This window comes from Pseudolysinimonas yzui (assembly GCF_014653215.1).
GTDB lineage: Bacteria > Actinomycetota > Actinomycetes > Actinomycetales > Microbacteriaceae > Pseudolysinimonas_A > Pseudolysinimonas_A yzui.
On the sequence record NZ_BNAI01000003.1, the window covers coordinates 107,623 to 165,293 of the forward strand.

General features: G+C 67.9%; 50 protein-coding genes (2 of these 50 only partly in view). 8 read left to right on the forward strand and 42 right to left on the reverse strand.

What is annotated here, in order from left to right:
• From IE173_RS09190 to IE173_RS09220, 7 genes are all read right to left on the reverse strand, one after another.
• Positions 1 to 2,224, reverse strand: the 5' portion of a protein-coding gene (locus tag IE173_RS09190) for an FAD-binding and (Fe-S)-binding domain-containing protein (protein ID WP_191283174.1). 653 nt of this gene lie to the left of the window's left edge; only the first 2,224 of its 2,877 coding nucleotides appear in the window; it begins with the start codon at positions 2,222 to 2,224; its stop codon lies beyond the left edge, outside the window.
• A 97-nt stretch (positions 2,225 to 2,321) separates the two neighbouring features.
• On the reverse strand, positions 2,322 to 3,242 hold the full coding sequence (locus IE173_RS09195; RefSeq protein ID WP_229842037.1) for a sugar ABC transporter substrate-binding protein: 921 nt from the start codon (positions 3,240 to 3,242) through the stop codon (positions 2,322 to 2,324).
• 118 nt (positions 3,243 to 3,360) lie between these two features.
• Complete coding sequence (locus IE173_RS09200; protein WP_229842009.1) at positions 3,361 to 4,359, reverse strand: ABC transporter permease; 999 nt, start codon at positions 4,357 to 4,359, stop codon at positions 3,361 to 3,363.
• A complete protein-coding gene (locus IE173_RS09205) occupies positions 4,356 to 5,240 on the reverse strand; it encodes an ATP-binding cassette domain-containing protein (protein ID WP_191283176.1) in 885 nt (294 codons plus the stop codon). Before IE173_RS09205 ends, IE173_RS09200 begins: the two co-directional genes overlap by 4 nt.
• A gap of 179 nt (positions 5,241 to 5,419) precedes the next feature.
• Positions 5,420 to 6,379 (reverse strand): D-2-hydroxyacid dehydrogenase, encoded by a 960-nt coding sequence (locus IE173_RS09210; RefSeq protein ID WP_229842010.1) that lies wholly within the window; start codon positions 6,377 to 6,379, stop codon positions 5,420 to 5,422.
• Between the two features lie 41 nt (positions 6,380 to 6,420).
• Positions 6,421 to 8,181, reverse strand: coding sequence for an IlvD/Edd family dehydratase (locus IE173_RS09215; RefSeq protein WP_191283178.1), 1,761 nt, complete (start codon positions 8,179 to 8,181; stop codon positions 6,421 to 6,423).
• A 49-nt stretch (positions 8,182 to 8,230) separates the two neighbouring features.
• Positions 8,231 to 8,968, reverse strand: coding sequence for an SDR family NAD(P)-dependent oxidoreductase (locus tag IE173_RS09220; protein WP_229842011.1), 738 nt, complete (start codon positions 8,966 to 8,968; stop codon positions 8,231 to 8,233).
• Positions 8,969 to 9,154: 186 nt separating this feature from the next.
• Between IE173_RS09220 and IE173_RS09225 the strand changes: the two genes are divergently transcribed.
• Positions 9,155 to 10,327, forward strand: a complete 1,173-nt coding sequence (locus IE173_RS09225; protein WP_191283180.1) for a Gfo/Idh/MocA family protein — start codon at positions 9,155 to 9,157, stop codon at positions 10,325 to 10,327.
• Positions 10,328 to 10,355: 28 nt separating this feature from the next.
• On the opposite strand, the gene iolG is transcribed toward IE173_RS09225, so the two are convergent.
• The 13 genes from iolG to IE173_RS09290 form a co-directional block, all read right to left on the reverse strand.
• Complete coding sequence (gene iolG / locus IE173_RS09230; protein WP_191283181.1) at positions 10,356 to 11,381, reverse strand: inositol 2-dehydrogenase; 1,026 nt, start codon at positions 11,379 to 11,381, stop codon at positions 10,356 to 10,358.
• 16 nt (positions 11,382 to 11,397) lie between these two features.
• Positions 11,398 to 12,753, reverse strand: coding sequence for an NAD-dependent succinate-semialdehyde dehydrogenase (locus IE173_RS09235; protein WP_191283182.1), 1,356 nt, complete (start codon positions 12,751 to 12,753; stop codon positions 11,398 to 11,400).
• Between the two features lie 13 nt (positions 12,754 to 12,766).
• The gene (gene iolD, locus IE173_RS09240; protein ID WP_191283183.1) at positions 12,767 to 14,713 is read right to left on the reverse strand and encodes a 3D-(3,5/4)-trihydroxycyclohexane-1,2-dione acylhydrolase (decyclizing); all 1,947 of its coding nucleotides are present in this window, start codon (positions 14,711 to 14,713) and stop codon (positions 12,767 to 12,769) included.
• A gap of 127 nt (positions 14,714 to 14,840) precedes the next feature.
• Positions 14,841 to 16,322, reverse strand: coding sequence for a PucR family transcriptional regulator (locus IE173_RS09245; RefSeq protein WP_191283184.1), 1,482 nt, complete (start codon positions 16,320 to 16,322; stop codon positions 14,841 to 14,843).
• A gap of 36 nt (positions 16,323 to 16,358) precedes the next feature.
• On the reverse strand, positions 16,359 to 17,501 hold the full coding sequence (locus tag IE173_RS09250; protein ID WP_191283185.1) for a Gfo/Idh/MocA family protein: 1,143 nt from the start codon (positions 17,499 to 17,501) through the stop codon (positions 16,359 to 16,361).
• A 37-nt stretch (positions 17,502 to 17,538) separates the two neighbouring features.
• A complete protein-coding gene (locus IE173_RS09255; protein ID WP_191283186.1) occupies positions 17,539 to 19,302 on the reverse strand; it encodes a hydantoinase B/oxoprolinase family protein in 1,764 nt (587 codons plus the stop codon).
• A gap of 2 nt (positions 19,303 to 19,304) precedes the next feature.
• Complete coding sequence (locus tag IE173_RS09260; RefSeq protein ID WP_191283187.1) at positions 19,305 to 21,401, reverse strand: hydantoinase/oxoprolinase family protein; 2,097 nt, start codon at positions 21,399 to 21,401, stop codon at positions 19,305 to 19,307.
• 67 nt (positions 21,402 to 21,468) lie between these two features.
• Positions 21,469 to 22,362, reverse strand: a complete 894-nt coding sequence (locus IE173_RS09265) for a fumarylacetoacetate hydrolase family protein (protein WP_191283188.1) — start codon at positions 22,360 to 22,362, stop codon at positions 21,469 to 21,471.
• A 25-nt stretch (positions 22,363 to 22,387) separates the two neighbouring features.
• Positions 22,388 to 23,668 (reverse strand): aspartate aminotransferase family protein, encoded by a 1,281-nt coding sequence (locus tag IE173_RS09270; RefSeq protein WP_191283189.1) that lies wholly within the window; start codon positions 23,666 to 23,668, stop codon positions 22,388 to 22,390.
• A gap of 16 nt (positions 23,669 to 23,684) precedes the next feature.
• Entirely contained in the window at positions 23,685 to 24,602 is a 918-nt protein-coding gene (locus IE173_RS09275; protein ID WP_229842038.1) for a C-terminal binding protein, read from the reverse strand.
• Between the two features lie 185 nt (positions 24,603 to 24,787).
• A complete protein-coding gene (locus IE173_RS09280) occupies positions 24,788 to 26,374 on the reverse strand; it encodes an AAA-type ATPase lid domain-containing protein (protein WP_229842012.1) in 1,587 nt (528 codons plus the stop codon).
• 348 nt (positions 26,375 to 26,722) lie between these two features.
• Positions 26,723 to 27,853, reverse strand: coding sequence for a Gfo/Idh/MocA family protein (locus IE173_RS09285; RefSeq protein ID WP_191283393.1), 1,131 nt, complete (start codon positions 27,851 to 27,853; stop codon positions 26,723 to 26,725).
• A complete protein-coding gene (locus tag IE173_RS09290; RefSeq protein ID WP_191283394.1) occupies positions 27,853 to 28,656 on the reverse strand; it encodes a sugar phosphate isomerase/epimerase family protein in 804 nt (267 codons plus the stop codon). Before IE173_RS09290 ends, IE173_RS09285 begins: the two co-directional genes overlap by 1 nt.
• A gap of 602 nt (positions 28,657 to 29,258) precedes the next feature.
• Between IE173_RS09290 and IE173_RS09295 the strand changes: the two genes are divergently transcribed.
• Positions 29,259 to 29,501: a hypothetical protein gene (locus IE173_RS09295; RefSeq protein ID WP_191283192.1), complete on the forward strand. Its 243-nt coding sequence runs from the start codon at positions 29,259 to 29,261 to the stop codon at positions 29,499 to 29,501.
• A gap of 12 nt (positions 29,502 to 29,513) precedes the next feature.
• On the opposite strand, the gene IE173_RS09300 is transcribed toward IE173_RS09295, so the two are convergent.
• The 6 genes from IE173_RS09300 to IE173_RS09325 all read right to left on the reverse strand — a co-directional run bounded on the left by IE173_RS09300 (position 29,514) and on the right by IE173_RS09325 (position 34,913).
• Positions 29,514 to 29,921 (reverse strand): aldehyde dehydrogenase, encoded by a 408-nt coding sequence (locus IE173_RS09300; protein WP_191283193.1) that lies wholly within the window; start codon positions 29,919 to 29,921, stop codon positions 29,514 to 29,516.
• A gap of 91 nt (positions 29,922 to 30,012) precedes the next feature.
• On the reverse strand, positions 30,013 to 31,038 hold the full coding sequence (locus tag IE173_RS09305) for a hemolysin family protein (protein ID WP_191283395.1): 1,026 nt from the start codon (positions 31,036 to 31,038) through the stop codon (positions 30,013 to 30,015).
• A gap of 38 nt (positions 31,039 to 31,076) precedes the next feature.
• Positions 31,077 to 32,438: a hemolysin family protein gene (locus tag IE173_RS09310; RefSeq protein WP_229842013.1), complete on the reverse strand. Its 1,362-nt coding sequence runs from the start codon at positions 32,436 to 32,438 to the stop codon at positions 31,077 to 31,079.
• 62 nt (positions 32,439 to 32,500) lie between these two features.
• Entirely contained in the window at positions 32,501 to 33,073 is a 573-nt protein-coding gene (locus tag IE173_RS09315) for an HhH-GPD-type base excision DNA repair protein (protein WP_191283194.1), read from the reverse strand.
• Positions 33,074 to 33,162: 89 nt separating this feature from the next.
• On the reverse strand, positions 33,163 to 33,465 hold the full coding sequence (locus IE173_RS09320; protein ID WP_191283195.1) for a hypothetical protein: 303 nt from the start codon (positions 33,463 to 33,465) through the stop codon (positions 33,163 to 33,165).
• 182 nt (positions 33,466 to 33,647) lie between these two features.
• Positions 33,648 to 34,913, reverse strand: coding sequence for an IMP dehydrogenase (locus IE173_RS09325; RefSeq protein ID WP_191283196.1), 1,266 nt, complete (start codon positions 34,911 to 34,913; stop codon positions 33,648 to 33,650).
• Between the two features lie 97 nt (positions 34,914 to 35,010).
• Here IE173_RS09325 and IE173_RS09330 point away from each other — a divergent pair, with 97 nt between their 5' ends.
• Positions 35,011 to 38,799 carry a multifunctional oxoglutarate decarboxylase/oxoglutarate dehydrogenase thiamine pyrophosphate-binding subunit/dihydrolipoyllysine-residue succinyltransferase subunit gene (locus IE173_RS09330; protein ID WP_229842014.1) on the forward strand — a complete coding sequence of 1,263 codons (3,789 nt, stop codon included), beginning with the start codon at positions 35,011 to 35,013 and terminating at the stop codon, positions 38,797 to 38,799.
• Between the two features lie 7 nt (positions 38,800 to 38,806).
• Here the strand turns inward: IE173_RS09330 and IE173_RS09335 are convergent, their stop codons facing one another.
• From IE173_RS09335 to IE173_RS09370, 8 genes are read right to left on the reverse strand one after another with little or no spacing between them, the layout of a single operon-like run.
• Entirely contained in the window at positions 38,807 to 40,435 is a 1,629-nt protein-coding gene (locus IE173_RS09335; RefSeq protein ID WP_191283198.1) for an AMP-binding protein, read from the reverse strand.
• A 17-nt stretch (positions 40,436 to 40,452) separates the two neighbouring features.
• Complete coding sequence (locus IE173_RS09340; protein WP_191283199.1) at positions 40,453 to 41,361, reverse strand: SDR family NAD(P)-dependent oxidoreductase; 909 nt, start codon at positions 41,359 to 41,361, stop codon at positions 40,453 to 40,455.
• Positions 41,358 to 41,792, reverse strand: a complete 435-nt coding sequence (locus IE173_RS09345; RefSeq protein WP_229842015.1) for a MaoC family dehydratase — start codon at positions 41,790 to 41,792, stop codon at positions 41,358 to 41,360. Before IE173_RS09345 ends, IE173_RS09340 begins: the two co-directional genes overlap by 4 nt.
• On the reverse strand, positions 41,789 to 42,784 hold the full coding sequence (locus IE173_RS09350; RefSeq protein WP_229842016.1) for a branched-chain amino acid ABC transporter permease: 996 nt from the start codon (positions 42,782 to 42,784) through the stop codon (positions 41,789 to 41,791). Before IE173_RS09350 ends, IE173_RS09345 begins: the two co-directional genes overlap by 4 nt.
• On the reverse strand, positions 42,781 to 43,635 hold the full coding sequence (locus IE173_RS09355; protein WP_191283201.1) for a branched-chain amino acid ABC transporter permease: 855 nt from the start codon (positions 43,633 to 43,635) through the stop codon (positions 42,781 to 42,783). The genes IE173_RS09350 and IE173_RS09355 overlap by 4 nt, the downstream gene beginning before the upstream one ends.
• Positions 43,632 to 44,318: an ABC transporter ATP-binding protein gene (locus IE173_RS09360; protein ID WP_191283202.1), complete on the reverse strand. Its 687-nt coding sequence runs from the start codon at positions 44,316 to 44,318 to the stop codon at positions 43,632 to 43,634. Before IE173_RS09360 ends, IE173_RS09355 begins: the two co-directional genes overlap by 4 nt.
• Positions 44,302 to 45,102: an ABC transporter ATP-binding protein gene (locus IE173_RS09365; RefSeq protein ID WP_191283203.1), complete on the reverse strand. Its 801-nt coding sequence runs from the start codon at positions 45,100 to 45,102 to the stop codon at positions 44,302 to 44,304. Before IE173_RS09365 ends, IE173_RS09360 begins: the two co-directional genes overlap by 17 nt.
• The gene (locus tag IE173_RS09370; protein ID WP_191283204.1) at positions 45,102 to 46,319 is read right to left on the reverse strand and encodes an ABC transporter substrate-binding protein; all 1,218 of its coding nucleotides are present in this window, start codon (positions 46,317 to 46,319) and stop codon (positions 45,102 to 45,104) included. Before IE173_RS09370 ends, IE173_RS09365 begins: the two co-directional genes overlap by 1 nt.
• A 142-nt stretch (positions 46,320 to 46,461) precedes the next feature.
• Here IE173_RS09370 and IE173_RS09375 point away from each other — a divergent pair, with 142 nt between their 5' ends.
• Positions 46,462 to 46,929 (forward strand): MarR family winged helix-turn-helix transcriptional regulator, encoded by a 468-nt coding sequence (locus tag IE173_RS09375; protein ID WP_191283205.1) that lies wholly within the window; start codon positions 46,462 to 46,464, stop codon positions 46,927 to 46,929.
• Between the two features lie 8 nt (positions 46,930 to 46,937).
• Here the strand turns inward: IE173_RS09375 and IE173_RS09380 are convergent, their stop codons facing one another.
• The gene (locus IE173_RS09380; RefSeq protein WP_191283206.1) at positions 46,938 to 47,162 is read right to left on the reverse strand and encodes an alpha-ketoglutarate decarboxylase; all 225 of its coding nucleotides are present in this window, start codon (positions 47,160 to 47,162) and stop codon (positions 46,938 to 46,940) included.
• Positions 47,159 to 47,773, reverse strand: coding sequence for a sigma-70 family RNA polymerase sigma factor (locus tag IE173_RS09385; protein ID WP_191283207.1), 615 nt, complete (start codon positions 47,771 to 47,773; stop codon positions 47,159 to 47,161). The genes IE173_RS09380 and IE173_RS09385 overlap by 4 nt, the downstream gene beginning before the upstream one ends.
• A 71-nt stretch (positions 47,774 to 47,844) precedes the next feature.
• Here IE173_RS09385 and aroA point away from each other — a divergent pair, with 71 nt between their 5' ends.
• Genes aroA through IE173_RS09405 form a run of 4 tightly spaced genes read left to right on the forward strand, consistent with a single transcriptional unit; the run spans position 47,845 to position 51,467 of the window.
• A complete protein-coding gene (gene aroA / locus IE173_RS09390; RefSeq protein ID WP_191283208.1) occupies positions 47,845 to 49,146 on the forward strand; it encodes a 3-phosphoshikimate 1-carboxyvinyltransferase in 1,302 nt (433 codons plus the stop codon).
• A complete protein-coding gene (gene rsgA / locus IE173_RS09395) occupies positions 49,143 to 50,168 on the forward strand; it encodes a ribosome small subunit-dependent GTPase A (RefSeq protein ID WP_191283209.1) in 1,026 nt (341 codons plus the stop codon). The genes aroA and rsgA overlap by 4 nt, the downstream gene beginning before the upstream one ends.
• Before the next feature lie 10 nt (positions 50,169 to 50,178).
• On the forward strand, positions 50,179 to 50,967 hold the full coding sequence (locus tag IE173_RS09400) for an inositol monophosphatase family protein (protein WP_229842017.1): 789 nt from the start codon (positions 50,179 to 50,181) through the stop codon (positions 50,965 to 50,967).
• Positions 50,968 to 50,984: 17 nt separating this feature from the next.
• On the forward strand, positions 50,985 to 51,467 hold the full coding sequence (locus IE173_RS09405) for a septum formation family protein (RefSeq protein ID WP_191283211.1): 483 nt from the start codon (positions 50,985 to 50,987) through the stop codon (positions 51,465 to 51,467).
• A 21-nt stretch (positions 51,468 to 51,488) separates the two neighbouring features.
• Here IE173_RS09405 and IE173_RS09410 read toward each other — a convergent pair whose 3' ends face one another.
• The 6 genes in view from IE173_RS09410 to dapC are tightly spaced (at most 57 nt apart) and all read right to left on the reverse strand, a layout consistent with a single transcriptional unit that may run on beyond the window.
• Complete coding sequence (locus tag IE173_RS09410; RefSeq protein WP_191283212.1) at positions 51,489 to 52,349, reverse strand: fumarylacetoacetate hydrolase family protein; 861 nt, start codon at positions 52,347 to 52,349, stop codon at positions 51,489 to 51,491.
• Positions 52,346 to 53,593: a dihydrolipoamide acetyltransferase family protein gene (locus IE173_RS09415; protein WP_191283213.1), complete on the reverse strand. Its 1,248-nt coding sequence runs from the start codon at positions 53,591 to 53,593 to the stop codon at positions 52,346 to 52,348. Before IE173_RS09415 ends, IE173_RS09410 begins: the two co-directional genes overlap by 4 nt.
• The gene (locus IE173_RS09420) at positions 53,590 to 54,594 is read right to left on the reverse strand and encodes an alpha-ketoacid dehydrogenase subunit beta (RefSeq protein ID WP_191283214.1); all 1,005 of its coding nucleotides are present in this window, start codon (positions 54,592 to 54,594) and stop codon (positions 53,590 to 53,592) included. Before IE173_RS09420 ends, IE173_RS09415 begins: the two co-directional genes overlap by 4 nt.
• Positions 54,594 to 55,658, reverse strand: coding sequence for a pyruvate dehydrogenase (acetyl-transferring) E1 component subunit alpha (pdhA, locus tag IE173_RS09425; protein ID WP_191283215.1), 1,065 nt, complete (start codon positions 55,656 to 55,658; stop codon positions 54,594 to 54,596). Before pdhA ends, IE173_RS09420 begins: the two co-directional genes overlap by 1 nt.
• Positions 55,659 to 55,673: 15 nt before the next feature.
• A complete protein-coding gene (locus IE173_RS09430; RefSeq protein WP_191283216.1) occupies positions 55,674 to 56,969 on the reverse strand; it encodes a citrate synthase in 1,296 nt (431 codons plus the stop codon).
• Between the two features lie 57 nt (positions 56,970 to 57,026).
• On the reverse strand, positions 57,027 to 57,671 hold the 3' portion of the coding sequence (gene dapC / locus IE173_RS09435) for a succinyldiaminopimelate transaminase (protein ID WP_191283217.1). 450 nt of this gene lie beyond the right edge of the window; the window shows 645 of its 1,095 coding nt (coding positions 451-1,095); its start codon lies beyond the right edge, outside the window; it ends in the stop codon at positions 57,027 to 57,029.

Consider the following 57,671-nt stretch of genomic DNA (forward strand, 5'->3'; position numbering starts at 1 on the left):
TCACCTCGGGACGGAAGGCTCGCGTGAAACTGTCGGCGAAGATCAGGATGTCGGCCTCATCCGAAAAGCCGGCTTCCGAGATTCGGCGGCGAATCTTCCGCTCGGCGACGAATGCAGGCAAAGTACGCCGCGCGCTCACGCCGAGCCACTCTCCGACGCGACGAAGAGCCCGGTTCCGCGACGCGATGTTGGTCGGCCCGGCGATCTTGGTGAGCAACGGCAGCCATCGCGGCAACCACCCGATCGAGTAGTGCGTGAACGGTCGGAGGCGCCCGCGGTAGTGATCGTCGAGCAGTTCCGACTTGGCTTCGGCGATGTCGACTCCGGTCGGGCAATCGCTCGAACAGGCTTTGCACGACAGGCACAGATCGAGGGCGTCGCGCACCTCCGGATTCGACCAGCCCTCCCGGCTCCCCCCTGTCGACCGCACGAGTTCCTGCAGAACGCGAGCCCGACCGCGAGTGGAGTCCTTCTCGTCCTTCGTCGCGCGATAACTCGGGCACATGAAACCGCCCGACGTCGCCCGGCACCTGCCGACACCGATGCAGGCGTGCAAGTTGCCGACGAACGGGTCCGCCAGGGTCAGATGGGTGCGCGACTCGACGGGTGCCGGCAGCCCCTCGAGGGCGAGCGACGCGGTGAACGGCTCAGGGTCGACGATGATGCCCGGGTTGAGCACCCCGGTCGGATCCCACGCGTGCTTGAACGCCCGGAAGAGCGCGATCATTTCGCCCGAATACATCACGTCGAGCAACTCGCTTCGAGCACGGCCGTCGCCATGCTCCCCCGACAGTGAACCGCCGTGCGCGACGACGAGCGCCGCGGCCTCCCGGGTGAAGTCCTCATACACCTCGCGACCCGGCCCGCTACGCAAGTCGAAGTCGAGTCGCATGTGCACGCATCCGGCGCCGAAATGCCCGTACACGAACGCGGAGTAGCCGAACCGGTCGACGAGAGCCATGAGCTCTTCGAGATAGCCCGCCAGCCGCTCGGGGGCGACCGCCGAATCCTCCCAGCCCGGCCAGGTCTGAATCCCGTCGAGCCTCCGGGACGAGAGCCCCGCGCCGTCTTCGCGCACCCGCCACAGTTTGGCCCGTAGCGTCGGCTCTGTCACGATCGAATGATCGACAGCTCGGCCATCGTGCCGGAGCCGCTCGAGCAATTGTTCGCATTCGGCGCGCGCCGCGTCGATGGTGTCGGCCGAGAACTCGACCATCAGATACGCGTTCCCGCGCGGAAGCGCGTCGACGCTCGACGCACCTCGCCGATGACGCATGATCTCGACGATCGACAGGTCAAGACCTTCGATCGCCGAAGGGCCCGCGGCCAGAATGGTCATGACGTCGCGCGCCGACTCAACCGTGCTCTCGTAGCCGAGGCACAGCAGGGCCGTCGTTCGAGGTTTCGGCACGAGGGCGACGCGCGCCCGCACGATGATCGCGCACGTACCTTCGCTGCCGGCGAGAGCGCGCGCGACGTCGAAGCCCTGCTCGGGCAGCAGCTCACCGAGGTGATAGCCGGACACCTGACGCGGGATGGTGCGCAGCTCGGTGCGAAGCGGTGCGAGATGAGCTTGCACAAGCGACGTCAGTTCGGTGTTCAGTTCGTCGGCCCGCGCCATCGAACGCGGGTCGTCGTCGACCGCCCGCAACCCGTCTCGACCCGCGCGCAGGTAGGCGCCGTCAGCGGTGACAAGGTCGACCTCGACGACGTGATGCGTCATCCGGCCGTAGGCGACCGAGTGATTCCCGCACGCGTCGTTGCCAATCGACCCGCCGATCGTCGCCCGGGTGAGCGACGACGGGTCGGGGGCGAACGTGAACTCCCCCGCCGTGCTCTTCTCGACACGCGAACGCAGTTCTCCGAGTACGACTCCCGCCTCGACCCAGAGGGTCTGCGACTCGGGGTCGATCTCACCGACCGCCGTCATCCACCTCGAGAGATCGACGATGAGCCCCTCGCCGACGGCGTTGCCCGCCATCGAGGTACCGCCACCGCGCGTCGTGACCGGGACACCGGAGCCGTTGCAGCCCCGCAGAATGGCTCGCACGTCGTCGACGGTCTTCGGGAACGCAACCGCGGCGGGCCGCACCCGGTAGTTGGACGCGTCGTACGAGTACTCGGAACGCCGACGCGCCGAGTCGTCGACGTCGATCCCCTGCGCCCGCAGTTCCGAAACAAGGGTCGCGATCCCCGCGAGTTCGCCGACAGCGGTCAGCACCATGTGAAACGTCTCCCCGTACCGTCGGTGACTCGAAAGCGGGGCGGCTCTCCCTGAGGAGAACCGCCCCGCCCATGTTTCGAACTGTCAGACGCGCTGCTTACTGGAAGTCGGCAGCGTTGTCGATCGTGATGAGCGTGAACGGCAGCGTGTAGCGGTCGTCCGTCTCTTCGCCCTTGAGGAAGTTGGTGACGACCTCAACGGCTTTCGCGCCCTGGCCAGCGGAGTCCTGACGGACCGTCGCCGTCATGTCGCCTGCCAGGATGGCCTCGACAGCGGGCGGGGTGCCGTCGACACCCACGACGGCCAGGAACTCAGCCGTGCGTCCGGCCTCGGAGATTGCCGACGCGGCACCGATCGCCATTTCGTCGTTGTTCGCGACGACAGCGATGATCTGGCCCGCGCTGAAGCGCTGGAGGGTGTCCTCCATGTTGCGCTTGCCCTCGGCACGGTCACCCTTGGCCTGGAACTCGGCGACGATCTCGAAGTTGTCGTTGATCGTGTCGTTGAAGCCCGACAGGCGACGGTCGGTCCACGACGCGCCGTACGCGCCGGCTGCCATCACGATCGGCCCACCTTCCGGGAGCAGTTCGTTGAGGTACTCGGCCTGCATGACGCCCGCGAGCGTGTCGTCGACGCCGATGTAGGCCTCGTACGCGACATCCGCGCCCTCAGCGAACTCCGTCGAGAGGATGAACAGCGGGATGCCGGCCTCGATGACGCGGTTTGCCGCGGTCTGGCTCGCCTCGCCGTCGAGCGGCTGAAGGATGATGGCGTCGACGGCGCGGGTGATGAGGTCTTCCACGGAGTTGAGCTCGGTTCCGACGTCCTTCTTGGAGTCGGTCGGGACCAGCGTCACGCCCTGTGCCTCGGCCTCGGCCTCCATGGCGTCATACATGATCGCCAGGTCAGGGTCCTGCAGGTCCAGAATCACGACCCCGATCTCGAAAGACTCGTCGGTGCTACCTCCGTCGCCGGCCGGAGCACAAGCGGTGAGACCGAGAGCGCCAGCAGCCAGCATCACGGCCGCGGTGGTAATGCCACGTCGCATTCTCATAGTGGTTCCTTTCAGTGGTGATTGATGTGCAAGAGAGATATTCAGTTATCGGGTTGAAGCAAACTGCGGACAGGTAAGTCGACTAGTCGGTTCGCCACCGATTGAGCAGCACGGCGAGCACGAGGATCACGCCCTGAACGCCCAGCTGGAAGTACGACGAAACACCGAGGAGGTTCATGCCGTTCATCACGACGCCGAGCAGCAGCACGCCGATCACGGTGCCGCGGATGGTGCCGACGCCACCGAAGAGGCTCGTGCCGCCGATCACAACGGCTGCGATCACCTGGAGTTCGTAGCCCGTGCCTGCGACGGGTGCCGCGCCGTTGAGTCGAGCGGTGAGCACGAGCCCTCCGAGGGCCGCGAGAACGCCGCCGATCAGGTAGACACTCAGCAGCACCCGGCGCACCGAGATACCCACCTTCCGCGCCGACTCCTCGTTGCCACCCACTGCGTAGACGTGGGAGCCAAACTTCGTACGGCTCAGCACGAAGTCGCACACGATCGCGGCGAGGATAAAGATGATGACCGGGATCGGCACCGGACCGAGGAAGCCCGATCCGAGCCACTCGGCTGGTGCGCTGAGATTCGAGATCACTTGCCCCTGGGTGATGACGAGGGCCGCCGTTCGCGCGATCGCCATCGTGGCGAGAGTCGCGAGGAAGGGAAGGATCTTTCCCCACACCACGAGTGCGGCGCTCAGGAAACCGACCAGCAGGCCGACGCCGAGCCCGACGACGAGCGGGATCCAAAATGCACTGCCGCTGGACGGCGCGAGCATCGCGAAGATGACGCCCGCGAGCCCGACTACCGATCCGACGGACAGGTCGATCCCTGCGGTGATCATGATGAAGGTCATGCCGAGGGCGATGATGCCGATGATCGACGACTGCCGAACCACGTTGACGATGTTGTTGAGCGTCAAGAAGTTGGGGGCTGCGAGGGCGAGGAAGAGGACGATCAGGGCAAAGAAGATGAGGATGCCGTAGTTGCCGATGAAGTGCTTGATCTTGGCACCGCGCGACCCTTCCTTGAGGTTCGCCTTTCCCAGCAGAACCATGACGTTCTCGGTGTTGAGGCTCACGATCGGTCCTTCTTCTTCTCGTTGGCCGCTGCGGCCTCGGCGACGACGGGAATGGACGAGGTGCTACCGATCTTGCGTTTCTGCCCCGACTCGGTGCCCGCCGACTCGACATAGTCGTCGAGCGTGCCGTGGGAGATGAGGTGCGCGACCTGGGTCTCGGTGATCTCGTTGGTGCGGTAGCGTCCGACGACTTCGCCTTGACGCATGACCGCGAACCGGTCCGCGACCGCAAAGGCCTCGTCGAGTCGGTGCGTGATGATGATGACCGCGATGCCCAGATCTTTGAGACGCTGGGTCACTTCGATGAGTTTGTCGACCTTGGCCACCGAGAGGTTCGCGGTCGGCTCGTCCATAATGACGAGTCGCGCGTCGAACGCGAGCGCACGGCCGATCGCGACAGCTTGGCGCTGACCGCCGGAGAGTCGCTTGACCTTGAGGCGAGGCGGGATCGGAATGTCAAGCCGCGCGAGAACTCGCTCCGTCTCGGTCTCCATCCGCTTGCGGTCGACGATCTTGACGAGAGGGCCGAGGAAGTTCTTCTGCGGCTCTCGACCCAGGAAGATGTTCGACCGAACGTCGAGATTGTCCGCCAGCGCGAAATCCTGGTAGACCATCTCGATCCCGCGATCCCGCGACGCAGACGGAGTGGGGAACTCGGTGGTCACGCCATCGAGTTCGATCGTGCCTGCGTCCGGCTGGTAGACGCCCGTCAGCACCTTCATCAGCGTGGACTTGCCCGCAGCGTTGTCACCGAGAAGTGCAAACGTTTCCCCGGGCATGACATCGATCGTGACGCCGCGGAGTGCGACAACCGCGCCGAACGTCTTCTGGATGTCTTTGAGGGCCACCAGGGGTTGGGCTGTCGCCGATGGTTCAGTCATCTCATCCTCGTCATTGATCGAAGCCGTAGCACCGCCGGCGAGAAATCTCTGCTGGCGTCGCAGCGGCAAGACAGGAACACAGCCCGGTCGGTTCGCTAAACAAACTGTGACTCACGGCAATGCAAGCCACGTGTGCCAGATTGGAACACGACCGTGCGCTGGCCCCGAGGCGACCCCGCTCATGTGCCCGACGCGAACGCGGGCCCGATAACGCCCAGCTTCCGGATGTCCACGACGTCGCGCAACGGCTCGTTCGCCTTCCACCGACGCAGATTCTCAGCGAAGCAATCGACGACGCGGCCTCGCCAGCCGACGAGATCTCCCGACGCGTGTGGCGAGACGAGGATGCTGCTCCTGCTCCAGAACGGATGCTCCTCGGGCAGCGGCTCCTGCTCGAACACGTCGAGCGCAGCCCCTCGGAGATGACGAGAATCAATCGCGGCGAGGAGGTCGTGCTCCACGATAACGGCACCTCTCCCCACGTTGACGAGTCGCGATCCGGATCGCATCTTGCCCAGACGAGAAGCGTTGAACAGGCCCCGGGTCTCCTCGGTAAGCGGGAGCGTGAGGATGACGTCCTCGGACTCCCCGAGGAGTTCGTCGAGGTCGCCGATAGGGGCAATCGGCCCGAGCTCCGGATCGATGCGTGCTGAGCGCCCGACGATCTTCACCTCCATGCCCGCGGCTCGCAGCAGGAGCACCGTCTCCCTGCCGACCGGGCCGGGACCGACGACCAGGGCCTTTCGCCCGAGGATCGGCTCCGTCTCCCGATGAAGCCAGGTGCGCTCTTGCTGCAGCTCGATCGTGCGACGGAGGTCCTTGGCAAACATCAACAGGACTCCGAGCACCCATTCGGCGATCGGTCGCTCGCAAACACCTCGTGAGTTGCTGACGACGATGTCACTGTTCACGATCTCTGGCGTGAGTACAGGGTCGACGCCGATGCTTGAGGTGTGAATCCAGCGCAGCTGCCCGGGGCCCACCTCGCGCAACAGGTTGCTCCGGAAGTCGTTCAGGAACAGGACCTCCGTCCCCGGCAACGCGGCTCGGAATTCGTCTGCCGTACGTACCACCGTGAGTTCGGCATCCGGCTCGAGCCGGTCGAGAGGTGGCTCCGGTCGTCCCTGCTGGACGATCACGATCGCTCGCGGTCGTGACACCTGGCTTCCCTTCTCAACCATCACCAGCCCCCTTGCCAGCCACTCATCAAGCCGTAGGGCAAACGCTGCGGCTCCTCGTCAGGCAGGCTCTGGAGGAAGTCGAAGTCGCATCCCTCGTGCGCCTGCGTCACGTGGTCGATGTACAACCGGCCGTAACCGCGCCGGTACTTCGGCTTGGGCAGCGTCAGCTCCGCGAGGCGCCGCTCGATCTCCTCAGCCGGGATGTCGAGGTCGAACCGCTGGTTCTCGACGTCGAGCACGATCGGGTCGCCGTCGCGCACGATCGCGAGCGGGCCGCCGACCGCCGACTCGGGCGAGATGTGCAGCACGGTCGTGCCGAACGCCGTGCCACTCATCCGGGCATCCGAGATGCGGACGATGTCGCGGATGCCGCGGCGCAACAGCTTCTCGGGAATCGGCAGCATGCCCCACTCGGGCATACCGGGTGCCCCGACCGGTCCGCTGTTGCGCAGCACGAGCACCGAGTCTTCGGTGATTTCGAGGTTCGGGTCGTCGATGCGGGCGCCGAGGTCGTAGATGTCCTCGAACACGACCGCCGGACCGCGGTGCTGCAGTAGCTCCGGCGAGGCGGCGCTGCGCTTGATGACGGCGCCGTTCGGGGCGAGCGAGCCGCGGACGACGGCGATGCCGCCCGACGCGTCGAAGGGCTTCTCCATCGTGCTGACGACCTCGCCGTCCGGCGCCGGAGCCGAGGCGTAGCCGTGCTCGATGGTTTGACCGGTCACCGTGATGGCGCCGCCGTGCAGAAGGGGCGCGAGCTCCTTCAGCACCGTCGGGATGCCACCGGCGCGGAAGAGTTGCTGAACGAGGTGCTCCCCCGACGGCCGCAGGTTGACGATGCGCGGGGTGCGCTCCGAGATCTCGTGGAAGCGGTCGAGTTGCAGCTCGTACCCGACGCGGCGCGCGAGGGCGAGCAGATGCACGACGGCGTTCGTCGAGCCACCAACGGCCATGAGCAGCGTGATCGCGTTGTCGAACGCCTCCGGAGTCAGCACTTCGCTCGGCTTCGGGCCTTGCGACAGGGCCATCTCGACGGCGCGGCGACCGGTCTGCTCCGCCGCTTGAGCGCGGCGAGCGTGCACGGCGGGAATCGACGCAGTGCCCGTCAGGCACATGCCGAGCGCTTCGACGATGGAGGTCATCGTCGAAGCGGTTCCCATCTCGCTGCAGTGCCCCGCGGTGGGCTTGGCGCTCGCCTCGAGCTCGTCGAAGTCGGCCTGCGTCATCTTGCCGGCGCGCAGCTCGTCGGCATACTTCCAGGTGTCAGTTCCGACACCCAGCTGGCGGCCGCGGAAGAACGCGGGTTCTTGCGGTCCGCCCGTCAGCATGATCGCCGGAATGTCGGCACTCGCCGCGCCCATCAGTTGCGCGGGCACGGTCTTGTCGCACCCGCCCATGAGCACGATCGCATCGAGCGGGTAGGCCCGGATCGACTCCTCGACATCCATCGCCATCAGGTTGCGGAACTGCATCGCCGACGGCTTCATGAGGCTCTCGCCGAGGGAGATCGTCGGGAACTCCAGCGGCAGCCCGCCCGCCATGAGCACACCGCGCTTGACCGATTCGGCCAGCAGCTTGAAGTGGATGTTGCAGTTGACGAGTTCCGACCACGAGTTCGCGATGCCGACCACCGGGCGATCCTTGATCGCGAAGTTCGAAAAGCCTTCCGCCTGGATCGCGGTTCGGTGCACGAATCCGGTCAGGTCGTGAGGTCCGAACCACCGCGCGCTGCGGAGGTTGCTCGTGTTCGACTCGGTCATGACGGTGACGCTCCTTAGATGGTGATGCTCGTGCGGGCTCTCGTCGCCGTTAGGCGGCCGAGGTGCCTCCGTCGAGGGCGAGACTGGTGCCCGTGGCGAACGTCGCCTCGAGGGCGAGGAAGTAGATTGCGCGGGCGATCTCGTCCGGATCGGCGAGCCGGTTGAGCGGCACAGTCGCCTCCTTCTCCCGCAGGGCGCGCGCGGGGTCGTCCGCCGCATCGACCCCGGCTCGGAGCATCGGCGTGTCGATCGGCCCTGGGCACACGACGTTGACCCGCACGTGCGGTGCCAGTTCGATCGCGAGGGCGCGGGTGAGCCCGACGACTCCGGCCTTCGACGCGCAGTAGGGCACGAGGCCGGCGACGCCCATGGTCGCGAGATCGGAGGCGACATTCACGATCGAGCCGCCGCCCTCGGCCCGGAGATGCAGAGCGGCCTCCCGCGAAACGTAGAAGGTACCCGACAGATTAGTGTCGATGACCTGCCGCCACGCGGCATCGTCCAGGTCCTCAAGCAACGCGTATCCGGCGACCCCGGCCGCGTTCACGGCGACATCGAGGCCGCCGAGTTCCCGGATTGCGGCTCGCACCCCGGCGCTCGCTGATTGGGGATCGGAGACGTCGGCCACGATCGCGTGTGCTCCCCCGCCGATTTCGGCGACGACCCTCGCGAGCTCTTTCGACCGCCGCCCGAGCAACGCCACGCGCGCCCCGCGTCGCGCGAAAAGTCTTGCGGTGGCTTCCCCGACTCCCGAGCCCGCGCCCGTGACGAGCACCCGCGTCTCCATGGGTGACGTCTGACGTTGAGTCGGTGCCACCATGGCTCGCCTGCGTCCCCTTCATCCACTAGAGAAATCGCGGCTCGGCAGATTCACGTCGCCGCGCGGCCAAGTAGATCAGCGGCAGCGAGGGTCGAGGTGTTCCAGATTGAAACATCTCGATTGCCGGGAAGATTCGTAGGCTGAGGCCACATCATGCCCACGGGCAACAAAGGAGTCGGCGTGCCAATCACGGACAGCATCGGTGTCGGTCTCATCTCGGTCGGCTGGATGGGGCGACTGCATTCGCGGGCCTACCTCGCGACCCGGCAGTTCTACCCCGAGTTGGCGCGGCACCCGGAGCTGGTGATCGCGGCCGATCCCGACGAGGCCGGGCGCAGCTACGCCGAGAACAACGTCGGCTACCGCGAGACCACGAGCGATTACCGGGAGGTGCTTGCCCACCCGGATGTCGATGTCGTCTCGATCTGCTCGCCCAACTTCCTGCACCACGAGGTCGCCCTCGCCGCCATCGCGGCCGGCAAGCACTTCTGGATCGAGAAGCCCATGGGCCGCAGTGCTCGCGAATCCCGCGAGATCGCTCAAGGCGCCGAAGCCGCCGGACTCATCACGTCGGTTGGCTTCAACTATCGCCACGCTCCGGCGGTCGCCGAAGCGCGCCGCCTCATCCGCTCCGGCGCCCTCGGCACCATCACGAACGTGCAGATCCGGCTCATCACGAGCTACGCCTCCGACCCCACGCAGGGCTTCACCTGGCGCTACGAAACGGAGTTCGCCGGCTCCGGGGTACTCGGCGACGTGCTCAGCCATGGCTTCGACCTCGCCCAGTTCCTCATCGGGCGCATCTCCTCCATCAACGCGATCACCGAGACCTTCATCACGGACCGCCCCCTGCCGGACGGTTCGACGCGAGCGGTCGAGAACGAGGATTACGCGGCCGTTCTCGCCCGATTCGACAACGGTGCCGTGGGAATGCTGGAGTCGACCCGTGTCGCGATCGGCCCCAACGCCGAGTACACCATCGAGGTCTACGGCACGAAGGGTTCGCTGCGCTGGAACTTCGACCAGATGAACCAGCTCGAGGTAGCCGAAGACGTGCGCGGCTACCGCACCGTCATGACCGACACCTCGTTCGGCGACTTCGGGCGCTTCCAGCCGAACGCAGGCCCCGGCATCGGATTCAACGACCTCAAGACGATCGAAGCCGCGCTCTTCCTGCGTTCGGTCGCCGAGGGCAAGCAGCTCGCCCCGTCGGCCGCCGACGGCTGGTCGGCATCGGAACTCGTGGATGCCTCGATCAGCAGCGCCGCATCCGGCGCGTGGGTCGACCTTCCCGAGGTCACGGGGCCTACGACCTTCCGGGCGTAGTCAGGATCCCTCGGGGGAGACTGGAGTCTCAGCGAGAACTCCAGCCTCCTTCGAGGTGCACGACCACGCCCTCTTCGGCGGAGCGCTGGGCGGCATCAGCTATCACGAGCGCCGCGCGGCCGTCATCGAAACCGGGGCTGTTCGACGCCTCACCCCGCACGAGTTTCACGAACTCGGCGAGCTCGAGCGCGTATGCGTCCGCGTAGCGCTCCAGGAAGAAGTCCAGATAGGGGCGCTTCGTCTCGACTCCGGAGGCCGTCGAGACGCTCACAAGGCTGGACGGGGCGTTCGCCACCTGCAGCAGACCGGCCGCGCCGAACGCCTCGAGCCGCTGGTCGTAGCCGATCACGCTGTGCCGCGAGTTGACGATCGTCGCCATCCCACCCGTAGCGGCACGCAAGGTCACGACGACCGAGTCGAAGTCGCCGTGCTCGCGAGCACCCGGGTCGAACAGCTGTGCCCCGACGGCACTCACCTCGACGATCTCACCGAGAAAGAAGCGTGCCATGTCGAAGTCGTGGATCGCCATGTCCCGGAAGATCCCGCCCGAGACGGCGAGATACTCCGCGGGTGGCGGGCCCGGGTCCCGACTGACGATCGACAAGAGCTCGAGGTCGCCGATCTCGCCCGATTCAACCCGGCGATGCACGTCGGCGAATGCCGGGTCGAAGCGCTGATTGAACCCCAGCGCGACCGGCACGCTGCTCTCGCGGACCTTCGGGAGCAGCTGGTCGACGCGCGCGATGTCGAGATCGATCGGCTTCTCGCACAGCACCGCGACGCCCGCGTCGAGGCACGCCTCGATGAGGTCGATGTGGGTGGGCGTCGGCGAGGCGACGAGAACCGCGTCGACCTCCCCTGAGGTGATCAGGTGCTGAGGCGAGTCGGCGACTCGACCCCCGAATCGAGCGGCGAGCGACTCGGCTCCCGCGAGGAACGGGTCAGCGACCAGCGTGAGCGCGGTCTCTGGATTTGCGGCGATGGTGGCCGCATGCACCTGACCGATGCGACCAGCGCCGATGAGACCGAAACGAAGTTGGTCTGACGGACCCATTCCCGTGCCGGCTCGCCTACTTGGCGAAGCGGAACAACTTCTTGTTCGCAAACTCGAGCATGCCGACCTGGCCCATCTCGCGTCCGTAACCCGACTTCTTGATCCCGCCGAACGGAACGTCGGGACCGCCGAGGCCCATCGCGTTGATGAAGACCATGCCGACGTCGAGCTGGTTGCCCACGCGCTCAGCACGCTCCAGATCGTCGCAGATCACAGCCGAGCCGAGACCGTACGGCGAGGAGTTCGCGAGCTCGATCGCCTCTTCGTCGCTCGACACGCGGTAGAGCTGGGCGACCGGGCCGAACAGCTCTTCGCTATAAACATCCATCTCGGGCGTGATGCCCGCGAGGATCCCGGGCGTGTAGACGTTACCGTCGGGCGTGTTGTCGCCCACGAGAAGCTCGGCACCCTGGTCGAGAGCGGCCTGCACTTGGGAAGTGAGCGTCGCGGTCGCCGAATCGGAGGAGAGCGGACCGAAGTCACCGTTCTCGTACGACTGCGCCTTGATCGCGGCCGTGAACTTCGCCGCAAACTCGTCGAAGTGCTTGTCCATCACGACGATGCGCTTCGAGCCGTTGCAGCTCTGGCCGGTGTTGTCCATGCGACCACCAACAGCATGCTTGACCGCGTTGTCGATGTTCGCGGTGTCGAGGACGAGGAACACATCAGCACCGCCGAGCTCGAGCACGCACTTCTTGAGCGCCCGCCCGGCGCGCTCCGCCACGATCGCGCCGACGCGCTCGGAGCCGGTGAGCGAGACGCCTTGTACGCGGTCGTCATCGATCATCTGACCGATCTGATCGTGCGATGCGAACACGTTGACGTAGGCACCTTCTGGGAAGCCGGCGTCGAGGAAGAGCTGGTGCAACGCGAGCGCCGACTCGGGGCACTGACTCGCATGCCGCACGATGACGGTGTTGCCAAGAATCAGGTTCGGAACGGCAAAGCGCGCCACCTGGTAGTAGGGGTAGTTCCACGGCATGATGCCGAGGATCACCCCCAGCCCCTGGAAGCGGAAGAAGCTGCGCAGGCCGTCCGCGGTCTCGAGCACCTCGTCGGCCAGCCACTTCTCGCCGTTCGTCGCGAACGCCGCTGCGATCTTCGCCGAGAAATCCACCTCACCGATGCCCTGAGCGACCGGTTTGCCCATCTCGCGATTGATGATGGCGGCGAGTTCGTCCTGACGCTCGATCATGAGATCGGCGAGGCGTTGCGCGAAAACCACACGCTCGGCCACCGTCGTGGTGCGTGACCAGTTTCGGTACGTCTGGTGCGCCGAGGCGAGAGCCGACTCCACATCGACCGCCGTCGCCTGCGGGTACTCGGCGAGCTTCTTTCCGGTGGCCGGATCGATCACGGCGAAGGTGCCCATCTGACTCTCCTCTTTAGCTGTTCTTCGGGACGGTGGTGGCCCCATAGAAGCGCTGGCGGGCTCGACCTTCCAGGTGCTGGGCGGTGCCCTTCTGGTTGCCGGGGCGCTGCGAGGTCAGCGGCACGCCGACATCCCAGAATGCCCCGCTGCCAGTGAGGTAGCGCCACGGCTCCACCTGAGCAACGATGACCACGGGGCGGTCGGTGATACTCCGCGCTTCCTCAAGAGCGGACTTGAACTCGTCGACGGTCGTCGCGTTCCACGACGCGGCACCCAGGCTCGCGGCGTTCGCGGCGATGTCGACGTCGACGATCGGTCCGGTGAGGCGACCGGTGGCGGCATCGCGTTCCCGCAACTGCGTGCCGAACTCGGCTTCGGGCCCCCCGCCCTTGGCGGCTTGAAGCGGCCAGATGCACTGGTTTCCCCGGTTGTCGATGATGACGACGGTGATCTTCTGGCGCAGCTGGGTGGCCGTGAGCAACTCGGTCGGCTGCATGTAGTACGTGCCGTCGCCGATCAGCACGAACACGTCGCCGGGCGCATCCGGTTGGGCGAGCTGAACCCCGAGCCCGGCAGGGATCTCGTGGCCCATGCAGGAGTTCGCGTACTCGAAGTGGATCTCGGTGCGGTTGGAGGGATCCCACGCCTTGTGGATGCTTTCGACGACACCGCCCGACCCGAGCACGAGCGTGTCGTCGGCGCCCGTGTGCGCGTTGAGTGCGGCGACGACCTGCGCCTGGCTCATGATCTCGCCGGGGAATTGCTGCAGATCGTGAGCGAGTCGCTCGGCCGTCGCCTTCTGAGCGGTCGCGATGTCGCCGGCGTACGACTTGTCGCTGTGGTAGCCGGCCGCGGAAAGTCCCGCATGGATGGCCGTGAGCGACAACTTCGCGTCGCCGACGACGGGGAACGAGCCCATCTTGTGCGCGTCGAAGGAGTTGACGTTGAGGTGCACGAACCGCACGTCAGGGTTCTGGAACAGCGAGTGGGATGCCGTGATGAAGTCCTGCAGTCGCGTTCCGACGCTGATGACGCAGTCGGCCTGGTCGGCCAGCTGGTCGGCCCCGAAGGTGCCGGTCACGCCGAGTCCGCCGACGTTCAGGTCGCTGATCGGGCCACTGCCCTTGCCCGCGAAGGTCTCCGAGACGGGAATCCCGAACTCGGCGCTGAACTTCGCGAGCTCGTCGCGCGACGTCGAGTACCGCACGCCGCCGCCCGCGATGATGAGCGGACGCTTGGCGTTGCGGATGATCTCGATCGCGTCGCGAATCTCGTCTTCCGCCGCGGGGCGCCGGCGGATCGGCCAGACGCGCGGCGCGAAGAATGCCTCTGGGAAGTCGAACTCGTCCCCCTGCACGTCTTGCGGCAGACACACGACGACCGCGCCCGTCTCGACCGGGTCGGTGAGCACACGCATCGCCTCGGGAAGGGTCGAGAGCAGCTGCGCCGGGTTCGTGATGCGGTCGAAGTAGCGGGCCACAGGACGGAAGCAGTCGTTGGCCGAGACGTCGCGCTCGATGGGGTGCTCGACCTGCTGAAGAACCGGGTCGCCCTTGCGATTGTTGATGATGTCGGCCGGGAAAAGCAGCACCGGGAGTCGGTTCGTCGTAGCCGTCGCCGCGCCGGTGACCATGTTGGTCGAACCCGGTCCGGCCGAAGCCGTGCACGCCAGCGTCGAGGCACGGTTGGTCGCCCGGGCGTAGCCGATCGCCGCATGCACCATCGACTGCTCGTTCTTGCCGGGGTAGAAGGGGAAGTCGACACCGTACTCGTCGGTGGCTTGCGCCAGACCGACCGAGTTGCCGTGGCCGAAGATGCCGTAAAGGCCCGGGATGAGTCGCTGACGTTCACCGTCCAACTCGCTGTATTGAACCTGCAGGTACTCGACGATCGCCTGGGCGACAGTGCGGCGGCGAACGCCTCCGGTCGATGCCTTCGTGCCAGCGGCGGTGCTGCTCATGCGCTCTCCTCAGAGTTCCAAGTCGGCCGGTCGGGATCACGCCAGACACCGCCAGAGGCACCAGCCTCGCATCGCGAACCATCGACGAGCTGTCCCAGTTTGAGACGACGGTGACCTGGTTCTACCGCTATTTCTCGTTGATCAGAAAACGCGACTCGACGGCGAGCCAGAGCTCGAAGGCGTCACGATAGTTCTTGAGCTGACGGCCCGTCAGCTGCTCGATCTTCTTGATCCGGTATGACAACGTGTGCTCGTGAACGAAGAGCTGGGCTGCCGCTTGGCGGAGTCTTCCCTGGTTCTGAAAGTACACGGCCAAGGTACGCAGGAGCTCGGTTCCGTGGTCGGCGTCGTGAGCGATGATCGGGTTGAGCACACCGTCGGCGAGGTGCCTCATCATTTCGATGTCGGGGTTGAGCCAACGCCCGATCCCAAATTGCTCTTCGGCGAGCACCACGGCGCCGTCCGACGACTCTCGCGCCAGATTGAGCGACCAGAGCGACTGGCGCTGCATGCGAGACAGCTCCTCGACCCGATGAAAGGGCTGGCTCGCCCCGACGTGAATGCCAAGGTCGCCGACGATGGCCCCCAGATCGACCTCCTCCGCACGCACGGCCACGAACAGCACGCCTTGGTCCCGCAGGAGATGGGGATGGCCGCGATCGCTCAGCCAGTCGCGGATCATGATCTCGCCGCCATCATCATCCGGGATACCGCACGCGAGCAACCGGATGCCAGCGGCAGGGTCGAGCCCCGCAACCGTGAATCGATCGGTCAACTCCTCCGGGGCGAGGTCACCGTCGAGCGCGCTCGACAGCAACGCGCTGCCTTGGCGATGCAATGCCTCTCGTCGACGCTGGTCATCGACGGCGTCCAGGGCCGCAAGGGTACCGACATGCTGCAGGGTGGCCAGCCCCCCGGGTTTGGCGGCCAGGTGCTCCATTCCGACGAGATAGGCGGTTACCCGATTACCGACGACGAGCGGCAGGATGTATCCGCCCGGGATCACCTGCAGGCCTCCCGCCAGATCCGCTTGTTCGAGTTCGAGGCCGTCCGGGACCCAGGGCCAGTCGGGGAGCAGCGGTAGCCCGGCCGGTGAGATGAGAGCCAGCCGGTAACCCGAGACATCCTCGAGTTCTGAGTAGATCTCGACGACGTTGCTCTCGACACTCGTGCGGTAGCGGAGCGTCTCGAACACCCGCAGATGTCGCGACAGCCGCCCCCTTGTCGTCTGCACGCTGGCATTGGCCACCAGGTGCGAGATCTCGATGAAAGGAACCTGGCGTGGAACGCGCAGCACCGGAAAGTCGAGACGATCAGCCTCCTCGAGCAGCTCGGCTGTCAGCTCGGGAGCTTTCACGCTGACGGCGAGCCCGGCGAGCCGGTGCTGGGCAAGCTGCGCCACATAAGTGACCTGGCCTTCGGCGTCCGCCGGGATGCCGAAGCCGTTCACGATGAGGAGCTCGCCGCCCTCCATCCACGGCCCCGGATCCTCGAGCTCCGAGGTGTGCGTCCACAGGACCGACGCCCCCACGCCGCCGCTCCCAGCCCGCAGCTCCAAACCGAGGTGGGGCATAGCGAGGAGGTCGGCAACTGTCAGGTAGTCGTGCACGCGTTCTTCCCCATGCCGTCGGGCGCGGCGTCCGCCCTAGTCGAATCGATATGGTTCGTGCGGCCCGACGGACGGCAACGGCCGGGGTCGCTCGCACGTGCTCTCGATCTCGATGTGTCTTCCTTGCGCCGCCGAGGCTTCGAAAGCCAAGAGGATCTCGAGCGAATGGTACGCGAAATCACCTCCGGTCCGAGGCTCCAGCCCGTTGCGGATCGCGTACCCGAACTCGGCGAGACCGATCCCGCGGTAAGCGTCATCGCGATGCGTGATCGGAGTCTCGCGCCAGTCGCCGCCGCCGGGAGGCGTCATGTCGAGCGAGAGGTCGCGCGGCTCGCCACGCCGTACCACGGGCGCCCCCTCGAAGTGGTCGGGGTTCGGCGTGGCGAGGGAACCTCCCGTCCCGTAGATCTCGAGGTGCGGCAGGTTGTGGTTCCACACATCCCAGCTGACGATGACCGTTGCGACGCCGCCTGACTCGAACTCGATCGTGCCGGTGACATGCGTCGGCGTCTGGATCTCGATGACGCCGTCAAACCCGCCGTCGGCCGTCGGCCGGGGACGAGTCTCCGACGAACGCGGAGCGGATGCCGCGACGCGTTTCGCGGGTCCGAAGATGTTGACCAGATTGGTGATGAGGTACGGCCCGATGTCGAGCATCGGCCCGGCGCCCGGGCTGTAGAAGGGATCGACGTTCGGGTGCCAGTACTCGTACCCGCGGCACGCGAACGAGCCGAACGCCGCCACCGGCCGGCCGATCCAGCCGTCGTCGATCAGCTTGCGACTGGTCTGCATCCCGGAGCCGAGGAACGTCGTGGGCGCGGAACCGACCTTCACGCCCGCGGCGCGTGCGGCATCCAGAATCTGTTGCGCTTCCTCGAGCGAGGTCGCGAACGGCTTCTCCGACAACACGTGCTTGCCCGCGGCGATCGCTTGCAGCGTGACCGGGGCGTGCAGTTTCGGCGGCGTCAGGTTGAGCACCAGTTCGACCTCCGGATCCGCGAGGAGCTGGTCGGGGGTCAGCGCCTTCGGCACCGAGTACTCAGCCGCGCGCGCCGCGACCGCAGCCGCGTTGACATCGGCGAGCGCGACGACGTCGACCTCCGGGTGGACGCCGATCTTGTCGAGGTACTGGTTGAGAACGTTTCCGACGCCGATGATGCCGACTCGAATGGGTTCCATTGCTGCTCTTCTTTCGGTTTCGATGACGTCGGTCTGGCTAACGAGCGGCGAGTCGTTGGGCACGCAACTTCGCGGTCGCAACCTCGTCGAGAACGCCATCGGCTGCGACGACGCCATAGACGGCAAAAGCCGCCTCCGGGGTGACACGACTCTCGCGCAGATCGTCCAGAACCGCGAGCGCCTCCCGCTCTAGCGGGTCGCCGTAGCCTCCACCCCCGGGCGTAACTGACACGACCTTCTCGCCACGCAGCAGGTCGTAGCGTCCGACGATGGGGATCTCGCGGCGTTCGCCCGTCGCGAGATCTTCGACCCATGCGGCCGGCACCGCCCCGCCCTGACCGCCGCGCACGCCTTGCGGCGGGTTGAGCAGCCCCTCGAGGCCGTAGGTGAGCGTGACTGACTCGACCCGCGGTTCCATAGTGACTCGCGTCGCGAGCCCGCCGCGCTGACGGCCGGCTCCGCCGGTGTCGGCGACGAGTGTGCGCTCGTGGATGAGGATCGGGTAGCGCTGTTCGTCGACCTCGACGCTGTCGTGGTACAACAACGCGCCACACACCGGCCGCTGGTAGGTCGGCCAGCCATCGACGAACGGGGTCGCCGGACCGCCGACGCCTCCGACGAGAATCTGGTTGACGTAGGCGTTGCCGTTGCGCTCGTCGATGCCCGAGATGACCGATTTGGCGGGCGCCTGCCCCGTCGCCCCTTCCGCGGTTCCGTAGCCGTCGGCGATCTGGGCGAACGCCGCCTGAACCATGTTGACAACCCGGTCCGCGAGATTGGTCGTTCCCGACGAGCACGAGAAGGGATGCTTCGGAATCCCGACGGCGCAGCCGTCGCGGAGCAGCACGTCGATGCGGCGGAAGGTGCCGGCGTTGCTCGGCAGCGACTCGGGGAGCCCCGACAGGATGCCGGCCAGAGCCGAACCGATCGCGGTCGCGCGCGTGAGGTTGAGCCCATTCGGGAGGTTGTCCGGGTTGTCGCGCAGGTCGATCGTGACGCGGCCCTGGTCTGGCTTCACCTCGACCACAGTCTTGAGCGGAACCCCGCCGAGGCCAGTGCCCGGGAACGGGTCATGCGACGTCGAGCCGGTCAGCACCGACGCCGGCAGGGCCTCGATCGCACTCACCGCCAGACGCTCCGAGTAATCGAACCACGCGTCGACGAACTCCAGAAGGTCGTCGATCCCGAACTTGTCGGCGAGCTCCTTCACGCGGCGCTCCGCAATGCGCGAAGCACCGACACTCGCGAGGTAGTCGCCGTACCACTGGTCGGGCACACGGATCCTCACGCGGCACATGCGCACGATGTCTTCGATGTCGGTGTAGTCGCGCTGCACCCGCACGCACGGGAAGATGAGCGCACCCTCTTCGTAGACATCGCGAGCCGTCGCCGAGAAGGTCGTCGGGATCGCGTTGCCGCAGTCCGCCTGGTGCGCCTTGGTCACCGCCGTGAAGACGTGGCGGCCGCCGACAAAAATCGGCACGAGGATGACGTGGTCGGCCGCGTGCGAATTGCCGCGGTACGGGTCGTTGTGCAGGAACGCATCGCCTTCGCGGATGTCGTCATGCAGTTCCACCATGTCCTCACCGAGCGGGCCCGCGCCGAACACGTGTACCGGGACGCCTTCGGCCGCAGCCAGCAGCTGGTTGTCGGCGGTGAGCACGGCGCACGAGAAGTCGCGCGCCGTGTTGATGACGGACGAGCGCGCCGATCGCAGGAGCCCGTTCGTCATCTCCCTGACGATGCCGTCGAACGCGTTCGCGAGCACCGAGAGCTTCACTGGATCGAATTCGCGTGCCACGGTCATGCTCCCTTGAGAGTCAGGTAGATGTTGGATCGGCTGTCGAGGGTGGCATCCCACTCCGGCGGCACCACGATGGTCGTCGTCGGCTGGTCGATGACGGCCGGACCGACGATCGTGTCGCCGGGCTCGAGCGTCACGCCGCGGTATCGCTTCGTGTCGTGACTCTCGCCGCCGAAGACGATCGGGTCGACGCGGTGGACCTCGCTGGTTCCCGCCACCGCCGCCGGCGCCTTCAGCTGTTCGGGACGCGGGATCTCGACGCGGACCCCCCACGTGATGATCTCAACCCGGCTCGTGGCGTCGTGCGTGCCATTGCGGCGATCGTGCTCCTCATGGAAAGCCCGCTCGATGACGTGCGCCGCGTCGTCCGCCGCGTTGGGCGCGGAGCCGAGGTACACGCGAAGGTCCCAGGCCTGACCCGGATAACGGGCGTCGACGAAGTAGGTGACCTTGGCTTCGCCCGACACCGCGGTAAAGCGCTGCGCGAATGCATCAGCCTTCTCGCCCAGTTCGGTGACCGCGACGACCGCCGAGCTCACGTTGAAATGGCGGGTGTCGTTGTGAAGCGGCGACAGGAACTCGGTCGCGATCGGAGCTCGATGAGCGCCGTAGGCGGCGAGCACACCCGCCGTCGAGGGGATGAGGATGGTGTCGGTCTCGAGCAGCCGCCCGATCACCGCGGCGACCATCGCCCCTGCACCGCCGCCGGCCACGATGAGCGCGCCACGCGGGTCGACGCCTTGTTCGAGCGACGCCTGACGGATCGCGGTGGCCATGTGGTTGGCCGACACGTCAAGGATCGCCTGCGCGGCCTGGAGAGTGTCCATCTTGAGCGGACCGGCGACTCGCGACTCGATCGCGCGCACGGCGGCGTCGCGGTCGAGCGTGAACCCGCCCTCGAATCCTTCGGTGTCGAGGTACCCCAAGGCGACGCACGCGTCGGTGACCGTCGGCTCTTCTCCGCCTCGGCCGTACGCGGCCGGACCGGGGGTGCTGCGCGCGCTCTGCGGACCGACGCGCAGCAGGCCGCCGCCATCGATCCAGGCGATGCTGCCACCGCCCGCGCCGATGCTCGTAACGGCAACCGAGGAGAGCCCGGTCAAGTGCCCGACGAACGGCTCGCCGAGCCACGCCTCTCGCGTGTGCCGCACGACCCCCTTCTCGACGAGGGAGACGTCGAACGTCGTGCCGCCCATGTCGCACACGACGACGGTTTCCCGATCGGGAGCCGCGGCCGCACCGACGAGCGGAGCCATCGACGGCCCGGAGTTGAGGAGCAGGACGGGGCGGTCAAGAACGTCGACGACGTCGAGGACAGCCCCCTCGGAGGTGACGACGAGCAGATCCCCGGCGAACCCGAACGCGACCAGGTCCGACCGGAGATTGCCGAGGTGATCCGCCATGAGCGGCTTGAGCGACGCGTCGATCGCCGCGGCGGACGACCGGCGGTACTCGCGGATCGTCGGGTTCGCGGCGTGAGAGAGCGTGAAGGGCACGCCCGGAAGGATCTCTTCGATCAGCTCCGCGAGACGGCGCTCGTGAACGTCGTTGATGATCGACCACAGGAACGAGACGGCGATCGCTTCGATCCCCTCGTCGGCGAGGCCGCGGAGCACGCCCCGCGCTTCGTCGTCGTCGAGCGGGACGAGCACGTCACCTTCTGCCGAGATGCGCTCGTTGATTTCAAACGTCAGATGGCGCGGGATGTAGGGCGGCGGGTAGGCGGCCCGGGAGTCGAACGCGTCGCGACGACCGCCTTCGCGAAGCAACAGCGTGTCGGCGAAGCCGGAGGTCGTGAGCAACGCGGTGCGGGCGACCTTGCCGGTCAGAACTGCATTCGTGGCGTGCGTCGTGCCGTAGACGATCACGTCGGCATTGCGCAGCACGTCATCGCCCGACCATCCGACGGATTCGGCTGCGCGGCGCACCGAGGCCTCGAAGCCCGTGAAGACACGGTCGTAGGTGGTCAGCGCCTTGCCGACCGCCATCTCGCCCGCGTTGGAGCCCACCACGACGTCGGTGAACGTTCCCCCGGTGTCGACGGCGATGCGGTACCTCGCATCACCACCGCTGAATGGCGTGTGAACTGTGCTCATAGGTCTTCGCTGCCTCCGTAGAACCGGTCAAAGGATTCCGCCGACGCGCCGAGCGCGCCGCGGGAACTCATCGCTCGCCCACCCGGTTGCGCAACAGGCCCAGCCGCTCGATGTCGATTTCGACCGTGTCGCCGGGCTGCAACCAAACGGGCGGGGTGCGCTTAGCGCCGATGCCCTGAGGCGTGCCCGTCGCGATCACATCGCCAGGCGCGAGGGTTAGGAAACTCGAGATATAGGAGACGATCTTCGCGATCGGGAAGATCTGATACCTGGTGTTCGAGCGCTGCATCTCGACGCCGTTAACGCGGGTCACGAGGTCGAGTGCCTGCGGATCGCCCACCTCGTCGAGCGTCACGAGCGCGGGGCCCCACGGCGTCGACCCGTCGACCGCTTTACCGGCCAGCCATTGCGTGCCCCGATACTGGAGATCGCGGGCCGTCAGGTCGTTGAGCGGCGCGAGGCCCGCGACATACTGCAGCGCGTCCGCCTCCGAAACCCGCGTGGCCGCACGTCCGATGACGACGGCGACCTCGCCCTCGAAGTCGAGGTTGTCGCTCGCGGCGGCCCCGCCGATCTCGTCGTCCGGCCCGATGAGGCTCGATGCGAACTTGGCGAACAGGTCGGGGTACTCGGGCAACGCCCGACCGGTCTCGGCGACGTGATCCTTGTAGTTGAGGCCCACACACAACACCTTGGCCGGGTCGGCGAGCGGTGCCGCGAGACGCAGCTCGGAGCGCGGCGCCACGCGAGCGCTGTCGTCGCGCTCGGCCCGTGCCGTCAGGGCCGCCGAGATCGACGCCAGCTCGGCTCCGTAGAGCTCGAGGAACTCGCGAACCGATGCGGTGCTGCCCGACGCCGCCTCGGGGGCGGCGCTCAGCAGTCGCTCGAGGTCGAACACCGACTCGCCGAGCAGCACACCGCCCCGGACGCCGGATTTGTCGTAGTACGAGACGATCTTCATTCTTCGTGGATCCCCTTTTCGAGCCTTACGGCTGAGGCGAGCTCTCGGCGACCGCGAGGACCGCGTCGCCTAGACGATCGGCGATCTCGGCCACGACCTTGTCGTCCATCGGTGTGGACAGAGAGAGCAGGTTGGCCGGCGACGGCAGGAGCCCGCGCTCATAGGACGCCCACCAGAGCCGGTGCTGAATGCGTTCCTCGACCTTTTGCGCCCCGGCAGGAACCGCGCGCAGCAATGAGCCACGCCCGCGAATCTCCCAACCAACGCCCTGGACCCGAGCGTTAACGGTTTCCCGGGCGGCGTCCCCCAATCGGTTCAGGCGCTGGATCTCCTGCTCGGTGAGCAACCGCATTGCGACGGCGCCCGCAGCCATGCTCACCGGGTTCCCGGAGAAGGTCCCGCCGTGAGGCAAGCTGCCGGGTCGAGTGGGATCCACCTCGGCCATCAGCTCGCCCTTGCCTGCCACAGCACCGACGGGCAAGCCGCCGCCGATCAGCTTGCCCGCTGTAAGCAGGTCGGGAACGATGCCGTACTCCCCACTCAAGCCCCGGAACCCGAGCCGCAGGCTGATGACCTCGTCGATGATCAACACGATGCCGTAGCGCGTCGCGAGGTCGCGAGCCGTGCGCACGAACTCCTCGGTGATGTGCAGGAGACCGGCGCGGTTCGGCAGAAGATCGAGGATGATCGCGGCGTACGTCTCAGGAGCTGCTTCGACCGCCTGTACCAGGAACTCGACGTCATTGAGCGGCACCGCCGTGACGTCGTCGATCACTCCTTGTGGGACGCCTCGCGTGTAGCTCGGACCGCCGGGCACGAGGGCAACCTCGGACGTGCCGTGATATCCGCCCTTCGTCACGAGCACACGGTCCCGACCCGTGCTCGCCCGCGCGATCCGGATCGCCGACATCACGGCCTCCGTGCCCGAGTTGGTGAAGCGCACTTGGTCGAGGCCGGGGAGACGCAACAGAAACAGCTCCGCTGCCGCCCACTCGTACCGGTTCGGGATCCCCCAGCTAGCGCCCGACGAGAGGGCCTTGATCGCAGCCTCGGTGATCTCTGGGTGGGCGTTGCCATGGATCAGCGAGGTGAAGTTGTTGTTGACGTCGATCAGTTCTCGACCCCGGTCGTCCCAGACGCGGTAGCCCTCTCCGCGAATTGCATACGGGCTCGGCGCGCCGGTGTAGTAGGTCGAACGCCCATACCCACCGGGGAGCAGGGGGTATCCACGCGGTCCTCGACGCAGATGGGGGTCGCTGTCGGAGCCTCCGACGTTGACCCGGCCGGCGTGATGTGTGGTCGTCACTTGTACTCTCCCCAGCTCAGTTCACGACATCGATCAGAGGCTGATCCGTCAGGGCGAGCCGCACGCGTTCGACCGCACCGTCCTGCAACGCACCGGTCGAACGGTCTGAGCGCCATGCGATGTGCGGGGTGAGGATCGTGTTGGGGGCGGCGCGCAAGGGGTGCTCGGATTCCAGCGGCTCCAGCGCGAAGGTATCGATTCCGGCGCCCGCGACATGCCCCGAGATCAGAGCCTCAGAGAGCGCAACCTCGTCGATGAGGCCGCCGCGCGATACGTTGACGATCGCGGCGCCCTTGCGCATTCTCGCGAGAACGTCGGCATCGACGAGGTGCTGGGTTTCCTTGGTCAACGGAAGGTGCAAAGAGACGACGTCGGAGTTCTGGAGCACGTCGGCCAGTTGCGCCATCTCGACGAAACTCTCGGAGACGAAGGGGTCATAGCCGCGGACTCGAGCACCGACAGCTGTCCACATCCGAGCGACGTGCTGCCCGATGCGCCCCATACCGACGACGCCCACTTCGAGCTCCGACAGAACTGGCGTGTCGAACCCGATGATGCCGGCCCAACTGAGGCTGCGGATCGCGGCGTCTCCGGCCGGCAACCGCCGCGCGAGCGCGAGACCCATTGCGAAGGCGTGGGAGGCCACCTCTTCGGAGGCTGTGCCCGGAACGATCGACACCGGGATGCCGGCCAGGGTAGCGGCATCCACATCGATATTGTCGTAGCCGATCCCGTAGCGGATCACGGCCCGGCATTTGGCCATGATCGGGAACTCGGCGGCCGTGAGCCGGGCGTACGGCGTGATCATCACGATCTCCGCCTGCGGAAGACCCGCCCGGAACTCGTCGACATCGGCCGCGGCCACGAGTTCGTAGTCGAACTCTTCCGCGAGCGCAATCTCGCGTTTCAGATCCGGGAAGTGGTGGGGGGCCACCAAGATGGTTCCCCGGCCAGCGCGGTTCATCTTCGACCGTCCTGTTCGTGAGCGAGCGTTATCGAGTGATGACAGTGACCTACCTGTCGTCCCTCAATTACACGGCGTCGGCCGATTCGCCATCCGTGCCAAAACGACACACATCCCGGCGGGAAGCCCTCGAGCGCGCGAGGGTCCCGATGTTCCTAAATGTCGAACCCCCGGCTGCGGAAGTAGTCCATCCGCCGATACAGGGTCGATCGCCCGATTTCGAGCATCTCGGCGGCCAGTCGTCGGTTGCCGTCGGCCTCCCGAATCGCCTGACGGAGCTCGCTGAGTTCGGCGTCCTCGAGCCGCGACAGCCGACCGTGGCTCGTGGCCGCCTGGAAGCCGTGCGGTAGGTCTTCGACCGTGACCTCGGGCCCGTGTGCGTGTGTCACGGCGTGAGAGACGACACTCCGCAACTGATCGATGTTTCGTTGCCAGTCAGCGTTCGTCAGGGCTGCCACGAGGCTGCGCGACAGCTTCCGATCGCCCAGCTCGCTCGCGACCGCCTCGGCAAGCAGTGGGATGTCCTCGCGCCTCGCACGCAGCGGGGCGACGGGGATCTCGAGCGCGTCACACGTCTCCGCCAGCATCTGTGTGGCCCACGTCATTCGGGTGCACGTGAGGATCAACGTCGTGCGCGAACTGTGACGGAGATGGTCGGCGATCTCAGTCGCGTCGAGTTGCGAAAGTTCGTCGGCGCCCTCGATGACGAGTGCGGCCGGCGTGGTTTCGCCGAGCTCACGGAGGACGTCGTGCACCCTCGGGTCCCGCGGAGAAGCACCCAGTGCCTCCGCATGGAGGAAGTCCCCGCGTCCGGCGGCGATCGCATCGGCGAGCCTTCGCTTGCCCGACCCGGGCTCACCGATGAGGATGACCGAACGCGCCTCGTCGAGGGCGGTTCGCGCCAGACTCACGCTGCGGCGGAAGGCGGTGCTCGTTCCCTGAAGACCGAGGAAATGGTTGCTAGTCTCGGCGTCCGGCACGCGTTCGTCCGGGACTGCTCGCGGGCCATCCGGCGCGACTCGGGACTTCGCGCGCCGCTTGACGACGATGATCGCGCCTGCGTTGGACTCCGACTTGGCGACCGGCGAGCATTCCAGTGTGGCGGCCCCGACACCCTTGAGGGTGACCTCTCGAGTCAGCTCACTCCCCGACGACATCACCTCTTTCGCATAGCCCATGATCACGGAGAAGTCGTCCTCCTCCAGCAAACGGGTTGCGTGTCCGTTCATCAGCGAATTCTTGCCATCCACCCCGATGACCGCGGCGCCACCACGGCGGCGCGACACGGTGAGGTATTCGTGAAGCAGCGCGCGTTCCTTCGACGACGTGCGGCTCTCGAGTTCGCGTTCGATACGCGAGCTCACGCCTTCGAGCATCAGGAGCGTCGATGCCGGGTCGACGTCTCGAACCCGTGACACCGGCAACGTCAACCCAATGACGGCTCGCACTCGACTGTGGAAGGGATCGCGAATGAGCGACGCAAAGCACCAGTTGGCTCGCATGTCTTCGCGAAAGTGCTCCTCGGGAGCGAGCCAGACTCCCCGCCCCTCCTCCAGCGCGAGGCCTTCGCCGTTGCTCCCGCAGCTCTCTTCCAGCAGGGAGTAGCCGGCAGGGAAGCAATCCTCCTCACGGAGAAAAGCCGGTCGTATCAACGCACCATTGGGCGCTGTCAAACTCACGTAGCCGCCCAGATCGGATGCGACCTCATCGAGCCGCAACAGGTGGGACTTCGCAGCGAACATCGTTGGCTCATCGACTCGACCGGTAGCGTGAATCGCCCGATCGACTTCGCCGTCAACACCGGCTGCCCGGCTACGACGCCACGAACGCGCGACGATAGGACGAACGCCAGAGAGATCGTCTGTCGCACGACCCAGATACAAGTCACGTACCCGGTCGGCCTGTCGGCGCTCGTCTAGAACCCCGGTGCCGCCGGACCGACCAGCCATCCGAGCGCCTCCTGTTCTGAGCTTCGAGTGACGGAAAGCTAACACAGACGACTCGGCCGAATCGTGGGATGTCTGCACAATCTATGGGGGTGAAACTGGGGAAATGACCAAAGCCTCGCCCGCCCCGCCTCATCTCATCCGCTACAGCGTCGGAGCCAACGGGTCGAAGTCCGCAGGAAGTGAGCCGAGGCGACCGGTTGTACTTTCGACCCGCACGAAGGCCTGCGCCGCGGCAGCCTCTTCGATTGCTAGCAGAGTGTCGAGCACGTGATAGCCGAGTTCAGCGCTCGCCACATGCGGGCGTCCGGCGCGCAAAGAGCGGGCCATGTCCAAGACGCCGACTCCCCGTCCTGTGAGTGCGCCCTCCTGCGGAAGCTCGATCGCCTCCTGCACCAGTGGGGCGGGAGCGACCGGCATCGCGGTCAAGGGGCGGGTGACCGTGATCCGGCCGCCGAAGGTGTTGGGATCAGGTATCACAAGTGTCCCCAGCGTCCCCGTGATTTCGACGACACCATGCCGAAACAACGCAGAGTCGGTGCTGTAAAGGCTCTGGGCATGACCGCCGCGCTCGAACTCCATCAGAACCGAGAGGGTTGACGGAACCTCCACCGGAAACGACTGCCCCGCTAGATCGCCAACCTGCACCCGACGCGTCGGAGATCCTCGCAGCCCGAGAGCACCGACCGCGGCGACGGGCCCGAAGATGTGGACGAGGGCGGAGACGTAGTACGGACCCATGTCGAGGAGAGGTCCAGCACCTTTTGCGTAGAGGAATGCCGGGTTCGGATGGAAGAGCTCTGGACCCTGCCACTGAAAGCTAGTCTGCGCGAACAACGGACGACCGATCTCGCCTCGTTCGATGATTCGCTTGGCCGTTTGCATACCAGGACCGAGCAGCGTGTCAGGGGCGACTCCAATCCGCAATCCCGCTGCAGTGGCGTAGTGGAGAAGCCGTCGAGAGCTAGCGCGATCGATCCCGATCGGCTTCTCCGTCCAGACATGCTTGCCCGCGGCCAGAATCGCCTCTGACACTTGGACGTGAACGGCCGGGACGGTGAGATTGACCACGATCGTGATGTCGGGATCTCCAAGAACCGCCTCGACGCTGCCGGACCGGGGGACGCCGTACTTTTCCGCCTGCGAACGGGCGCGCTCCTCCAAGACATCGCCGACGGCGAGCACCCGCAGGTCGGGAAAGGTCGTGAGATTGGCCAGATACTGATCGCTGATGTTGCCGGCGCCGATCAGCCCGACGCCTATGGGGGATGCCATCATGCGCCCTCCCTCTCAAGGAACAGGCGGCTCTGCTCGATTGCGTCGAAGACGTCGCCCGCAAAGTGGTCGAACTCGACAACAGCCAGCTCGAGCGCGGGGGCCGCCGAGATCGCCTCCGCTATCTTCACTGCCCCGCGTCCCGCCGGGACCTGATCGGTCGGCGGGTAGCGTCTGATCGAATCAGCATCGAGGGTCCCGTCTTTTGCGTGCACGGCAACCACGCGGTTCCCAAGCCTTTGCAACAGGGCGACGGGGTCCACCCCGGCCCTCGTGACCCAGTACAAGTCGACCTCGAGCACAACGTCCTCCTCAAGGAAGTCGGTGAAAACCTCCAATCCAGTCCGACCGCCGTAGGTCACTTCAAGCTCGTGGGCATGGTTGTGATAGCCAACACGAATGCCCCTCGTCGCCCCGAGCTGGGCGGCAGCGTTGAGGAGATCGGCAGTTTCTGCGATCTGCGCCAGTGATCCCCATCGTCCAGGCTCGGTGTAGGGGTCAATCACGAGGCTCATTCCGAGAACTTCGGCGGCGGCGAACACCTCTTCGGGCATGGGAACCGAGACGGACGTACCGCTGCCATCCGGATTGACGAAGGATTTCGACGCCAGGAATGCGTGGCCTGATGGCGCCGCGAGGTTCTCAGCGGCGAGCGCCTTTGCAATCTGCTCGACGCGGAGAACAAAGTCGTACGCCTCTACAGCCGAGAAGCCGCGCGCGGCCACCTTGGCGAGGGCTCCACCGAGATCGGATTCGAGTGCGTCCTTGATCGTGAAGAGTTGGATTGACGTCTGCGGACGCATGAATGCCTTCTCCAGCACCTGGGCGACTATCGACTCCGGGCGCGTCGCTGATATGGAAGCAACTCCGGGGGCGAACCCATGGATGCCAATTCTCAGACGAGCCCCGGCTGTCCGAGTGTGTCAGATCGGGACAACTAGCGGCGGGCTAGTCGCGAGACCTTTATGAGGCGGAACGGTCAACGCGGAACGTCTAGATCGCCTCGGAGCAGTGACTCGCCGACCACGAGACTCTCAGCGCTCCCAAGACGACAGGGCATGGAGAAGTCCATCTGAAGGGATCGCGAAATGTTTGGGTCTGTTCGTCTCGGAATCTGGTTGGCGCGTCGTCCGACGAAAGCGGTGACCTTCACGCCGGTGAATCGAGCGCCTTCCCCTCCTCAGTCATTGCCACGCGGACGCCGCTTGGCAGCGTGGCTCCGCAAGCTATAGCCGCTTTGGTCACGAAGCCGGAATCATCACGAAGCCAAGAGCGAAGGTGATGCGCTCGATGGTTGCGCCCAGCGAACGGGCGTCCGTTTACGCCTTGTGTTTCGTTCCGTGACGCGCGACCTGCGCGGACTCCGTGGGTGCGCTTAGGCTCGCGGAAACCGAAAGGACCATCCATGAGCGACAACACCACGACCCGGATCCTCGCGATTCAGCGGGTCGTCGCGTGCGCGTCGCCGAGCGGATGGCTCGACGCCTTCGTCGTCTCGGTCGCCGACGGGTCGGTCGAGGTCGCGACCCTCACCGGGTCGATCGAACTCCTCAGCACTGACGCACCGGTCGTCGTGGGTGAGCCGGTCGGCTATCACCCAGTCGCCGAGGTCATCGCCCTCGGCCGGGAGTGGTACTCCGCGCGGTAGCGGCTGCGGCCGTCAGGCCATCGCCATGGACTTCATGGCCTTCTCGCAGGCCATCACCATCGCGTCGCACGCCTTCGCGCACATGCGGCAGTGCTCGTCCATGTCGGCGTGCATCATGCACTCCGCCGAGCACGCCTTGCCCATCTCGATGCAGGCCATCATCATGGCGTGCATCGACGCCATGTCGTAGCCCATCGGGCGCATCATCATGCGCATCATCGTGGTGGCGACATCCATCATGTTGGAGCACATCGACGAGCACTTGCCCATGTCGGCGCCCATGCCGGAGTCGGCGCACATCGTCGCCGCCATCGCGGCGGCCGAACAGGTCTCGATGCATTCCTGCATCATCGCCATGTTCATGCCCATCATCTTGTCGGCGGGCATGGACTTCATCATGTCCATCATCATGCTGTCCATCGGGGTATTCCTCTCGAGGATGCGACCGCACCCGCAGTCCAGATCTGCCCCGAATGTTACGCCGTATTACGTCCCGCGGGTAGCCCCAGGATCAGCGCCGACGCGTCGCGTCCTGCACCTCGCCGACGAGGGTCTCGATGATGTCCTCGAGGAAGAGCACGCCGTGCGTCGCCCCATGCTCGTCGAACACCCGCGCCACGTGCGCACCGGTGCGGCGCATCAACGCCAGGGCGTCCTCGAGTTCGGAGTCGCGGAACACCGAGATGAGTTGCCGGATGCGTTTCGGCGGCACCGGGTCGTCGAACTCGTCGGCGCGCAGGTCGATGACGTCTTTCAGGTGCACGTAACCGCTCGGCTCGCCCGCCTCGTTCAGCAGGATGTAGCGGCTGAAGCCGTGCTGCGCGACCGCGCGTTCGACATCGGCCGGCGTCGCATCTTCGGGCAGGGTGACGAGTTGCTTGCTCGGCAGCGCGACATCCCGCACCCGCTTCTCGGTGAACTCGAACGCATTGTTGAGCGTGCCCGTCGTGTCGGTGAGCACCCCCTCACGCGTCGAGGTGGCGATGATCGTCTGCACCTCGTCGGCGGTGAACGCGCTGGTCGCCTCGTTCTTGGGCTCGACCCGGAACAGCCGCAGGATGCCGTTCGCGGTCGCGTTGAGCGTCACGATCACCGGCCGGAAGATCGTCGCGATCGCCACGAGCGGCGGGGCGAGGATGAGCACCGCCCGCTCGGGAACCGAGAACGAGATGTTCTTCGGCACCATCTCGCCCAGCACGACGTGCAGGAACGACACGATCAGCAGCGTGATCCCGAAGGCGATGCCGCCGACGACCTCCTCCGGCCAGCCGGTGATGAGCAGGGGGATCTCGAGCAGGTGGTGGATCGCCGGCTCGGAGACGTTGAGGATGAGCAGCGAGCACACGGTGATCCCGAGCTGACTGGTCGCGAGCATGAGCGTCGCGTGCTCCATCGCCCAGAGCGCGGTCTTCGCCGCCCGGGAACCCGCCTCGGCCCGCGGCTCGATCTGCGACCGCCGAGCTGAGATCACCGCGAACTCGGCGCCGACGAAGAACGCGTTGATGATCAGCAGCACGCCGAGCCAGGCGATGCCCATCCAGTCGACGCCGCCGGATGCCGCGGCCGCTGCGCTGATCACGTGTCGGCCTCCCCGCTCTTCTCGGGGGGCGCAGCCTTCTGCACGGCGACCTCACCGGTGGTCGGCGAGACGGGGGTGAAGCGGATGCGGTCGATGCGTCGGCCGTCCATCCGTTCGACCCGGAACACCCCCGCGTCGACCTCGACGGTGTCGCCCACCTCGGCGAGTCGGCCCAGCTCGGCCATCACCCAGCCGGCGACGGTTTCGTAGGGACCGTCTTCCGGCACGACGACGGCCGCCCGGTCGGCGAGCTCGTCGGGCCGCAACGCGCCCGGGAAGGTGAGCCAGTCCCGGCTGCGCACGACGTCGGCGCGCGAGCGGTCGTGCTCGTCGGACACCTCGCCGACCAGTTCCTCGACGAGGTCTTCGAGCGTGGCGACTCCCGCGGTGCCGCCGTACTCGTCGACGACGACGGCCATCTGGTAGCTGCGCCCGCGCAACTCGCCGAGCAGGGTGTCGAGTTTCATGGTCTCCGGCACCCGCAGCGCTTCGGACTGCAGCGCCGAGACCGGAACGTCGGCGCGGCGATCACGGGGAACCGCGACCGCCTGTTTGAGATGCACCAGGCCGACGATGTCGTCGATGTCTTCGTCGAACACCGGGAACCGCGAATAGCCGGTGGCCCGCGCGAGGGTGATCACCGCCTCGGCGGACTCCCCCTTGCCGACACTCGAAATGCGCGGTCGGGGCGTCATGACGTCGGAGGCGGTGTGACTGGAGAACACCAGCGTGCGCGCGAGCAGCGTCGCGGTGTCCTGGTCGAGCGACCCTTCCTTCGCCGACCGGCGCACGAGGCTGCGCAGCTCTTCCGCGGTGCGGGCGGCCGAGATCTCCTCCCGCGGCTCGATGCCGATCGCTCGCAGGATGGCGTTCGCCGTGCCGTTGAGCAGCGCGACCGCCGGCCGGAACACCGTGGTGAACATCGTCTGGAACGGGATCACGAGCTTCGCGGTCTGCCGCGGCAGAGCCAGCGCGAAGTTCTTCGGAACCAGCTCGCCGATGATCATCGACAGCAGCGTCGCGATGGCGACCGCGACGATCGTGGCGATCACCGGCACCGCACCGGACGGCAGGCCGATCGCCGTCAGCGGCGGCCGCAGGAACGAGCTGAAGGCCGGCTCCAGGGTGAACCCGGTGAGCAGCGTCGTCAGGGTGATGCCCAGCTGCGCGCTCGACAGGTGCGTCGAGGTGACCTTGAGGGCGCGGATCGTGGAGCCGAGCCGCTTCTCGCCGCGCGCCTGACGCGCCTCGAGCTCGGGGCGATCGAGGTTGACGAGCGCGAACTCGCTCGCGACGAACAGTCCGGTGCCGATGGTCAGGAGAATGCCGACGATGAGCATGACGATCTCAGTGCTCATCGGAGCGCTCCCGCCACCGGCGAGGGTCTATGGGCAGACGGAGGGTCGTCCATCAAGGAGAGTTACGTCCCTTTCGCAGCCGCTTTGGCTGCCTTCTTGAACTCCCGCACCTTCGTGAGGGAGGAAGCATCCACGATATCGGCAACCGACCGATAACTTCCGGTCTCGCCGTAAAGCCCGGCGGCAGCCTGCCAGCCGGGGGCGGTCAGCCCGTACTGCTTGCCGAGCAGCGCGAGGAAGATCTTCGCCTTCTGTTCGCCGAACCCGGGGAGCGCCTTGAGCCGCGCGAGCACGGTCGCCCCGTCGGGGTCTCCGTCGGTCCAGATGCGCTCCGCATCCCCGCGCCAGTCGGCGACGAGCGCCGCGCACAGCGCCTGCGTGCGCTCCGCCATCGACCCCGGAAACCGGTGCACCGCCGGCGTCTGCTTGAACACCTCGACGAACTTCTCGGGGTCGGCGTTCGCGATGGTCGCCGCATCGAGCGTCCCGAGCCGTTCGCGGATCTTCGCGGGCCCCGCAAACGCCGTCTCCATCGGCACCTGCTGATCCAGCAGCATCCCGATCAGCAGAGCGAGAGGTTCTTCCGACAGCAAGGTGTCGGCGTCGGCGTCCCCCGTGATGTGCAACTCCGGCATGCCGCGAGCTTAGGCACGCCGTCCATCGGTGGTCGAGTAGCGCCCGGAGGGAGTGTGTCGAGACCCGACAACGCCTACATCGGCGATCGTCAGCGATTCGAGCTCCAATCCTCCAACCGCGAGTGGAGCGTGACGTAGTTCAGGATGAGGTCGCCGTGCCGGCCTTCAGCCTCCAGAAGCGCAAAGTACCTCTTGGCTTCCGGCTCCGAATCGAATGCCGCTAGCTGGCCCTCGAGGTGGTCGTCGTCCGCGATCCGCGCCACCTCGTAGATCAGCTCCGGGCTCCGATAGCCGCGGGGCACCTTCATGAAGAAGGTCCGCCACGTGCGGAATTGCCACGGACCAATCCTCACCCGCCAGTGAAGAGGATTCACCACCTCGAGCTCGAACATGACGGGGCTCTATTGCCGACAGCGGGCGCTGTCGCTGGTGGATGACCGTTCTCCCGACACGCCGTCGACACGCCGAACTTCCCCTGCGCGGTCCTCAGAGTGCGACAACAGTGGGTGCGCGTCGAGCCGATGCTGGTCTCGACACGGCGGCTGCGCCGCCTACTCGACCGCCGAGAGCGAAGTCACCAAGAAACCGGCAGCGCCTTGCCTTCCTCGTAACCGGCAGCCGATTGGATGCCGACGACGGCGCGGTCGTGGAAGGAGCGCAGGTTGGGGGCGCCGGCGTAGGTGAAGGATGACCGCACACCTGACGTGATCATGTCGAGCAGATCCTCCACCGACGGGCGGAGCGGGTCGAGGTAGATCGCCGAAGAGGAGATGCCTTCCGCGAAGAGTTCCTTGCGCGCCAGTTCATAGGGGTCGATCCCGCCGAACCGCTCGTGCACGGCTTTCGTCGACGCCATCCCCCAGCTCTGCTTGTAGGCCCGACCGTCGGCATCCGTCTCGACCTCTCCGGGCGATTCCAGGGTGCCGGCGAACCAGGAGCCGATCATGACGCTCGACGCGCCTGCGGCGAGGGCGAGGGCGACGTCGCGGGGGTAGCGCACTCCCCCGTCGGCCCAGACGTGGGCGCCGAGTTCGCGGGCGGCTTCGGTCGTCTCCAGCACGGCGGAGAACTGCGGGCGTCCGACGGCCGTCATCATGCGGGTCGTGCACATCGCGCCCGGTCCGACACCGACTTTCAGGATGTGGGCGCCCGCGGCGACGAGGTCGCGCACCCCGTCGGCGGTGACGATGTTGCCGGCGACGATGGGGAGGCCCAAGTCGAGGCCGCGCACCGCTTCGAGCGCGGTGAGCATCCCCTCCTGGTGTCCGTGGGCGGTGTCGACCACGAGCACGTCGACCCCGGCGTCCGCCAGCGCCTTCGCCTTGCCGGCGATGTCGCGGCTGATGCCGAGCGCGGCGGCGACCCGAAGCCGCCCGGCCGCGTCGACCGCGGGGCGGTAGATGGTGCCGCGAAGCGCTCCGGTGCGACTGGTCGACCCGATGATCGTGCCGCCCTGCGACACGTCGGCTCGGTCGTACCCGGCGACGGCGAGCGCGTCGAAGGCGGCTCGCGGGTCGGCGGCTTCTACGACGGGGAGCCCCTCCTGCGCGGGTTCCCACACCGGCGACTGCTCTTTCACCCAGGCGATCGCCGCGGCGGCGTCGTCGACGGCGAGGTCTTGCGGCAGCACTCCGAGTCCGCCGCGGCGGGCGAGGGTCGCGGCGAGCCGTCGGCCGGTCACCGAGTTCATGTTGGCCGAGACGATCGGGATCGTCGCGCCCGTTCCGTCGTCGGGCGACAGGTCGACGTCGAGACGGCTCGCGACCCCCGATCGGCTCGGAATCAAGAAGACATCCGAATACGTCAAATCGTGCGCCGGGAGGGTGGTGGAGAACCGCATGCGGCCAAACTTATCCGGGCGAGCGCCTAAGCTGGAGCGGCTTCAAAACGCCACCACACACAACAGACCTCAACGCAATGAGAGTGGGCGGTTTACCGTGTCGAGCCCCGTAACCGGGATCACATCAGAAGAAGAGTTCGGCGCCAACGAGTGGCTCGTTGACGAGATGTACGAGAGGTACCTCGCCGACAAGAACTCGGTCGACCAGAGCTGGTGGCCGGTTCTCGAGCAGCGCCGCTCCGGCACTCCGGCCGCCGCCGAACCGGCAGGCGAGTCGGCCCCCACCGCCGAGACCGAGCCCGACCCGCAGAACCAGGTCGGCGGTGAGGCGCAGATCCCCGAAGCGGTCACCGACAACGCCCCGGCCGCCGCCGTCCCCGTCGTTCAGGCACCCGCCACGGGCGGCACCCCGGTCGCCCGCACCACCAACGCCCCGGCGAAGCCGCAGCCGATCCCGGCCGACGCCCCGCAGGTCGCCCCCGCCGCCGACTCCGTCGAAGAAGACGTCGTCACGCAGCTCAAGGGCATGCAGAAGACGCTCGCAACCAACATGGATGCCAGCCTCACCGTGCCGACGGCGACGAGCGTGCGCACCATCCCGGCGAAGCTCATGATCGACAACCGGATCGTGATCAACAACCACCTCAAGCGCGCCCGTGGCGGCAAGGTGTCGTTCACCCATCTCATCGCCTGGGCGATGGTGCAGGTGCTCAAGGAGTTCCCGAGCCAGAACGTCTTCTACGACGAGCCCGACGGCAAGCCGAGCGTCATCTCGCCCGCGCACGTCAACCTCGGCATCGCGATCGACCTGCCCAAGCCCGACGGCACCCGCTCGCTCATGGTTCCCGGCATCAAGCGCGCCGACACGATGGGGTTCGCCGACTTCGTCGCCGCCTACGAGGATGTCGTCGCCCGCACGCGTGCCAACAAGCTCACCGCCGACGACTTCAAGGGCATCACGATCTCGCTGACGAACCCGGGCGGGATCGGAACCGAGCACTCGGTGCCGCGGCTGATGAAGGGGCAGGGCTGCATCATCGGCGCCGGCGCCCTGGAGTACCCGGCCGCGTTCCAGGGGTCGAGCGCGAAGACGCTCGCCGAACTCGGCATCGGCAAGACGATCACCCTGACGTCGACCTACGACCACCGCGTCATCCAGGGCGCCGGTTCGGGCGAGTTCCTGAAGAAGGTACACGAGCTGCTCATCGGTGAGCGCGACTTCTACGAGAACATCTTCGCCTCGCTGCGCATCCCCTACGACCCGATCCACTGGGCCGAGGACATCAACGTCGACCTCTCCGAGCGGGTGTCGAAGACGGCGCGCGTGCAGGAGCTCATCAACCACTACCGGGTGCGCGGCCACCTGATGGCCGACATCGACCCGCTCGAGTACGTGCAGCGGTCGCACCCCGACCTCGACCTGTCGAGCCACGGCCTCACCTTCTGGGACCTCGACCGCGAGTACGTCGTCGGCGGTTTCGCCGGCAAGCGCAGCGCGCTGCTGCGCGAGGTGCTCGGCGTGCTCCGCGACTCCTACTGCCGCACGGTCGGCGTCGAGTACATGCACATCCAGAACCCGGAGGAGCGCGCCTGGTTCCAGGAGCGTCTCGAGCGGCCGTACGAGAAGCCGACGAAGGAAGAGCAGCTGCGCATCCTCTCGAAGCTCAACGAGGCCGAGGCGTTCGAGACCTTCCTGCAGACCAAGTACGTCGGGCAGAAGCGCTTCAGTCTCGAGGGCGGCGAGTCGACGATCGCGCTGCTCGACGAGATCCTCCAGGGTGCCGCCGAAGCGGGCCTCGAGGAGGTCGCCATCGGCATGGCGCACCGGGGCCGTCTCAACGTGCTCACCAACATCGCGGGCAAGACCTACGGCCAGATCTTCCGCGAGTTCGAGGGCACGCAAGACCCGAAGACCGTGCAGGGCTCCGGCGACGTGAAGTACCACCTCGGCACCGAGGGAACCTTCACCGGGATGACGGGCAAGGAGGTCGCGGTGTACCTCGCGGCCAACCCCTCACACCTCGAAGCCGTCGACGGCGTGCTCGAAGGCATCGTGCGGGCCAAGCAGGATCGCAGTGCCCCCGGCACGTTCAACGTGCTGCCGCTGCTCGTGCACGGCGACGCCTCGATGGCCGGTCAGGGCATCGTGATGGAACAGCTGCAGATGTCGCAGCTGCGCGCCTACCGCACCGGCGGCACGATCCACGTCGTCATCAACAACCAGGTCGGCTTCACCACGCCGCCGTCGGAGGCCCGCAGCTCGGTCTACGCCTCGGATGTCGCCAAGACGATCCAGGCTCCGATCCTGCACGTCAACGGCGACGACCCCGAAGCCGTGGTGCGCGTCGCGGAGCACGCCTTCGCCTACCGGCAGAAGTTCAAGAAGGATGTCGTCGTCGACCTCATCTGCTACCGCCGGCGCGGACACAACGAGGGCGACGACCCGTCGATGACGCAGCCGCTCATGACGACGCTCATCGAGGCCAAGCGCAGCGTGCGCACCCTGTACACCGAGGCGCTCGTCGGCCGTGGCGACATCACGCAGGAGGAGTTCGAGGCCGCCCACCGCGACTTCCAGGAACGACTCGAGCGCGCGTTCGCCGAGACCCACGCCGCGCAGACCGGCACCATCCCGGTCGTCACGACCGACAGCCAGCCGGTCGCCGACCTGGAGCGTCCCGACGCGCAGCAGGACGACTCCGCAGGCGAACCCGCGACCACCGGCATCTCGCAGGCGCTGCTCGAGCAGATCGGTGACGCGCACGGCAACCTGCCCGAGGGCTTCACGGTGCACCCGAAGCTGCGGCAGCTGCTGAACAAGCGCATGGAGATGAGCCGCAACGGGCAGATCGACTGGGGCTTCGGTGAGCTCATCGCGCTCGGCTCCCTGCTCACGGAGGGCACCCCGGTGCGCCTCGTCGGTCAGGACGCCCGGCGCGGAACGTTCGTGTCGCGGCACGCCGTGTTCCACGACCGCGAGAACGGCCAGGAGTGGCTGCCGCTCGCGAACCTCGCCGAGAACCAGGCGAAGTTCTGGATCTACGACTCGCTGCTGTCGGAGTACGCCGCCCTCGGCTTCGAGTACGGCTACTCGGTCGAGCGGCCCGACGCGCTCGTGCTCTGGGAAGCCCAGTTCGGCGACTTCGTCGACGGGGCTCAGACCGTCATCGACACGTTCATCTCGAGCGCCGAGCAGAAGTGGGGCCAGCGCTCCAGCGTCGTGCTGCTGCTGCCGCACGGCTACGAGGGCCAGGGTCCCGACCACTCGTCGGCGCGCATCGAGCGCTTCCTGCAGCTCGCCGCGGAAGACAACATGACGATCGCGCGCCCGTCGACGCCCGCGTCGTACTTCCACCTGCTGCGCCGTCAGGCCTACGCCCGGCCGCGTCGCCCGCTGGTCGTCTTCACGCCGAAGTCGATGCTGCGGCTCCGCGGCGCGACGAGCGAGGTCGCCGACTTCACGTCGGGCCGATTCGAGCCGGTCATCGACGACGCACGGCTGACCGAGCAGGGCGCGGGCGACGCCGTGAAGCGGGTGCTGCTGCACGCCGGCAAGCTGCACTACGACCTGCTCGCCGAGGTCGAGAAACGGGATGACGCGGGCTCCTTCGCGCTGGTGCGCGTCGAGCAGTACCACCCGTTGCCCGTCGCCGAGATCACGGCGGCACTCGGCCGCTACCCGAACGCGGAGATCGTCTGGGTGCAGGAGGAGCCGGAGAACCAGGGCGCCTGGCCGTTCATGCTGATGGAGCTCGCTCCGCGGCTGCCGCTGGGGCGCACCATCCGGGTCGTCTCGCGTCCGGCATCCGCCGCGACGGCGACCGGTTCGTCGAAGCGTTCCGCCGCCGAGCAGACCGATCTGATCGAACGGGCCTTCAGCCTCTGAGCCGAGGTCAGGCCTGCGGCTCCGTCACGAGCTTCTGGAGGTGGCGCAGGTCGACCTTGCCGCTCGGGCCGCGGTCGAGTGAGTCGCGGACCAGCAGACGGCGGGGCCGCTTGTACCCGGCGAGCCGGGTGCCGAGGTAGGCATCGAGGTCTGCGACCGTCGGTGCGCTGCCGGCGCGCCGGGCGACGACGGCCGCGACGACGGCACCCCAGCGGTCGTCGGGGAGGCCGAAGACGGCCGCGTCGACGACATCCGGATGCGCCAGCAGCAGGTCTTCGACCTCGACCGGGTAGACCTTCTCGCCGCCCGTGTTGATGACGGTCGAGTCGCGCCCGAGGAACTCGATCACTCCGTCGGCGTCGACCCGCACCCAGTCGCCGGGGACGACGTGCCGGACGCCGCCGATGTCGCGGTAGACCTCGGCCGTCTTCTGCGGCTGGTCGAGGTACCCCAGCGGCATCGCCCCCCGGTAGGCGAGCACGCCGACGCCCTCCCGCACAACGCGACCCTCGGCATCCAGAACCACCGCGCCGTCGGCCAGCCGCAGCCGGCTCGGGAGGTCGTCGGGTGAGCTGACCGTGGCGTACGCGAACGGGCCGCCCTCGCTGGCTCCGACGATGTCGATGAGGGTTGCCCCCGCATGCCGGAGCAGATCGGCCTTGCGGTCGTCGGTCCACGCCATCCCCGAGCTGACGATCGTGCCGAGCGTCGAGGCGTCGTACGGTTCGCCCTCGAGCGCCGCACGGTCCAGCTCTTCGACGAGCGGCGTCGCGATCGCGTTGCCCGCGATGACGAGGCGGGTCACGCCGTGGCGGGCGATCGCCCGCAGCGCCCGCGCGGGATCGAACCGCGGCGAGTCGAGGAAGACGACGAGACCCCCTGCCGCGAGGGTGTTCATGCTCTGGAACATGGCCGCCGCGTGCATCAGCGGCGAGATGGGGAGGGTGCGCGGCTTCGCGACGTCGGCGCGCATCGCGAGGTGGACGATCTCGTCGACACTCGTCGGGAACGGCACGCCCGCCGGGCCGTAGATCGAGACCATCTGGGCGTCGAGCAGGTCGCCGTGCCGCCAGACGACGGCCTTGGGCGCGCCCGTCGTCCCCCCGGTGAACAGGTAGATCTCGTCGCCGCCCCCGAGCGTCGTGACCTCGGCCCGCTCGGAGCGCAGAAGGTCGGCGTAACGTTCGGCCCGCCGCTCGCCGGACGTGACCGGGGCGGCGTCGGCGTCCGCGATCTCGACGAGCCCGACCGGGAACCCGAACGTCGCGCTCGCCTCGCGCACGACGTCGCCGAGGGACTCCGGGTACAGCAGCACCCGGGCCCCGCTCGTCCGCACGAGGTCGGACAGTTCGTGCGGGCGGTAGCGGAAGTTCAGGTTGACCGGAACGGCCCCGAGCTTGAAGAGTGCGTAGATCGCCTCGAGGTACTCGGGCCGGTTGTAGAGGAAGAGCCCGACCGGGTCGCCCTGCGCCACTCCGCGTTCGGCGAGCGCCCCGGCGAGCCGAGCGGCCCGGTCTTCGAGTTCGCCGTAGCTCAGCGTCGTGTCGCCTCCGGCCACCGCCGGAGCGTCGGGCGCGGCGGCGGCGATGCGGTCCCAGATCTGCGACCAGTTGAGCGCCCATGCGGGTTCCGGCACGACGACCATTGTTCCCCTCACCCGAGCGACGGCAGCACTGCTCCGGACGGCTGCCGACGCTTCTCGAAAGCGGTACGCCACGTCTCGCCGATCAGCTCGGCGGTCCAGCCGCCGTCGGAGTACTCCACCGCGGCCTCGGCCGGGTGCGTGTACAGCGTGAGCCGGTCACCGCCGATTCCGATCGCCTGCCCCGTGACGTCGGCCGCCGCATCCGATGCGAGCCACACGACGAGAGGGGCGACATCCTCCGGTGATCCCAAAGCATGTTCGCGACGCACCGAGCGCGGCAGCGGCTCCCCCTGCAGGAAGCCTTCGTAGAGCTCGGTGTAGGCCGGGATCGTCCCGGTCATCGCGGTCATCGCGGTCGGCACGACGACATTGGCGGTGATGCGGTCGCGAGCCAGTTCCAGCGACCAGGTGCGCGCCATCGCGACGAGGCCCGCCTTGACCGCCGCGTAGTTGGTCTGCCCGAAGCTTCCGAACTGGCCGGCCGGGGATCCGATGAGGATGAGCCGGCCGCCCTCGCCCTGCTCGCGCATCGCGGTCGCGGCCGCACGGCCGAGCGTGAAGGTGCCGCGCAGATGCGTCGAGACGACGAGGTCGAAGTCATCGTCGCTCATCTTCCACAGCACCCGGTCACGCAGCACCCCGGCGTTGGAGACGACGATGTCGAGCCTGCCGAGCCGCGTGCGTGCGGCGTCGACCAACGTTGCGGCGACTTCGGTCGAGCCGACCGGCGCGACGACCGCGGTCGCCTGCCCGCCGGCTGCCGTGATGGCGTCGACCACGGTCGCCGCCGTCTCCCCGTCGATGTCGTTGACGACGACGGCGGCACCGGCGGCGGCCAGCTGTTCGGCATACGCGCGCCCCAGCCCTCGGCCACTGCCGGTGACGATCGCGACGCGCCCGTCGAGCTGCCCGCTCATGCGTAGTACCTCAGCACCATGTCGGCGACGCACACCGGTTTCGTCGCACCCTCGACCTCGAAGGTGACCTCGGCCTCGATCTGGGTTCCGCCGGGCACCTCGGTCGCCGCGCGGACGATCCCCCGCACCCGCACGCGTCCCCCGACCGGAACGGGGGCCGGGAAGCGCAGGCGGTTGAGCCCGTAGTTGACGCCGAGCCCGACCTCGGTGACCTCGAACACCTCGGCCATGAGCGGCGCGACGAGACACAGCGTGAAGTAGCCGTGCACGATCGTGCCGCCGAACGGGGTGGACGCCGCGAAGACGGGGTCGAGGTGCACGGGGTTGTGATCCCCCGTGAGGTCGGCGAAGCGGTTGACCTCATCCTGGGAGATCTCGCGCCACGACGAGGGTCCGAACTCGGAGCCGACCAGGGTCGGAAGTTCGGTCAACGATGCGCGGAGACGCTGGTTCGCCACGAGGCCTTTTCCTTTCGTGAGGCAACGCGGCGACGCCACGCCTTCTGGATGCTGGGGACGATGCCGTCGGGCAGGAACAGCAGCACGACGACGAGAACGATGGCGTAGCCGGCGTACTGCAGCGTCGGCCCGGCCGTGGCCGGCAACCCCGGCATGGTGCTGAGCACGTTGAGGACCTGCAGGAGCACGGCGATGACGAGCACGCCGACGATGCCGCCCCAGAGCGAGCCGATGCCGCCGACGACGGCCATGATCACGTACTCGAACGACTTCGACGCGGGAAAGGAGTCCTGGCTCACGAAGGGGATGAAGAACGCCGACAGGGCGCCCGCGAAGCCGGCGAAGACGGCGGACAGCCCGAACACCTGGATCTTGCTGCGCAGCACGGGAACACCCGAGGATGCCGCCGCCGTCTCACTCCCTCGTAGCGCACGCATCCCCCGGCCGAACCGGCTCGCGACGAGGTGCTGCGAGACGACGAGGGCGATGACGAGGATCCCGACCGCCAGGTAGACGTACCCGAGCTGCCCGCCGGGAAGCAGCGGCGGAATCCCCATGATCCCCACCCCGCCCCCGAACAGCGGCACGGTGCTCATCACGAGATGGACGAGCAGCAGCACGGCGAGGGTGCCGAACGCGAGGTAGTGGCCCCGCAGCCTGAGCAGCGGCGCGCCGATCGCCACCGCGAAGGCCCCCGCCACGACGGGTGCGGCGAGCAGGCCGACGACCGGCGGAAGACCCAGTTGCCGGCACAGGACACCGACGGTCAGCGCGCCGACCGCGACGAAGGCCGACTGCCCGAGCGACGCCTGGCCGGCGTACCCCATGAACAGGGTGAGGCCGACGACGACGATCATCGACAGCAGCATCTGCATGAGGAAGGTCAGGTCGCGCACGAACAAGGGCAGGATGATCGCCACGATCGCGAAGGCGGCGATCGGGATGTAGGGGGCGAGGCGTCTCATTTCGCTTCCTCCGTGGTGAGCGAGCGGTGGCGGGCGATCATCACGACGAGCATCATGACGAGTGCGAGCTGTGTCTGGAACGACCCGTTGAGGTAGCCGGCCACCATCTGACCCGACACCCCGAGCACGAGGGCACCGATGAGGGTGCGCCCGGGGCTGCTGAGCCCGCCGAACACCGCTGCCGCGAATCCGCTCAGCGCGAGCGGGAGGTCGGAGTAGACCGAGAGCGGCAGGGTCGGCGCGATCAGCACGCCGGCGAGCCCGCCGAGTGCGCCCGCAATGGCGAACGCGGCGAGACCCATGTGCCGGATCTCGATCCCGACCAGGCGAGCGGCGCGCGGGTTCGATGCGGCAGCCGACATCCCTCTGCCGAGGTCGGTGCGCTCGAAGAACAGCCACATCGCGCCGAAGACGGCCAGGGTGACGACGACGATCAGCACGCGTTGCGACTCGATCCCGACCCCCGCGATCTCGAGGGAACCCTCGATGCCGGGGGGCGAGATCGGGTTCTGCCCCCACACCAGGATGATGATCGCGGTGCCCAGGAACGACAGGCCGAGGGTCACGAGCAGGGCGACGAAGGCCGGCGTTCCCGGCCGGGACAGCGTCACCAGCCCGACGAGCAGCCCCGCGACGGCGGAGATCGCCACGGCACCGAGTTCTCCCAGGCCGTGCGGGATCGCCATCGACAGCAGCGAATACGAGACGAGGCCGCCCAGTACGGTGAGGGTGCCTTGGGTGAAGTTCACCACGTTGGTGACGCGATGCACGACGACGAATCCGCTGCCGATGAGGGCGAACGATGCGCCGACGGCCAGCCCGGAGACCAGGAAGGTCAGGAAGGTGCTCACGGTGATTCGCTCCCGTCTCGCGTCATCGCGGCCCCGAGGTAGATGGCGGCCAACTGGGGGTCGGCGCTGAGCACGTCGGTGGGGCCTTCGGCGACGACCCGGCCGGCCTCGAGCACGTAGGCACGCGAGCACAAGTCGAAAGCGAGGTCGACCTCCTGCTCGACGAGCAGGATCGTCGTGCCGTCCTCGCGGTTGATCTCGCGCAGGTGCTCGATGAGGCGCGCCGCGATGAGCGGGGCCAGCCCGAGGGAGAGCTCGTCGATGAGCAGAACGTCGGGTTGCGCCATCAGGGCTCGTCCGATCGCGACCATCTGCTGTTGGCCGCCGGACAGCAGCCCGGCCCGCTGTCGGCGGAGGGGGCGCAGATCGGGCATGACGGCGTACACCCGCTCGGTGTCGCGGTCGCGACGCGGCATCGTCCAGGCACCGAGTCGGAGGTTGTCGTCGACCGACATGTCGGCGAACATCTGCCGGCCTTCGGGAACCTGGGCGCTCCGCCCGCCGATGTCGATCGTGCCCGACGCCGTCGGCACCAGACCGCTCACGGCATTCAGCGTCGTCGTCTTTCCCGCGCCGTTCGGTCCGACCAGCGCCACCATCTCGCCGGCCTCGACATCGAGGCTGACGCCGTCGAGGGCGGTGGCGGCACCGTAGGTGACGACGAGATCACGGATGTGCAGCATGGTGGTCTCCGGTCCCCAGGTAGGCCTCGATCACGCGAGGGTCGGCGCGAATCGCGTCGGGTGTGCCATCGGCGATGACTCGACCGAGGTCGAGCACCGTGATGCGATCGGCGAGCCGCATCACGAGTCCGACATCGTGTTCGATGAGCAGCACGGTGACGCCGTCGGCGTGAAGTTCGCGCACGAGGTCTTCGAACGCGCGCCGTTCTGTCGAGCGCAGCCCCGACGCGGGTTCATCGAGCAGCAGCAGCCGCGGGCGCGCGACGAGGGCGCGGGCGAGCTGCACCCGACGCTGTTGGCCGAGCGGGAGCCCGCCGGCCTCGGCGTCGACCCACTCCCCCAGCCCGACGCGCTCGAGGGCGTCGCGCGCGTCGGCGAAGATCTCGCGCTCCTCGCGGCGATGGCCGGCGGTGCGGAGGATCGCCGCGGCGATGCCGCTGCGGGTGCGCGCGTGCGCTCCGACGGCGACGTTCTCGAGCACCGAGAGGCCCGGGAACAGTCGCGCGCCTTGGAAGACGATCGCCACTCCGAGTTCGGCGCGACGATGAGGGGGAAGGCGGTCGATCCGCGTGCCGTCGAGGGTGATCGTGCCGGCGCTCGGTGTCAGGTGTCCGCTGACGAGGCTGAACAGGGTGGACTTTCCGGCCCCGTTGGGACCGATCACGCCGCGCAGCTCGCCGTCGGCAACCGTCAACCGCACGTCGTCGGTGGCCCGCACGCCCCCGAAGGAGCGTGAGACGCCGTCGATCTCGAGCAGCGGAAGACCGCCTTCCCCGATACTCATCAGTTGGGCAGGTCCGCGAAACGCTCGATGCTGTACTCGGTCGCGACGAACGCGCCGTCCTGGATCTCGACGATCGCCAGGTCGGCGGTCGTGAGTCCGACGTGGTCGGTCGGCGAGTACGCCTTCCGCCCGATCGTCGTCAGGATGTCGAGACCCTCGAGAGCGTCCCGAACGGCGGCGTGGTCGGTCGACCCGGCGGCTTCGATCGCGGCCTTGATCAGCTGGATCGCTGCGGCACCTTCGAACGCGAACTGCGGCGGGTAGGGGTAGTCGGCCGCGCTGTCCGACGCCGCCCAGAGGGCTGCGAAGTCGTCGATCTGCGTCTTCAGGCTTCCCGCCGGGATGTCCGCTCCGGCAACCGCGAGGTTGCTGGAGAGGATGACGCCCTCGCCCGCCTCGCCGACCGGGATGCTGTACAGCGTGCTGGCCTGGGCGCCGGTCATGTAGAGCTGCACCCCGCTGCCCGCACCCTGGGCCGCGAACTGACCGGTGATGATGCCCGGCGCGGGGCCCGCGCCCCAGACCAGGAACGCGTCGGCGCCGGAGTCGAGCGCCTTGGTGATGAGCGGCGTGAAGTCGGTGGCCGCCTGGTCGAACGGCTCGTTGAGCACGATCTCGAGGCCCGCCTCGTCGGCGTACTGCACGGTCGACTCGCTGCCGCCCGTTCCGAAGACGTCGCCTCCGGTGTAGCCGATCGCGAGCTTCTCGACGCCGATGGCGGTGAAGTACTCCACCATCGCCTGGCCGTAGATCTCGGCCGTCGCGGGGACGACGAAGATCCACTCGTTGCTGCCGTCGCCGTAGGCGCTGACCGGGCCGAGCGACAGGGTCGGGATCTGCGCGGCGGTCGCGCTCTCCGAGATGGCCGCCGATGCGCTCACGAACGACGACGAGACCAGCACGTCGTATTCGCCGGACGCCGCCAGCTGGTTGTACTCGGTGACGGATTGCGTGACGTCGGTGGTGTCGTCTTTGAACGTGAGTTCGATCTGACGCCCGTCGATCCCGCCCTCGGAGTTGATCTGCTCGGCCATCAGTTCCATCGCCGCCGAGCCGGGGCCACCCAGGATGGCGTAAGGACCGGTGAGCGGCAGAACGACGCCGACCTTGATCGGACCGTCATCCGATCCGCCTTCGGCACCGCTTGCGGTGCACCCGGCGAGCGCTGTGATGGCGACCGCGGCAGCCGCCGCAATCACCCATGACTTCCTCTTCATCGAGGACACTCCATTCTTCGTTGAACGGTACTTGGCAATCAGGAACCCTGACTGTCAGGATTACTGAGTATTGCCGATCATGGAGAAGATTCGCCGCCACGTCAAGTGAGAGACTGTGGCGACCACACCGAAGGGGGAGTCGATGAGCGAACGCAGCGCCGCGCCGTTACTCGGCGACGCACGCCACTCGACCGTGCTGTACCTCGTCAAGCAGGTCGAGTTGGCGATCCGGGCGCAGATCGACGAGGTGGTGGGCGGATACGGGCTGACGGCCCTGCAGTACACGTCGCTGACGGTGCTGGCGCGGCATCCCGGGATCACCAGCACCCAGCTCGCGCGCAACTCGTTCGTGCGCATCCAGACGATGGCGCAACACCTCGCGTCGCTCGAGGAACGTCACCTCATCCGTCGGGTGCGTGACCCGCAGATGAAGCGTCAGGTGCTGGTCTTCCTCAGCGAGCAGGGGCTCAAGATCCTCGACGACCTCGCCGAACCCATCGCCGACATCGAACGCCGGATGCTGGCCGACTTCAGCGCGGCGGACGCGAAGCGCCTACGGGAGCAGCTCGGGGCGATCCGCATGGCCCTCAGCGGCAGCGCCGCTCACTGAGGTCGGTCTCAGAGGAGTTTCGCGAGGATGGCGGCGCGGAGTTCTTCGGGTGCCTTCTCCTGGCACGCCCGCTGCATCTTGAGGGTCAGGGTGACGCCGACGAGGTGCTCGCCGGTGCAGTCTTCGCAGTTCTCGAGGTGGTCGGTGATGTCGCGGAAGTCCTGATCGCTCAGCTCGCGGTGCAGGTACTCCTCGAGTTCGGCCTTGGCTTTGTCGCAGCCGCAGTCGGTCATGTCGCGCTCCTGGTGGTGGGAGCCGGAACGGTGATGCCGCGCTCGCGGGCATAGTCGGCGAGCAGATCACGCAGGAGTCGACGGCCACGGTGCAGTCGACTCATCACGGTTCCGACGGGGGTTTTCATGATGTCGGCGATCTCCTGGTACGAGAAACCTTCGACGTCGGCGAGGTAGACGGCGAGCCGGAAGTCTTCGGGGATCGACTGCAGAGCTGCCTTGACGTCGCTGTCGGGCAGGTGGTCGATCGCCTCGGCTTCGGCCGACCGCGTCGAGCGACCCTGAGTGAGCGACTCGGCTCCGCCGAGCTGCCAATCCTCGAGGTCGTCGATGGTGCCCTGGTAGGGGCCGCGCTGGTTCTTGCGATAGGTGTTGATGAACGTGTTGGTGAGGATGCGGTAGAGCCACGCCTTGAGATTGGTGCCCTGGGTGAACGAGCCGAAGGCCGCATAGGCCTTCACGTAGGTCTCCTGCACCAGATCGCCGGCATCCGCCGGGTTGCGGGTCATCCGCAGCGCCGCGGCGTACAGCTGGTCCATGAAGACCAGCGCCTGTTCTTCGAACAGACGTCGCAACTCGGGGGCCGGCTGCACCGGCGGGGTGTCGCTCATCGCCGTCGAGTCTAGTTCCGCGGGCCGGGCGGGACGGTCGAGCAGGGCGGTGGGCATACCCTAGACAACCGATGGCTGACTCGACCTATTCCGCAGGCTGGACGGCGCCCGTCGCGACCGGTCCGCTCGACGCGCACCTCGTGATCCCGGGGTCGAAGAGCCTCACCAACCGCGAACTCGTGCTCTCGGCACTCGCCTCCGGCCCGTCGACGCTGCACGCCCCCCTCATCGCCCGCGACACCGAGCTGATGGTGGACGCGCTCCGCGCGCTCGGCACGACGATCGACACGTCTTCCCCCGACTCGTGGTCGATCATCCCGGGTGAGGTCAGCGGCAATGCGGAGCTGCATGCCGGGCTCGCCGGAACGGTGATGCGCTTCATCCCGCCGGTCGCCGCGCTCGCCGACGGCCCGGTCACGATCGACGGCGACGCGCACGCCCGCAAACGCCCGATGGCGACCACGATCGACGCCCTGCGCTCGCTCGGCGTCGCCGTCGTCGACGACGGCCGGGGAAGCCTGCCGTTCACGATCCACGGCACCGGGCTGGTCGAGGGTGGCGAGATCACGATCGACGCGTCCGCCTCGAGCCAGTTCGTGTCGGGACTGCTGCTCGCCGCACCGAGATTCCGCGACGGCTTGGTGCTGCGCCACGCCGGCGAGCGGCTGCCGAGCCTGCCGCACATCAAGATGACGATCGACACCCTCGCCCGCCGGGGCGTGACGGTGACGAGCCCGGAGCCCGCGACCTGGGTCGTGGCTCCCGGCGAGATCGCCGGTGCCGACGTTCACATCGAGCCCGACCTGTCGAACGCGGGGCCGTTCCTCGCCGCCGCGCTCCTGGCGGGTGGTCGCGTCACGATCGCCGGCTGGCCCGAGTCGACCACCCAGGTCGGCGACCTGTTCCGCACGCTGCTCCCCCGCTTCGGCGCCACCGTGACCCGGGAGGCCGACGGCCTGACGGTCGACGGCGGTGCCGGCTGGCGCGGCGGGCGCACCTGGCCCGGCGTCGACCTCGACCTCACTGAAGGCGGCGAGCTCGCCCCGACCTTCGCGGCGCTCGCGGCTCTGGCCACGAGCGGCTCGCGCATCACCGGCATCGGCCACCTGCGGGGGCACGAGACCGACCGCCTCGCCGCCCTCGTCGCCGAGATCACCGGCCTCGGCGGCCGTGTCACCGAACTCGACGACGGGCTCGCCTTCGAGCCCGCTCCCCTCCACGGTGCCCCGTGGCGGGCGTACGCCGACCACCGGATGGCGACGACGGGCGCGCTGCTCGGCCTCGTCGTGCCCGGCGTCGTCGTCGACGACATCGCCACGACGGCGAAGACCCTGCCCGAGTTCCCGGCGCTGTGGGGGCAGATCCTCGCATGAGCTGGCTGCCGCCGGACGACGACGACGAGGGCTTCGACGCCTGGGACGAGTCGGATGTGCGGGTGCGGCCGAACCCGAAGGGCACCAAGCCGCGCACCAAGAACCGCCCCGAGCACGGCGACGCCATCGACGCGCGGGTGCTGTCGGTCGACCGGGGGCGCTACACCGTGCTCGCCGACGAGAACGGACCCGACGAGCGGGTGCTGACGGTCGCGCGCGCCCGCGAGCTGCGCAAGCAGGCGATCGTGACCGGCGATCGGGTGGATGTCGTGGGCGACACGAGCGGAGCCGAGGGGTCGCTGGGGCGCATCGTGCGCATCCAGCCCCGCACGACGCTGCTGCGCCGCAGCGCCGACGACACCGACGAGGTGGAGCGGATCATCGTCGCCAACGCCGACCAGCTGCTGATCGTCGTCGCCGCGGCGAACCCCGAGCCCCGCCCCCGTCTCGTCGACCGCTACCTGGTCGCGGCCTATGACGCCGGCATCGCGCCGATCATGGTCATCACGAAGACCGACCTGGCCGACCCGGAGCCGTTCCTGCGCAACTTCGAGGCCCTCGACATCCCGGTCGTGAGGTCGGGGCAGGATGCCTGGCCGATCGCGGAACTCACCCCCCTGCTCGACGGGCACACCACCGTCGCGGTCGGGCACTCGGGGGTCGGCAAGTCGACCCTCGTCAACGCTCTCGTGCCGGGAACGGATCGCGCGGTCGGGGTGGTCAACGCCGTCACCGGCCGCGGGCGACACACCTCGTCGTCGACGGTCTCGCTGCGGGTGCCGACCGGCGGGTGGATCATCGACACCCCGGGGGTGCGCTCGTTCGGGCTCGGCCACGTCGACACCGCCAACATCCTCAAGTCGTTCTCCGATCTGGCCGCGGTCGCCGCGGACTGCCCCCGGGGCTGCACCCACCTGCCCGACGCCCCGGACTGCGAACTCAACGAGGCGGTCGCCGACGGCCGGCTGCCCGCCGCCCGCGTCGACTCCCTCCAGCGCCTGCTGACCACGCTCACGGGGTAGCTTGCTGAGTGTGACCTTCAGCCTCTCCGACGACCTCGCGGTCGCCCTCGTGCTCGCCGCCGAAGCCGACCTCATCGCGATCGACCGCTACCGCGCCCAAGACCTCGACGTGCAGCTCAAGCCCGACCGCTCGCAGGTGACGGATGCCGACACCCGCGTCGAGCGGATCATCCGCGAGCATCTGGCCGAGGCCCGTCCCGACGACTCGATCGTCGGCGAGGAGTTCGGCACCGCGGGCACGTCGAACCGCCAGTGGATCATCGACCCGATCGACGGCACCAGCAACTTCGTGCGCGGGGTGCCGATCTGGGGTGCCCTCATCTCGCTCGTCATCGACGGGGTGCCGCAGGTGGGTGTCGTCAGCGCCCCCGCTCTGGGGCGACGCTGGTGGGCGGCGACCGGGCATGGCGCCTGGCTGCAGCAGGACGGCGGCGAACCGCGCCGGCTGCGGGTGAGCGGCATCGCCGACCTGGCCGCCGCATCCTTCTCGTACAACAGCCTCAAGCACTGGGACCAGTACGGCCGGCTCGACCAGCTGGTCGCCCTGAGCCGCGCCGTCGAGCGCACCCGCGCGTTCGGCGACCTGTGGTCGTACATGCTGCTCGCCGAGGGCGCGATCGACATCGCGGGCGAATTCGACGTGAAGCCGTGGGACATCGCCGCGCTCGTTCCGATCGTGCGCGAGGCCGGGGGACGCATCACGGATGTCGACGGCGCCGACGCCCTCGACACCCTCTCGGTGCTCGCCACGAACGGCCTCCTGCACGACGACGTGCTCGGGTATCTGCGAACTTCCTGAATCGCTATGCTGGCGCCGTGAAAACGTCTCGACTTCTCGCTCGCCGCATCGTCGGTGGCCTCGCCCTCACTCTCGCCGCCGCCGCTCTTGCGGGGTGCAGCGTCCTCGAATCCGTCGTCACCGGTGTGCCCGAAGGGGAAGCCGACGTCTTCACGCTGACGATCGGCGACTGCCTCAACGACCTCAGCGCACCCGACGAGGTCACCACGGTGCCGATCGTCGACTGCGCGGAGCCGCACGACACCGAGGTGTTCGCCCGCACCGACTCGACGAGCGCCGAGTTCCCCGGTGACGCCGCCCTCTCCGACGAGCTCACCACGTTCTGCCAGGGCGACGCCTTCACCGAGTTCGTCGGCATCCCGTACGCCGACTCGATCTACGCCACCAGCGGGTACTTCCCCACCGAGGGCAGCTGGGGCAACGGCGACCGCGAGTTGCTCTGCACCATCGGCGACCCCAACGGGCAGACGACGGGGTCTCTGGCCGGCATCAACCAGTAGCCGCAAGGCCGACGCGCTCGGCTACCCGGCGGCGGCGAGCGTCTGCCGCTGGGTGCCGAGCCCGTCGATCGCCAGCTCGACCACGTCGCCGGCGGCGAGGAACCGCGGCGGCGTGAAGCCGAGCCCGACGCCCGGCGGGGTGCCGGTCAGCACGAGGTCGCCCGGTTCCAGGGTGAGGAACTGGCTGAGATAGCGCACGAGGAACAGCGGACCGAAGATCATCGTCGCCGTCGACCCGTTCTGCCGCACCTCTCCGTTGACGGTGCTCGTCATCTGCAGCGAACGGATGTCGGCGAACTCGTCGGGGGTCGCGAGCCACGGCCCGACGGGGCAGAAGGTGGGGGCCGACTTGCCCTTCATGAACTGGCCGGAGCGCTCCTGCTGGAACTCCCGCTCGCTCACGTCGTTGGCGAGCACGTAGCCGGCGATCGCCGCGGCCGCCTCGTCATCGCTCTGCAGGTACATCGAGCGGCGCCCGATCACGACGCCGAGCTCGACCTCGTAGTCGGTCTTGCGTGACGCCCGCGGGATGACGACGTCGTCGTCCGGACCGCTCAGCGCGTTCGGCGACTTGCTGAAGATGAGCGGTTCGGGTGGCACGGGCAGACCGAGCTCGGGGGCATGCTCGGCGAAGTTCATGCCGATCCCGATGATCTGGTGCGGCCGGGCGATGGGCGCACCGATGCGGTCGCCGGCGAACCGTTCGACCCGGCCCGCGGCGACGCGCGCCGAGACCTCCGCCTCGAGCCCGGCGATGCCCGCGCCGCCGAAGAACGCCTCGTCGAAGTCGGGGGTGAGGTCGGAGACGTCGACGTAGGTCGCGTCGTCGACCCGCACGATGGGGCGCTCGGCGCCGCGCGCACCGATCCGCATGAGTTTCATCGCGGCTCCCCAGCCAGTTCCGCTTCGTCGGCGCGCTCCAGCATCGCGCCGAGCTCCGCCAGGAACCGCGACCCTTGAGCGCCGTCCACCACGCGGTGGTCGAACGAGAGGCTGAGCGTCATCACCTGACGCAGCGCGATCTCGCCTTGGAACTCCCACGGGCGACGCTGCGCGGCGCCCAGGGCGAGGATGCCGGCCTCACCCGGGTTGAGGATCGGCGTGCCCGCCTCGACGCCGAAGACGCCGATGTTGGTGATCGTGAAGGTGCCCCCGGTGAGCCGCTCCGGGCTCGCCTTGCCGGCGCGGGCCTCCGCGGTGAGCTCGGCCAGCGCACCGGCCAGGGCGGTCAGACCGAGCGCTGCGGCATCCTTCACGTTGGGCACGACCAGTCCCCGGTCGGTCGCCGCGGCGATCCCGAGGTTGACGTACCCGTAGTGCACGATCTCCTGCGACGCCTCCTCCCATCGGGAGTTCAGCTCCGGATGCCTCGCGAGCGTCAGGCAGACCGCGCGCGAGACGATCGCGAGCAGCGAGATCTTGACGCCGGGGGACGCCGCGGTGAGTCGGCTCGCGAGCTCGAGCGCCGCGGTGGCGTCGATGGTGTGGAAGACCGTGACGTGCGGGGCCGTGAACGCGCTCGCGACCATCGCGGCGGCGGTGTGCTTGCGCACGCCACGGATCGGGATGCGGGTGACGGGGCCGGCGTCGACGATGCGATTCGCGACGGCGGCGACGTCGTCGCGCGTGATGAGCCCGCCCGGGCCGGTGCCCGCGATCGACGTGAGGTCGATTCCGAGCTGCCGGGCGAGGTGACGCACCGGCGGGGTGGAGCGGGGCCGCTCGTGCGCCACCCGGGCGACTGGCGCGGTGTCCGAGACGGGGCGGGACGGCAGCCCGCGGCGGGCCCGTCGCACCGGATGCCCGGCATGCTCGGGGCGCGCGCCGTAGCCGACGAGATTCGGCTGGGGAGCGTCCTCCTCGAGGGCCTCCCCGGCGGCGGACGGCGTCACCGCGAACGTCACGAGCGGGTCGCCGACGTTCACGGTCTGGCCGGCGCGGGCGTGCAGCGCGGCGACCACCCCGGAGTACGGGGACGGGAGTTCGACGAGGGCCTTCGCGGTCTCGACCTCGGCGATGATCTGGTTGAGCTCGACCGACTCGCCCTCCGCGATGCGCCACGCGACGATGTCGGACTCCGTGAGCCCTTCGCCGAGGTCGGGCAGGCGGAATTCGCGGAGCGTCATGCGTCCTCCAGGGCGGCGGGCGCCCGCCCCAGAGCGCGATCCACGCCGTCGAGGATGCGGTCGAGGTCGGGGATGTGGTGCTGTTCGAGGCGAGCTGGCGGGTAGACGATGTCGTGCCCGGTGACCCGCACCGGCGCCGCCTCGAGGTAGTGGAAGCAACGTTCGGTGATCGTCGCGGCGATCTCGGCACCGAGACCCGCCGTCTGCGGGGCCTCGTGCGCCACGACGAGCCGGCCGGTGCGGCGCACCGAGGCCTCGATCGTGGCGAAGTCGATCGGCGACAACGACCTCAGGTCGATGACCTCGATTCGCACGCCCTCGTCGGCGGCGGCGGTCGCCGCATCGAGAGCCGTCGGCACGAGCGACCCGAAGGTGACGAGGGTCACCTGGTCGCCGGGGCGAGCGACCCGGGCGGCGCCCATCGGCAGGTCGACGGCATCTTCGTCGACGTCGCCCTTCACGTGGTAGCGGCGCTTCGGCTCGAAGAAGATCACCGGATCGTCGCTCGCGATCGCCTGACGCAGGAGGGTGTGCGCATCCTGGGGCGTCGCCGCCGTGACGACCCGCAGGCCCGGGGTGTGCACGAACAGCGCCTCGGGCGAGTCGGAGTGGTGCTCCGCCGAGCCGATACCACCGCCGACCGGGATGCGGATGGTGAGCGGAAGCTTGACCGCGCCGTTCGTGCGGGCGTGCATGCGCGCCAGCTGCGAGACGATCTGGTCGAACGCCGGATAGACGAAACCGTCGAACTGGATCTCGCACACCGGCCGGTAGCCGCGGAAGGCGAGGCCGATCGCGGTTCCGATGATCGCGGACTCGGCAAGCGGGGTGTCGACGACCCGGTGGGCGCCGAACTCGGCCTGCAGCCCGTCGGTGATGCGGTAGACGCCGCCGAGCACCCCGACATCCTCGCCCATCACGACGACTTTCGGATCGGCCGCGAGCTCCCGGTACAGGGCGCGGTTGAGCGCCTTGCCCAGGGTGAGGGTCGTCGCCGCCATCAGGCGAACCCGTCGAGGTAGCGGGCATAGTCGGCGCGCTGCCGTTCCAGCACGGGGTGCGGCTCGGCGTACACGTTCTCGAAGATCGACAGCGGTTCCGGGTCGGCGAGGGCGAGGCATCCGGCCCGCAGCTCGGCCGCGACCGCATCCGCTTCCGCAGCGACCTCGGCATCCGCCGCCGCATCGAGCACCCCCGCGGCCCGCAGGTGTTCGGCGAGACGCGCGATCGGGTCGCGCCCGTGCCAGACGGCTAGCTCGTCGGCGTCGCGGTAGCGCGTCGGGTCGTCGGCCGTCGTGTGCGGTCCCATCCGGTAGGTGACGGCCTCGATGAAGGTCGGCCCCTCCCCCGCCCGGGCGCGAGCGAGAGCAGAACTCGTCGCGGCGCTCACGGCGAGCACGTCGTTGCCGTCGACCCGGATCGCCGGGATGCCGAACCCGGCAGCTCGGTCGGCGAGTTCGACCGTCGACTGGAGCGTCACCGGCTCCGAGATCGCCCAGTGGTTGTTCTGGCAGAAGAAGACGACGGGAGCGCGGAAGGATGCCGCGAACACCATCGCCTCCGAGACATCCCCCTCGCTCGTCGCGCCGTCACCGAAGTAGGCGACGGCCACGGAGTCGGCCCCGTCGTTGCGGATGCCCATCGCGTACCCGGTGGCGTGCAGGGTCTGGGCGCCGATGATCACCTGCGGCGTCGCCATCCCGATCGAGAACGGGTCCCATCCCGACGCGGTCGTGCCCCGCCAGACCCGCACCAGGTCGACGAGTCGCACGCCGCGCGTATAGGCGACGGCGTGCTCGCGGTAGCTGGAGAACACGAAGTCGTCGGCGCGGAGTGCGCGGCCGGAGCCGATCTGCGCGGCCTCCTGCCCGAGCAGCGGCGGCCAGAGCGCGAGTTCGCCCTGACGCTGCAAAGCCGTCGCTTCGGCGTCGATGCGTCGCACGACGACCATGTCGCGGTACAGGCCGAGCAGGTCGGCATGGGTCAGGTGCGCGACGAACGGGTCGAACTCGGCCGACGGCACGCGCACGCCGCGCTCATCGAGCAGTTGCACGAACACGGTCACCCCGCCGCTCGCGCGTCAGCGGCCGGACGGCCAGGCCCGGGCCGCGGGTCCGACGTAGAGCTGCTGCGGGCGGCCGATCTTCGTCGCCGGGTCGGTTGCCGCCTCGCGCCAATGGGCGATCCAGCCCGGCAGCCGCCCGATCGCGAACAGCACCGTGAAGGTGCGTGCCGGGAAGCCCATCGCCTTGTAGATGACCCCGGTGTAGAAGTCGACGTTCGGATACAGCTTGCGCTGGATGAAGTACTCGTCGGCGAGCGCCGCCTCTTCGAGCTCCTTCGCGATGTCGAGCAGCGGGTCCTTCACGCCGAGGTCGGCGAGCACCTCGTCGGCGCTCTCCTTGACGAGTTTCGCCCGCGGGTCGAAGTTCTTGTAGACGCGGTGCCCGAAGCCCATGAGCTTCACCCCGTCTTCCTTGTTCTTCACGCGCTCGACGAACTTCTGCACGCTCTCGCCGGAGTCGTGGATCTGCTGCAGCATCGTCAGCACGGCCTCGTTCGCGCCGCCGTGGAGCGGGCCGTACAACGCGTTGATGCCGGCCGAGATCGACGCGAACATGTTCGCCTCGGTCGAGCCGACGAGACGCACCGTCGAGGTGGAGGCGTTCTGCTCGTGGTCTTCGTGCAGGATCAGCAGCCGCTCGAGGGCGTTCACCAGTACGGGGTTGATCTCGTACGGCTCGGCCATGTTGCCGAAGTTGAGCTTGAGGAAGTTCTCGACGAACGACAGCGAGTTGTCGGGGTAGAGGAAGGCCTGGCCGAGCGACTTCTTGTGCGCATAGGCGGCGATCACCGGCAGCTTCGCGAGCAGCCGCACGGTGTTCATCTCGACCATCTCGGGATTGTGCGGGTCGAGCGAGTCCTCGTAGTAGGTGGAGAGTGCCGACACCGCCGAGGAGAGCACCGACATGGGATGCGCGGTGTGCGGCAGCGCCGAGAAGAACGTCTTGAGGTCTTCGTGCAGCAGGGTGTGGCGGCGGATCTTGTCCTCGAACTCGGCGAGTTCGGACTGCGTCGGCAGTTCGCCGTAGATGAGCAGCCACGCGGTCTCGAGATAGGTCGAGTTGCGGGCGAGGTCTTCGATCGCGTAGCCGCGATAGCGCAGGATGCCGGCGTCCCCGTCGATGTACGTGATCGCGCTCTTCGTCGACGCGGTGTTCACGAAGCCCTGGTCGAGGGCGGAGAGCCCGGTGGTCTTCATCAGCGACGAGACGTCGACGCTGTCGCGACCGTCGACGGCTCGGACGATGGGGAACTCGACGGTCGTGTCGCCGTAGGAGAACGTGGCCGTGTCGGGCCCTGCGGTTTCGCTCACCGTTACAGCCTAGAGGCCCCGGAATGGCATCCTGGAGACCCCCAAGAAAGCGCGTCGTCAGTTAGAGGAAGACGCCAAACGCCGGGCGGCCGCGGCGACCCGTTCGTCGGTCGCGGTGAGCGAGATCCGCACGTGCTCCCGGCCCGCATCGCCGTAGAACGAGCCCGGGGTCACCAGGATGCCGAGCTCGGCGAAGGCGCCCACGGTCGCCCAGCAGTCCTCGCCGCGGGTCGCCCACAGGTACAGTCCCGCCCGGCTCTCGTCGATCCGGAAGCCCGCATCCGTGAGTGCCGTGGCGAGCTGGTCGCGACGCGCACCGTACCGCGCCTTCTGGGTGAGCACATGCTCGTCGTCGCCGAGCGCGACCGCCATCGCGTGCTGCACGGGCGCCGGCGGGATGAGGCCGGCGTGCTTGCGCGCTTCGAGGATCTCGCCCACCAGGTCGCTGCAGCCGGCGACGAAACCGGCCCGGTAACCCGCGAGGTTGGAGCGCTTCGACAGCGAGTGCACGGCCAGGGTGAGGCGGCGGGAGCCCTGGGTGACCTCGGGATCGAGGATCGACGGGGTCGGTTCGGCGCCGTCCCAGTTGAGCTCGGTGTAGCACTCGTCGTTCGCGACGACCGCACCCAGGTCGCGCGCCCGCACCACGGCACGACGCAGGAACTCGTGACCGTGCACCTTGCCGTCGGGATTCCCCGGGCT

Bases quoted from the DNA above. Each gene is read 5' to 3' on its own strand.
- IE173_RS09195 (WP_229842037.1), bottom strand. From the start codon at position 3,242: ATGCTGGCTGCTGGCGCTCTCGGTCTCACCGCTTGTGCTCCGGCCGGC.
- IE173_RS09205 (WP_191283176.1), bottom strand. From the start codon at position 5,240: ATGACTGAACCATCGGCGACAGCCCAACCCCTGGTGGCCCTCAAAGAC.
- IE173_RS09215 (WP_191283178.1), bottom strand. From the start codon at position 8,181: ATGACCGAGTCGAACACGAGCAACCTCCGCAGCGCGCGGTGGTTCGGA.
- IE173_RS09220 (WP_229842011.1), bottom strand. From the start codon at position 8,968: ATGGAGACGCGGGTGCTCGTCACGGGCGCGGGCTCGGGAGTCGGGGAA.
- IE173_RS09225 (WP_191283180.1), top strand. From the start codon at position 9,155: ATGCCCACGGGCAACAAAGGAGTCGGCGTGCCAATCACGGACAGCATC.
- iolG (WP_191283181.1), bottom strand. From the start codon at position 11,381: ATGGGTCCGTCAGACCAACTTCGTTTCGGTCTCATCGGCGCTGGTCGC.
- IE173_RS09235 (WP_191283182.1), bottom strand. From the start codon at position 12,753: ATGGGCACCTTCGCCGTGATCGATCCGGCCACCGGAAAGAAGCTCGCC.
- iolD (WP_191283183.1), bottom strand. From the start codon at position 14,713: ATGAGCAGCACCGCCGCTGGCACGAAGGCATCGACCGGAGGCGTTCGC.
- IE173_RS09250 (WP_191283185.1), bottom strand. From the start codon at position 17,501: ATGGAACCCATTCGAGTCGGCATCATCGGCGTCGGAAACGTTCTCAAC.
- IE173_RS09260 (WP_191283187.1), bottom strand. From the start codon at position 21,401: ATGAGCACAGTTCACACGCCATTCAGCGGTGGTGATGCGAGGTACCGC.
- IE173_RS09265 (WP_191283188.1), bottom strand. From the start codon at position 22,362: ATGAAGATCGTCTCGTACTACGACAAATCCGGCGTCCGGGGCGGTGTG.
- IE173_RS09280 (WP_229842012.1), bottom strand. From the start codon at position 26,374: ATGTTCGCTGCGAAGTCCCACCTGTTGCGGCTCGATGAGGTCGCATCC.
- IE173_RS09285 (WP_191283393.1), bottom strand. From the start codon at position 27,853: ATGGCATCCCCCATAGGCGTCGGGCTGATCGGCGCCGGCAACATCAGC.
- IE173_RS09290 (WP_191283394.1), bottom strand. From the start codon at position 28,656: ATGCGTCCGCAGACGTCAATCCAACTCTTCACGATCAAGGACGCACTC.
- IE173_RS09295 (WP_191283192.1), top strand. From the start codon at position 29,259: ATGAGCGACAACACCACGACCCGGATCCTCGCGATTCAGCGGGTCGTC.
- IE173_RS09300 (WP_191283193.1), bottom strand. From the start codon at position 29,921: ATGGACAGCATGATGATGGACATGATGAAGTCCATGCCCGCCGACAAG.
- IE173_RS09305 (WP_191283395.1), bottom strand. From the start codon at position 31,038: ATGGGCATCGCCTGGCTCGGCGTGCTGCTGATCATCAACGCGTTCTTC.
- IE173_RS09310 (WP_229842013.1), bottom strand. From the start codon at position 32,438: ATGAGCACTGAGATCGTCATGCTCATCGTCGGCATTCTCCTGACCATC.
- IE173_RS09315 (WP_191283194.1), bottom strand. From the start codon at position 33,073: ATGCCGGAGTTGCACATCACGGGGGACGCCGACGCCGACACCTTGCTG.
- IE173_RS09320 (WP_191283195.1), bottom strand. From the start codon at position 33,465: ATGTTCGAGCTCGAGGTGGTGAATCCTCTTCACTGGCGGGTGAGGATT.
- IE173_RS09325 (WP_191283196.1), bottom strand. From the start codon at position 34,913: ATGCGGTTCTCCACCACCCTCCCGGCGCACGATTTGACGTATTCGGAT.
- IE173_RS09340 (WP_191283199.1), bottom strand. From the start codon at position 41,361: ATGAGCGGGCAGCTCGACGGGCGCGTCGCGATCGTCACCGGCAGTGGC.
- IE173_RS09350 (WP_229842016.1), bottom strand. From the start codon at position 42,784: ATGAGACGCCTCGCCCCCTACATCCCGATCGCCGCCTTCGCGATCGTG.
- IE173_RS09360 (WP_191283202.1), bottom strand. From the start codon at position 44,318: ATGCTGCACATCCGTGATCTCGTCGTCACCTACGGTGCCGCCACCGCC.
- IE173_RS09365 (WP_191283203.1), bottom strand. From the start codon at position 45,102: ATGAGTATCGGGGAAGGCGGTCTTCCGCTGCTCGAGATCGACGGCGTC.
- IE173_RS09370 (WP_191283204.1), bottom strand. From the start codon at position 46,319: ATGAAGAGGAAGTCATGGGTGATTGCGGCGGCTGCCGCGGTCGCCATC.
- IE173_RS09375 (WP_191283205.1), top strand. From the start codon at position 46,462: ATGAGCGAACGCAGCGCCGCGCCGTTACTCGGCGACGCACGCCACTCG.
- IE173_RS09380 (WP_191283206.1), bottom strand. From the start codon at position 47,162: ATGACCGACTGCGGCTGCGACAAAGCCAAGGCCGAACTCGAGGAGTAC.
- IE173_RS09385 (WP_191283207.1), bottom strand. From the start codon at position 47,773: ATGAGCGACACCCCGCCGGTGCAGCCGGCCCCCGAGTTGCGACGTCTG.
- aroA (WP_191283208.1), top strand. From the start codon at position 47,845: ATGGCTGACTCGACCTATTCCGCAGGCTGGACGGCGCCCGTCGCGACC.
- rsgA (WP_191283209.1), top strand. From the start codon at position 49,143: ATGAGCTGGCTGCCGCCGGACGACGACGACGAGGGCTTCGACGCCTGG.
- IE173_RS09410 (WP_191283212.1), bottom strand. From the start codon at position 52,349: ATGAAACTCATGCGGATCGGTGCGCGCGGCGCCGAGCGCCCCATCGTG.
- IE173_RS09415 (WP_191283213.1), bottom strand. From the start codon at position 53,593: ATGACGCTCCGCGAATTCCGCCTGCCCGACCTCGGCGAAGGGCTCACG.
- IE173_RS09420 (WP_191283214.1), bottom strand. From the start codon at position 54,594: ATGGCGGCGACGACCCTCACCCTGGGCAAGGCGCTCAACCGCGCCCTG.